The sequence below is a fragment of the Klebsiella pneumoniae subsp. pneumoniae HS11286 genome (assembly GCF_000240185.1).
GTDB classification, from domain to species: Bacteria; Pseudomonadota; Gammaproteobacteria; order Enterobacterales; family Enterobacteriaceae; genus Klebsiella; species Klebsiella pneumoniae.
In genome coordinates this window covers 5,215,622-5,269,823 of the sequence record NC_016845.1, presented here as the reverse complement: position 1 = coordinate 5,269,823, position 54,202 = coordinate 5,215,622, and the positions used below count along the sequence as shown (strand labels likewise).

Genomic DNA, 54,202 nt, shown 5'->3' with positions numbered 1-54,202 from the left:
CCAGCAGGCAGCAGATCACCGACTGCCACATCAGGGTCGGGAAACGCTTGTTGGGGCGGCCGGCAAACCACGCCCCGAAGAACGCCGCCGGGATCGGCAGAATAAACAGAATACTCACCGCCATGCTGCTCAGGCCGAGCACCGCGCCCATCAGCACCCCGGAGCAGGCTTCGAATACCGCAATCCCCGACAGGCCGCCGATCAGCATCAGCAGATAGCAGTTAAAGGCGCCGGTGCCGAACAGCGTTTTGTAGCTGGCCAGAAGTTTGGTGCGCGGCGCCCCTTCCGGGCGCGTTTCCGGCATCCACTTCGCCATGCTGAAGGTCACCCCGGCGCACAGGACCAGCAGGAAAGCGTAGCAGGCGCGCCAGCTCCACAGGGTGTCGAGGATGCCGCCGAGCAGCGGGGCAATCAGCGGGCTGACCAGAATACCCATATTTAACAGGCTATTGGCATGACGCAGCTGAGCGCCTTCGTACAGGTCGCGGGGCAGGGTGCGCGCCATCACGCCGCCGACCCCGGTGCCCATCCCCTGCATGGCGCTGGCGGCGATCAGCACCGGCAGGCTATGGGTGGTAATAGCTACCAGCGTCGCCAGCATAAAAATCGACATCCCGACGAGGATCACCGGGCGGCGACCGACGCGGTCAGAGAGCGGGCCGTAGAATAGCTGTGAAATACCGTAGGTCAGCAGGTAGGCCGCCATCACGCTTTGTACCGCCCCTTCGCGGACGTTCAGCGCGACCGCCATGTCGGCGATGGCCGGAATATAAATGGTCTGCGCCATCTGGCCGACGGCCACCAGCAGTACCAGCATCAACAACAAATTGAAGTTCTTATGCCGTTTCATGTCGATGAATACTTTGTGAGTAAAGAGAAATGAAGAATATGTGACTACCACATCCCGTAAACGATGGAGGAATCTACCATATTAAAATGACAGAACAACTGCAAAGTGCCGATTGTTGAGGGAATTCCAGGCAGATTATGTAAACAGGAACGGCAACTAATGTTGCCATCTCAGGCTACGCCAGGCGCAGGAGGATCGCCCCGGCGGCAATCCCGCAGGCGGCCACGATGCGCAGCGGCATCAGTTGCTCTTTCAGGACGATAAAGGCGATCAGCGCGCCGAAGAGAATGGAGGTTTCACGCAGCGCGGCGACCACCGCCAGCGGGGCCTGGGTCATCGCCCATAGCGCCAGGCCGTAGGAGCCCATGGTGCCGATCCCGCCGAGGATGCCTTTTTTCCAGTGCTGACGTAAATAACGACTGGCCTCACGCCGTCGCGCCACCATCGCCCAGCACAGCAGGCAGAAGCCGTTCATAAAAAAGGTCCACAGGGTGTAGCCCAGCGCCGAGCCCGCCAGCCGGACGCCGGTGCCGTCCACCAGCGTATAACCGGCGATAAAGCAGGCGTTGATCAGCGCCAGCACGATGCCTTTGCGCGAGCTGGCGCGGCCGTTAAAGGCCATCGCCAGAATCGCCAGGCAGATGACGCCTATGCCCAGCCAGGCCAGCGGCGACAGACGATCGCCGAGGAACAGCACGCTTATCGCCGCCACCAGCAGCGGCGCAGTGCCGCGCATCAGCGGATAGGTCTGGCTCATATCCGATACCTGGTAGGTCTTCGCCACCAGCACCGTATACACCACCTGTAACGCGCACGACGCCAGCAGATAGGGGGCGCTGACCAGCGCGGGCTGCGGGGCAAAGGGGAGCATCACCAGGGCGATCAGCGCGGCCGAGCCGCTGACGCCGATCGCCGCGTACATTTTATCGCCGCTGGCTTTGACGATAGCGTTCCAGCTGGCGTGCAGCAGGGCGGCGAACAGCAAAATGCAGAATACGGTGAGGGTCATCGCAGACAGGTTCAACAGTGAAGGTCACCGGAATGTAACACGCGCCCGCGCTGCCTGCCAGCGGGGGTTAAAGCGAACAAAACAGGCGATGCGTCACCCGCGGTTCATCGTACACCGGGCGAAAACCAAGCCTTTCATAAAAGGGCCAGGCCTGCGCCGGGGCATGGGTGTTGAGAAAGTCGAACCAGGCGCTGGAGTGGGTGATAACCGAGACCAGCAGCTGCTGGCCGATGCCCCGGCGACGATAGCGTTCGCTGATGTAGAGGTGGCGAATGCGCCCGGCCCGCGGCTGCGGACTGAAGGGATCGCTATTGATGCCGCATACCCCTACCAGCTGGTGGTTGACGAAGGCGCCCAGCAGCGTTTCGCCCGGCGCGTTAAAGCGGTTTTTGCCGCTCTGCCAGTTTTCCGCCAGGCGGCGCAGCATATTGAAATGCTGTTCAAGGCTTTCAATTCGTAGCGCCGCGAACCCCGGGGCATCCGGCGTCGTGGCGGCAATTAACAGGGGTGGCATAGCTTCCTCCATCAAGTCATCCCGGGACGCCCGGCGGGCGCCTGCAGGGGGGCGGTTTCCCGCCCCCCTCAGGTGCGACTTGAACCTGAATCAGCGGAACTGTTTCAGGACTGCATCAAGTAGTTGCAACACAGCAACCATGAGTTTCAGGATCAAAATAATAATATCCATTCCGCCCATACGCGCGTCTCCTGTGGTTAAGGAGCACAATAAGCTGACGTACCTTTCCGCTGCCCGTTGCCAGCTTATCCCTGCCTGTCGCCGGCGGCGTCTGCCCTGGCCGATAGTTCGTCCTTTCCATGAACGGCTTCCCGGCCCGCCGCCTGCAACGACAGGGGTGCGCAGCGCTGAACCACGCGTTGCCGCGCGGGCCAGTGACTGCACGTTGTTGACGTAACACAGTGTGCTCTCTCGGGGTTAAGGCACTGACGGCACCACCCGTTTCAGCCAGGACTTCGTTGCGCCGGTCAAACTTGCGGCCCCCGAATGGCACAAAGTGAACACACCCAGTATAAATAAATACTGTATGGATGAACAGTATTTTTTGGACAAATCCGCCCCTCTCATCCATACTCTATGACAGAGAAAAACCGACCTTAAATTGCGCGAACTGCAGCGATCGCGTATACTTTTGGCGTTGACGTAATACAGTGTGCTTGCGGCTACCACCTGTAACCATGCTGATAAAAACCTCGCTCCGGCGGGGTTTTTTGTTTTCTGCCCTTTTGCGCCGAACTGTGATCTTTCGCGCAAATTTTCGTGGATGAAAATAAATCCATTGTGAAAACGTAAAACCTGTGTTTGTATAAATTCAGCTTATTTTTCGACACAACAGGTCCCTAATGAACGCAACCCTGATCGCTTCGACCCTACTAAAAACCGCGCCAGCCGCGGTGGTCGTCGTGTCTGTGGTGGTCGTCGTCGGCAATGCGCCGTAGGGTCCGGAACAACACGAATTCCAAACCCCGCCGGCGCAAACCGAGCGGGGTTTTTTGTTGGCGAGCCCCCCGGTAAAGTCGGCCCAGAAGAAAAGGACTGGAGCATGGCAAGTTCGGGCACCACATCAAACACAATGCGCTTTACCGGCGCGCAGCTGGTTGTTCATTTACTGGAGCGCCAGGGTATCACTATGGTCAGCGGCATTCCGGGCGGCTCCATCCTGCCTATCTACGATGCCTTAAGCCAGAGCACGCAGATCCGCCACATCCTGGCGCGCCATGAGCAGGGCGCGGGCTTTATCGCCCAGGGGATGGCGCGTACCGAAGGCAAGCCGGCGGTCTGTATGGCCTGCAGCGGCCCGGGGGCGACGAACCTGGTGACGGCGATCGCCGATGCCCGCCTGGATTCGATTCCGCTGGTCTGCATCACCGGCCAGGTACCGGCCTCGATGATCGGTACCGACGCCTTCCAGGAAGTGGACACCTACGGCATCTCTATCCCCATCACCAAACATAACTATCTGGTGCGCGACATTGCCGAGCTGCCGCAGGTGATCAGCGACGCCTTCCGTATTGCCCAGTCCGGGCGTCCCGGGCCGGTGTGGATAGACATTCCTAAAGACGTACAGTCGGCGACCATTGAGCTGGAAGCGCTGCCTGAGCCTGGCGAGCGCGCCCCGGCACCGGCATTCGCGCCTGAAAGCGTGCGTGAAGCGGCGGCAATGATCAACGCGGCGAAACGCCCGGTACTGTATCTGGGCGGCGGGGTGATTAACGCGCCGCAGGCGATCCGTGAGCTGGCGGAAAAAGCCAACCTGCCGACCACCATGACCTTAATGGCGCTGGGCATGCTGCCGAAGGCGCACCCGCTGTCGCTGGGGATGCTGGGGATGCACGGCGCGCGCAGCACCAACTTTATTCTGCAGGAGGCGGATTTACTGATTGTTTTAGGCGCCCGTTTTGATGACCGGGCGATTGGCAAGACCGAGCAGTTCTGCCCGAACGCGAAGATTATCCACGTCGATATCGACCGCGCCGAACTGGGCAAAATCAAGCAACCGCACGTGGCGATTCAGGGCGATGTGGCGGAAGTCTTAGCCCAGCTGAACCCGCATATTGAGGCGCAGCCGCGCGAGGAATGGCGCCAGCTGGTGGCCGACTTGCAGCGCGAATTCCCCTGCGCCATCCCGCAGGAAAGCGACCCGCTCTCCCATTACGGCCTGATTAACGCCGTGGCCGCCTGCGTGGATGATGAAGCGATCATCACTACCGACGTTGGCCAGCACCAGATGTGGACGGCGCAGGCCTACCCGCTCAATCGTCCGCGCCAGTGGCTGACCTCCGGCGGCCTCGGCACCATGGGCTTCGGCCTGCCGGCAGCCATCGGCGCGGCGCTGGCGAATCCGCAGCGCAAGGTTATCTGCTTCTCCGGCGACGGCAGCCTGATGATGAATATTCAGGAGATGGCCACCGCCGCCGAAAATCAGCTGGATGTAAAAATTATCCTGCTGAACAACGAAGCGCTGGGGCTGGTGCATCAGCAGCAGAGCCTGTTCTATCAGCAGGGCGTTTTTGCCGCCACCTATCCGGGGATGATTAACTTTATGCAGATTGCCGCCGGTTTTGGCCTGCAAACCTGTGATTTAAATAATGAAGTCGATCCGCAGGCGGCGCTGCAGGCGATCATCGACCGTCCGGGGCCGGCGCTGATCCACGTGCGCATCGACGCACAGCAGAAAGTGTATCCGATGGTACCGCCGGGTGCGGCCAATACTGAAATGGTGGGGGAATAAGCCATGCAAAAACAATGTGATAACGTCATTCTGGAACTCACCGTCCGCAACCATCCCGGCGTCATGACCCACGTGTGCGGGCTTTTTGCCCGTCGCGCGTTTAACGTCGAAGGCATTCTCTGTCTGCCAATTCAGGGCAGCGAACACAGCCGCATCTGGCTGCTGGTAAATGATGACCAGCGACTGGGGCAGATGATTAGCCAGATTGAAAAGCTGGAAGATGTCACCAAAGTGGCGCGTAACCAGTCCGATCCCACCATGTTTAACAAAATTGCGGTGTTCTTCGAATAGCGCTCAAGGCTTGAACAGCCACGCGCTTATCGCTAAGGTAAGCGCCTTTACCGGATGACGCTGCGCTTATCCGGCCTACAAGCAGTGAATCCGTAGGCCGGATAAGGCGTTTACGCCGCCATCCGGCGTTTTCAGGCACCAGGACACACCATGACCACCATCGCCCTTATTGACGATCATTTGATTGTCCGCTCCGGCTTTGCTCAGCTGCTGGGGCTGGAAGCTGATTTTCAGGTTGTCGCCGAATTTGGTAGCGGCCGCGAGGCGCTGACGGGGCTACCGGGGCGCGGCGTGCAGGTCTGTATCTGCGATATCTCAATGCCGGATATTTCCGGGCTGGAGCTGCTCAGCCAGCTGCCGAAGGGGATGGCGACCATCATGCTGTCGGTACACGATAGCCCGGCGCTGATCGAGCAAGCGTTGAATGCCGGCGCGCGCGGCTTCCTGTCGAAACGCTGCAGCCCCGATGAACTTATCGCCGCGGTACGCACGGTGGCGGCGGGCGGTTGCTATCTCACGCCGGATATCGCCATGAAGTTGGCCGCCGGGCGCCAGGATCCGCTCACCAAACGCGAGCGTCAGGTGGCGGAAAAGCTGGCGCAGGGCATGGCGGTGAAAGAGATTGCCGCCGAGCTCGGTCTGTCGCCGAAAACCGTCCACGTACACCGCGCCAACCTGCTGGAAAAGCTGGGCGTCAGCAACGACGTTGAGCTGGCGCGCCGCATGTTCGATAGCTGGCAATGAAGGCCGTCGTCTCACGATTGCTGTCGGTCATCGGCTGCGCCTTTATCTTCGCGGCCGCCTGGTTCTGCCTGTGGAGCATCAGTCTGCATTTGGTGGAACGCGCGGATTTAGCGGTGCTGCTGTTTCCCTTTGGCCTGCGGCTGGGGTTAATGCTGCAATGCCCCCGCGGCTACTGGCCAGTGCTGCTGGGAACCGAGTGGCTGCTTATCTTATGGCTGGCGCAGGAGGTGGCGCTGGCGCACCCGATAATTTTGATGACCGGAAGCCTGCTGACTCTGCTGCCGGTGGCGTTGATCTCGCGCTACCGGCAGCAGCGCGACTGGCTGACGCTGCTGCGTCAGGGCGGGGCGTTAATGGCCGCCGCGCTGCTGCAATCGCTGCCGTGGCTGGCGGAGGGGGACGAGGGGCTTAACGCCCTGCTGTTGACGCTGACCGGCGGCCTGACGCTGGCGCCGACCTGCCTGGTTTTCTGGCACTATCTTACCAGCACCGTCTGGCGGCCGCTGGGGCCGGCGCTGGTGGCGCAGCCGGTTAACTGGCGCGGGCGGCATCTGATCTGGTATCTGCTGTTATTCACCATTAGCCTGTGGCTGCAGCTTGGCCTGCCCGCCGAGCTCTCCCGCTTTACCCCGTTTTGTCTGGCGCTGCCGATTATCGCCCTCGCCTGGCACTACGGCTGGCAGGGAGCGCTGATCGCCACCCTGATGAACGCTATCGCCTTGATTGCCAGCCAGACCTGGCACGATCACCCGGTCGATTTATTGCTTTCCCTGCTGGCACAGAGCCTCACCGGGCTGCTGTTGGGGGCGGGGATCCAGCGGCTACGCGAGCTGAACCAGTCATTACAAAGCGAGCTGGCGCGTAATCGTCGGCTGGCGGAACGCCTGCTGGAGACCGAAGAGAGCGTGCGGCGAGACGTCGCCCGCGAGCTCCATGATGATATCGGCCAGACCATCACCGCGATCCGCACCCAGGCCGGGATCGTACAGCGGCTGGCGCCGGACAACGCCAGCGTGCGCCAGAGCGGTCAGCTGATAGAACAGCTGTCGCTGGGAGTTTACGACTCGGTGCGTAGACTGCTGGGCCGTCTGCGTCCGCGTCAGCTCGACGACCTGCCGCTGGAGCAGGCGGTACGTTCGTTGATGCGCGAGATGGAGCTGGAGGACCGCGGCATTGTCAGCCATCTCGACTGGCGGATTAACGAGGCGGGACTGAGCGAGAACCAGCGCGTGACCCTGTTTCGCGTTTGCCAGGAGGGGCTGAATAATATCGTCAAGCACGCCAGCGCTGTCACTCTGCAGGGCTGGCAGCAGGATGAGCGACTAATGCTGGTGCTGGAAGATGACGGTTGCGGCCTGCCGCCGGGGTCGAATCTGCAGGGGTTCGGCCTGACCGGCATGCGCGAGCGCGTGACCGCCCTGGGCGGCACACTGACGATCTCCTGCACCCATGGTACACGGGTGTGCGTCAATCTACCGCTGCGTTACGCCTGAGAGGATCGCCGATGTTCGCCTTTTTAAAAGCCCCGCCGGACGCTGCGCCGATTAGCGATAAACGCGAACTTGATGCGCGTTATCGCTACTGGCGTCGCCATATCCTGTTGACCATCTGGCTGGGCTACGCGCTGTTCTATTTCACCCGCAAAAGCTTTAACGCCGCGGTCCCGGAAATTCTCGCCAGCAACGTCCTGACCCGCAGCGATATTGGCCTGCTGGCCACGCTGTTCTATATCACCTACGGGCTGTCGAAATTTTTCTCCGGTATCGTCAGCGACCGCTCCGACGCCCGCTATTTTATGGGGCTGGGGCTTATCGCCACCGGGGTGGTGAATATTCTGTTCGGTTTTTCTTCCTCACTATGGGCTTTCGCGCTGCTGTGGGCGCTGAATGCCTTCTTCCAGGGCTGGGGCTCGCCGGTCTGCGCCCGACTGCTGACGGCCTGGTATTCGCGGACCGAGCGCGGCGGCTGGTGGGCGCTATGGAATACGGCGCATAACGTCGGCGGCGCGCTGATCCCGATGGTGGTGGGAGCGGCGGCGTTGCACTACGGCTGGCGTGCCGGGATGACCATTGCCGGCTGTCTGGCGATCCTCGCCGGACTGTATCTGTGCTGGCGGCTGCGCGATCGCCCGCAGGCGGTGGGGTTACCCGCCGTGGGCGACTGGCGTCACGATGCGCTGGAAATCGCCCAGCAGCAGGAAGGCGCTGGGATGTCTCGTAAAGCGATCCTGACCCGCTACGTGCTGGCCAATCCCTACATCTGGCTGCTGTCGTTGTGCTATGTGCTGGTGTACGTGGTGCGGGCGGCGATTAACGACTGGGGCAATCTGTATATGTCGGAGACGCTAGGCGTCGATCTGGTGACCGCTAACTCGGCGGTGACCATGTTTGAGCTGGGCGGTTTTATCGGTGCGCTGGTGGCGGGGTGGGGCTCGGATAAGCTGTTTAACGGCAACCGTGGGCCGATGAACCTGATTTTCGCCGCCGGAATTTTGCTGTCGGTTGGCGGCCTGTGGCTGATGCCGTTCGCCAGCTATGTCATGCAGGCGGCCTGCTTCTTCACTACCGGTTTCTTCGTTTTCGGCCCGCAGATGCTGATCGGCATGGCGGCGGCGGAATGTTCGCATAAAGAAGCCGCCGGGGCGGCAACCGGGTTTGTCGGCCTGTTCGCTTATCTTGGCGCCTCGCTTTCCGGTTGGCCGCTGGCGCAGGTGATGGATATCTGGCACTGGACCGGATTCTTCGTGGTGATTGCGATTGCCGCCGGCATTTCCGCGCTGCTGCTGCTGCCGTTTTTAAACGCGCAGGCGCCGCGTACCGCCAGCGAAGCGTGATGTAGCTCACCCTTTCGCCGCGAACGGGGCAAAACTAAGAAATTTTCCCGGTTTTACCTGGACGCCGTCTCAGGCCAGACGGCGCGCTGGTTTTTACAATGCCTGGTTATTACGCAGGCATAAAAAATCAGCTCAGGAGATACCCATGCTGGCCTTTCTGAATCAGGTGCGCAAGCCGACCTTGGATCTGCCGCTCGATGTGCGGCGCAAAATGTGGTTCAAACCTTTCATGCAGTCCTATCTGGTGGTTTTCATCGGCTACCTGACCATGTACTTGATCCGCAAGAACTTTAACATCGCGCAGAACGACATGATCTCCACCTACGGGCTGAGCATGACCCAGCTGGGGATGATTGGCCTGGGCTTCTCCATCACCTACGGCGTGGGCAAGACGCTGGTCTCTTATTATGCCGACGGCAAAAACACCAAGCAGTTCCTGCCGTTTATGCTGATCCTCTCCGCCATCTGTATGCTGGGCTTTAGCGCCAGCATGGGGGCGGGTTCTACCAGCCTGTTCCTGATGATCGCCTTCTATGCGCTGAGCGGTTTCTTCCAGAGCACCGGCGGCTCGTGCAGCTATTCCACCATCACCAAGTGGACGCCCAGACGCAAACGCGGCACTTTCCTCGGCTTCTGGAATATCTCCCACAACCTCGGCGGCGCGGGCGCGGCGGGCGTGGCGCTGTTTGGCGCCAACTATCTGTTCGACGGCCATGTGATCGGCATGTTTATCTTCCCGTCGATTATTGCGCTGATCGTTGGCTTTATCGGCCTGCGCTACGGTAGCGACTCTCCGGAATCCTACGGCCTCGGCACGGCGGAAGAGCTGTTTGGCGAAGCGATCAGCGAAGAGGACAAAGAGACCGAAGAAAATGCGATGACCAAGTGGCAGATCTTTGTTGAGTACGTGCTGAAAAACAAAGTGATCTGGCTGCTGTGCTTCTCCAACATCTTCCTCTACGTGGTGCGTATCGGTATCGATCAGTGGTCCACCGTGTACGCCTTCCAGGAGCTGAAGCTGTCGAAAGAGGTGGCGATTCAGGGCTTTACCCTGTTTGAGGTCGGCGCGCTGGTCGGCACGCTGCTGTGGGGCTGGCTGTCGGATCTGGCCAACGGCCGCCGCGCGCTGGTGGCCTGCATCGCGCTGGCGCTGATTATCGCCACCCTCGGGGTTTACCAACACGCCAGCAACCAGTACGTCTATCTGGCCTCGTTATTTGCGCTGGGCTTCCTGGTGTTTGGTCCGCAGCTGTTGATCGGCGTCGCCGCCGTCGGTTTCGTACCGAAAAAAGCGATCGGCGCCGCCGATGGGATCAAGGGCACCTTCGCCTATCTGATCGGCGATAGCTTCGCCAAACTGGGTCTCGGGATGATCGCCGACGGCACCCCGGTCTTCGGCCTGACCGGCTGGGCCGGCACCTTTGCGGCGCTGGACGCCGCCGCCGTCGGCTGTATCTGCCTGATGGCCATCGTGGCTATCTTTGAAGAGCGTAAAATTCGCCGCGAGAAAAAGAACCGTATTTTGCAGACCGCCTGATTCACCAGGTATTTGGTAACCTTGCCCGGCCTTCGCGCCGGGCTTTTTTATTTCTTGCGCATTATGCCAGGTCCGACAGTCGACAGCAGGCAAATTCCCATTATGATAGTCAGGCTGCGATTGGATGAGAGGATGCATGATCTGGATAGGACTGGCCACCCTGGTAGTGGTGTTTGTTGTGGGATTTCGGGTGCTTACCTCTGATTCACGCCGCGCGATCCGCCGCCTGAGCGAACGCCTCGGCATCACGCCTGTCCCGCTGGAATCGATGATCGATCAGCTGGGAAAAACCGCCGGTAATGAGTATTTGCGTTACCTGGAGCGGCCGAATGAAGCGCATCTGCAGAACGCCGCCCAGGTGCTGCTCATCTGGCAGGTCGCGATTGTCGACGCCAGCGAAAAAAACCTGCATTACTGGTATCGCCTGATGCAAAAAGCGCGTTTAGCGGCGCCGATTACCGAGGCGCAGATCCGCCTGGCGCAAGGGTTTCTGCGCGAGCTGGACCCGGATGTGAGCGATTTACATAACCTACAGCAGCGCTACAACGACCTGTTTCTCCCGGAAGACGGCGTGCACTGGCTGCACTGATCTCATTGTTATCCGGCCTGTGGTTCATCGCTTTTGTGTGCCGGATGGCGGCTGCGCCTTATCCGGCCTACGGTTTCCGCACTCGTCACTTGCAGGCCGGATAAGCGTAAGCGCCATCCGGCAGGATAACTACAGTAGGATTTTCAGGCCGTGTTTTTGTACGACGCTAAGCAATTTTAATGACATTCCGCTCGGTCGTTTAGCGCCAGTCTCCCATTTTTGCACGGTAGACACGCTGGTATTCAGATAACGAGCGAACACGGGTTGGCTAACATTGAGTTGTTCACGTAGCGCTTTAATTTCAATGGGTTGAAGTGTGGCTACGCTACCGAGACATGATTCATCAAAATGGCGCATTGTTTCCTGTGGGATTGCGCCAACGCTGAATAGCCCCGACGCAGCGCTATGGATCGCTTCGAAAGCCGGGCTTTTGTATTTATTTTTTGCTGTCATCGCAAATCTCCACCAGTTCTTTACTTTTAACTAAGACCGTCGTTTTCTCTTCAGAGAGATTGGCATAGTGTTTTGCTAACTCACGAAACCCCATTAATTCGCGATGGTTGATATTGGCCATATCCTGTTTGGCATATAGAAAGGTATAAAACCAATACTCTGCGCTTTTGGTAAGGATGATTGCGCGATCGCGATTCTTGTTGAGTCGCTTTTTATAAACCCCTCCTCCTAAATCAACCACTTTGCCCTGAAGCGCAGATTGAATTGCCTGATAGAGCTCGTCGTCGGAAATGCCATGAGAGCTAGCCTCTCTGGCGAACCATTTGGTTTTAAAGATACGCATTGCTGACATCCTGTCGTTAAAAGTATAGCACATAGTGCTATATTAAATTCTCCTGAGATTTGTTAAAGCGATAGCAAGCATCGTTTTTTAAACATGCGAGCAGCTACGCACCCTCTTATGAAAAGCGAGAAGAGTTGCGAAAACGTTAAGTACGTCACATACAAAATGTTACACTGCGCAGCTTTCCGCCACTTTCTTCGCAGGTCACTCATGAGTCATTCAAATGAAACCAAACCCCATGCACGCGATCTCGCGCGGCCAAACTGGTCGGCGGTTTTCGCGGTTGCTTTCTGCGTCGCCTGCCTGATTACCGTTGAGTTTTTGCCGGTCAGCCTGCTGACGCCGATGGCGCTGGATTTAGGCATCTCCGAAGGGATGGCCGGGCAGTCGGTGACGACGACGGCATTCGTCGCGATGTTTTCCAGCCTGTTTATCACCACGGTGATAGGTAAAACCGATCGCCGCTACGTGGTTATCCTGTTTTCACTGCTGCTGACCCTTTCTTGCCTGCTGGTATCTTTCGCTGATAGCTTCACCCTGCTACTGCTGGGGCGCGCCTGTCTGGGCCTGGCGCTCGGCGGTTTCTGGGCGATGTCCGCATCGCTGACCATGCGTCTGGTGCCGATGCGCGTGGTGCCGAAAGCGCTATCGATTATCTTCGGCGCGGTATCAATCGCGCTGGTGATCGCCGCCCCGTTGGGCAGTTTCCTTGGCGGGCTTATCGGCTGGCGCAACGTCTTTAACGGCGCGGCGGTAATGGGCGTGCTGTGTACGCTCTGGGTGCTGAAAGCGCTGCCGTCGCTGCCCGGTGAATCGGCTTCTCAGCAGCAAAATATGTTTGGTCTGCTGAAGCGTCCGGGGGTGATGGCCGGAATGTGCGCCATTTTCATGGCCTTTGCCGGACAGTTCGCCTTCTTTACCTATATTCGCCCGGTGTACATGACCCTCGCCGGGTTTGATGTCGACGGCCTGACGCTGGTGCTGCTGAGCTTTGGTATCGCCAGCTTTATCGGTACCTCGCTCTCCTCGGTGCTGCTCAAGCGTTCGGTAAAAGCGGCGCTGGCGATCGCGCCGCTGGTGCTGACCGCCTGCGCGGTGGCGCTGGTGCTGTGGGGAGAGAGCAAAATCATCGCCTCGACGGTGGCGATTATCTGGGGCTTCGCGTTTGCGCTGATCCCGGTGGGGTGGTCAACGTGGATCACCCGTTCCCTCTCCGATCAGGCGGAAAAAGCCGGGTCGATTCAGGTGGCGGTGATCCAGCTGGCCAACACCTGCGGCGCCGCGGTCGGCGGCATTGCGCTTGACCACTTAGGGCTGCTGTCGCCGCTGGTGTTGTCAGGGATATTGATGCTGTTTACCGGCCTGCTGGTGGCGGCCAAAGTGAAGGTGAATTCACCCGCTTAAGGCCGCTCGCCTTTTGCCAGCCGGGCATTGATGTCGGCAATCACTTCCGGCAGGTCCGCCAGGGTATCAACCACATAATGCGCCCCGGCGGCATACAGTTTGCCTGCCGCCCGCTCGCGGCGGGTGGCGATTTCCGCTTTCGACATCGCCTGGTACTCCTCCCAGGTTGCGCCGAATTCGTTACCGGACACCGCCAGCCCGACGCTCCACATCCCGGCATGTAACCCTTCGCTGATGCCCGGCGCGGCGTCGTCGACCTTCACGCAGTGGGCCACATCGTCTATGCCCAGGGTAATCACGTTCTGCAGCGCCATCCACGGGCCCGGACGACCGCCGGCGGCAAGGTCATCGGTGGCGACCCAGTGGTCCGGGGCGTAGCCCTGGGCGGCGGCGGCCGGTACCAGCTTTTCCATCACCGGGCGCGGATAACCCGAGCAGGAGCCGATCTTCAGGCCCTCGGCGCGAAACGTGGCGATGGTGTCGACCACGCCGGCTATTGGTGCGGAAAAATCGACAACCTTAGCGATTTGCAGCGGCATAAACGCGGCGTAGATCGCATCGATATCCGCGGCCGTCATCGCGCGGCCGAATTTGGCCTGCCAGCGGCTGTCGACAGAAGGGAGTTTGCCCAGCGCCTCAATGTGCTGCCATTTGCCAAGCCCCATCGGCACGCGGGCCTCTTCAAGGGTTATCTCAATATCGAAGGCCTGGCGGAAGGCCTCGACGAAGATTTGCGTCGGGGCGAAAGAGCCGAAGTCTACGGTGGTGCCTGCCCAGTCAAGGATCAGTGCGCTAATACGGTTCATGGCGGTTCCTTATTGTTTCCAGTACATGGCGTTGTCGATAGCCGCCAGCAGGGCGGTGATATCGGCGTCGTAGACTTCGCCAATGTTGCCGATGCGGAAGCAGTCGCTTTGCGATACTTTGCCCGGATAGATAACGAAGCCCTGATCTTTCAGCTTCTGGTAGAAGGTGTGAAAGCGATACTGCGGCGCATCCGGTGAATAAAAGGCGGTAATGATCGGCGAGTGCAGGCTATCGTCGAGCAGCGGCCGGAAGCCGAGCGCGCGCATCCCGGCGACCAGCCGGCGCTGATTGTTGCGGTAGCGCTGATAGCGGGCGCTGACGCCGCCCTCCTGCGCCAGCTCTTTCAGCGCCTGGGCGAAGGCCAGCACGGTATGCGTCGGCGAGGTGAAGCGCCACTTGCCGTGGTTGTCCTCCATGCAGCGCCACTGGGCGTACAGATCCAGCGACAGCGAGCGCGAACGGCCTTTGCAGGCGGCCAGCTCCGCTTCGCGGGCAATCACGAAGGCAAAGCCCGGCACGCCCTGAATGCATTTGTTGGCGGAGCTTATCAGGTAATCAATATTCAGCGCGGCGATATCCAGTGGAATGCCGCCGAAGCTGCTCATCGCATCGACGATATAGCGTTTATCGTACCGTTTCGCCAGTTCGGCCACCTCTTCGATCGGATTCAGCATACCGGTGGTGGTTTCGCTGTGTACCATCGCGATATGGGTGATCGCCGGGTCGTTCTGCAGGATCTGTTCGATCGCGGCCGCGTCCGGACGGGAGACTTCGCCGCAGTCGTAAGGGTGGCAGGCGATGCCCATCAGCTGCGCCATCTCAATCATACGCGCGCCATAGGCGCCATTGCTGACGATCAACACTTTGCCCTGTTCGCCGATGACGCTGCCGAGCACCGCTTCGACCGCGTAGCTGCCGCTACCCTGCAGTAGCACCGCCGTATAACCGTCGGCCGGGGTAGCCAACTGCACTAGCTGCTGGCGAATGGTCTGTACCACGCCGAGATTGTAATCATCATCCCAGGTGCAGCTATCGAACAACATTGCCTCTTTCACCGTACGGGTGGTGGTTAACGGGCCGGGGGTCAGCAGCAGGTAATTTCGTGAAGTCATTTGTCTCACCATTTGGTCTATACCAGATTTATAGTTATCATGGAGACAAAGCCGGGACAGGGTCAAAGGAAATGTGGCGCTGCAACAAAAAATTCATCTGGCTATGTATAATGAGCGCACGAAAAGTGGCAGTGAGTAAACATGAAATCACCCTCTGGCGAGATGCCGCAATACCTGATGATTAAGGCGCAGCTGCAGGCGCGTATTCAAAACGGCGCCCTCAAAAGCGGCGACAAGCTGCCTTCCGAGCGCGAGCTGTGCGCGCTGTTCAACACGACGCGGATTACGGTGCGTGAGAGCCTGGCGCAGCTGGAGGCCAGCGGCGTGATTTACCGCGCCGACCGCCGCGGCTGGTTTGTGACGCCGGAGCGTCTGTGGCTGGATCCGACGCAAAATACCAACTTCCACAAGCTGTGTCTCGAACAGGGGCGCGAACCGAAAACGGTGCTGCTTGATGGCCGCCTGGCTGCCGTGCCGCTGGATGTGATGGCGCCTCTGGCGCTGCAGCCCTTCGATCAGGTCTACCTGCTGACCCGGCTGCGCTATGCCGACGGGCGGCCGGTATGCTACTGCGAAAACCACTGTCTGCCCGCGCGGGTGCCTGAGCTGCTGCGCCACGATCTCAACGGCAGTCTGACCGAGATTTATCAAACTCACTACGAACTGATCTATACCAGTATGCATCTGTCGTTTTATCCCACCTCAATGCCGCCGCAGGCCGCCGAGGCGCTGGGGGTGATGGAGGGGCGCCCGGCGCTGCTGTTGCGCAGGCTGAATTACGATCAGCACGGGCGTATTCTCGATTACGATATTGAATACTGGCGGCATGATAGCCTGCGGATCGAAGTCGATACCCATTGATTTTATTAGTTAAATTTTTTGATCTCCCCGGTGGCGCTAGCGCGTGCCGGGGCTACGCATCCCGTTCGTTTTAACTCCTTCGACACACTTTTTTCATCGTTTTGTCATATACCCCCGGTAGCGTGAAGCTAAATCTGGTCTACACCAGAATAACTGACTATTCGATGAGGCTTACACGATGAAACTCTCCCGATTTGCTCTGCTGTCCCTGTTCGCGCTGACCAGCTCTCCGGTTTGGGCGGACGGCGTCGTCACGGTTTACTCCGCCGACGGCCTGCATGACGGCGATAACAGCTGGTATCAGAGCCAGTTCGCTGCCTTCACCAAAGCGACGGGCATCAAAGTGCAGTATGTGGAAGGCGGCTCCGGCGCGATCGTCGAGCGTCTGGCGAAGGAGCGCACCAATCCACAGGCTGACGTGTTGGTCACGGTGCCGCCGTTTATCCAGCGCGCCGCGAAAGAGCAATTGCTGGCAACCTTTACCCCGCAAGGTAGCGCGCAGATCCCCGGCGCTAACGACCGCTACGCGCCGCTGGTGAATAACTATCTGACCTTCATCTATAACAGTCAGTTGCTGAAAAGCGCGCCGGCCAGCTGGCAGGATCTGCTGGATAGCCGCTACAAGAACAAGTTGCAGTACTCCACGCCGGGTCAGGCGGGCGACGGTACCGCGGTGATGCTGCAGGCGTTCCATAGCCTCGGCGGTAAAGACGCCGGTTTTGCGTATCTGGGTAAGCTGCAGGCCAATAACGTTGGCCCATCGGCCTCGACCGGTAAGCTGACGGCGCTGGTCAACAAAGGCGAGCTGTACGTCGCCAACGGCGATCTGCAGATGAACCTGTCGCAGATGGCGCGTAACCCGAACGTTAAAATTTTCTGGCCGGCGGATGACAAAGGCGAGCGCAGCGCGCTGGCGCTGCCCTACACCATCGGGCTGGTGCAGAACGGACCGAACAGCGAAAACGGCAAAAAGCTGATCAATTTCCTGCTGGATAAACCGGCGCAATCCAGCGTCAGCGCGCGCTCCTGGGGCCTGCCGGTACGCAGCGATGTAGCGCCGGATGATGCTAACTTTAAGGCGGCGAAAGCGGCGCTCGACGGCGTGAAGAGCTGGGAACCTAACTGGGACGATGTCGCGGTATCGCTGTCGGCTGACATTGCCCGCTGGCATAAAGTGACCGATAGCGAGTAAGCCTGATGTTGATGAAAGCCACCGTCACTTCTTCCCCGTCGCTGGCGGGGACTTCCGGGATCACCCTGGACTCGCTGCGCGTTTCATACCACGGCAACGTGGTCTTAAAACCGCTGTCATTGACCATTGAACCCGGTGAGGTGCTGGCGCTGATAGGCCCTTCCGGTTCCGGGAAAACCACGGTGCTGCGGGCGATTGCCGGTTTTGTGCAACCGGCTGGCGGGCGGATCCTGATCGGCGATACTGACGTCACCCAGCTGCCGCCGTACAAACGCGGGCTGGCGATGGTGGTGCAGAACTACGCGCTGTTTCCGCATATGAAGGTGGAAGATAACGTCGCCTTCGGCCTGCGGGCGCAAAAGCAGTCCAGGGGGCTTATCGCCGAGCGGGTGACTGAAGCCTTAAAAATCGTCGGCATGGCGGATTACGCCACCCGCTACCCGCATCAGCTTTCCGGCGGCCAGCAGCAGCGCGTGGCGATAGCCCGCGCGATTGCCGTGCGTCCTCGGGTGCTGTTGCTTGATGAACCGCTGTCGGCGCTGGATGCGCAAATTCGCCATAACATGGTGGAAGAGATTGCCCGTCTGCATCGCGAACTGCCGGAACTGACCATTCTCTACGTCACCCACGATCAGACCGAAGCGCTGACCCTGGCGGACAAAATCGGCATCATGAAAGATGGCTCGCTGATCGCCCACGGCGAAACGCACGAGCTGTACCACTATCCGCCGAACCGCTTTAGCGCCGAATTCCTCGGCCGTGCCAATATCCTGCAGGCGACGGCGCTGAAAGACAGCCCCGAGCCGGGGCTGGTTAGCGTGAGCTGTGGCGGCGGCCTGATTAACGCCTTCAGCCGGGGCGGCCTGCATGGCAACAACAAACTGTTATGCATTCGCCCGCAGCACATGAGCCTGGCGCCGCGATCGGCAACTAGTAATCGTCTCAACGCCACCCTGACGTCGGTGCACTGGCAGGGCGATCTGACGCATCTGCTGTGCGATGTTGCCGGCGAAGCGGTGCGGATTGTGATGACCCACGTGAACCCGCTGCCGCGCGCGGGGGACAAGCTGGCGCTCTACTTCGAACCTGGCGATGCGGTTCTGATCGAGGTGCAATGATGGCGCAAACCCTCACGCTTGCGCGTCCGGCGCGAAATTTACGGCCTTACCTGTGGCTGGCATTGCCGCTGCTGGTGCTGGCGACGCTATTTTTCTATCCGCTACTGCTGATCGCCGAACAGGCATTACGTGACGCCAGCGGCAACCTGAGCCTCGAGACTTTCTGGCAGGTGATCGACTCAAAACGCTTTATTGGCGCGCTGCTCAATACCTTACAGATTGCGGTGTTCGCTACCCTTGGCTGCCTGGTACTCGGCAGCGTGCTGGCGCTGATTCTGGTGTTTATTCCGTTCCCCGGCAGCCAACTGGTGAGCCGGGTCATTGATACTTTTATTGCGCTGCCGACCTTTCTTATCACTCTCGCGTTCACCTTTATTTACGGCTCGGCGGGGCTGCTCAACGGCACCCTGATGGCGCTGTTTGCTTTTGAACTGCCGCCGGTAGACTTCCTCTATTCGATTAACGGCGTGATTCTGGCGGAGATTACCGTCTTTACGCCGCTGGTGATGCGTCCGCTGATGGCGGGATTGCGGCAGATAGATAAGAGCCAGCTGGAAGCGGCGAGTATTCTCGGCGCTCATCCGTTACGGGTGATTACCCAGGTTATCTTCCCGGCGGCGCTCCCGGCGCTGATGGCGGGCGGCAGCCTGTGCCTGCTATTGACCACTAACGAGTTCGGGATCGTGCTGTTTATTGGCGCCAAAGGGGTCAATACCCTGCCGATGATGGTCTACAGCAAGGCGATTCTGGAGTCGGATTACAGCGTGGCCTGCATGATTGCGCTGATCAATATTCTGCTGTCGCTGGGGCTGTTTATGCTCTATCGGCTGGCGGCGGCGCGCACTGGCGTAAGGAGTTAACGATGTTGATTTGGTCGCGTAAAGGCCGCGCGGCGGCGGGCGCGCTGGCGGTGACGCTTTTTGCCGGCGTTTTCCTGCTGCCGCTGGCGGTGATTTTACTCTCCAGCCTGAGTAAACAATGGAACGGCCTGCTGCCCACCGGCTTTACCTTTGCCCACTTTGTTAACGCCTTTCGCGGCGCGGCGTGGGATTCGCTGTTTTCGAGCCTGATGGTGGGCTTCTGCGCCAGCCTGCTGGCGCTGCTGTGCGGGATGTGGGCGGCGCTGGCGCTGCGCCAGCATGGCGCGACGCTACAGAAATATCTTGGCCTGGCGTTTTATCTGCCCAGCGCCATCCCCTCGGTTTCCGTCGGGCTGGGCATTCTGGTGGCGTTCAGCTAGGGGCCGCTGCAGATGAACGGCACCTTCTTTATCGTTCTGGCGGCGCACTTCGTGCTGATCTCCGCCTTTACCTTCAGCAACGTAACGACCGGGCTGGCGCGTATTTCCGCTGATATTGAAAACGTCGCCTCCAGCCTGGGCGCTTCGCCGTGGTATCGCCTGCGCCATGTGACGCTGCCGCTGATGACGCCGTGGATGATCTCGGCGCTGGCGCTGAGCCTGTCGTTGTCGATGGGAGAGCTAGGGGCGACGGTGATGATGTATCCGCCGGGCTGGACGACGCTGCCGGTGACCATTTTCAGCCTCACCGATCGCGGCAATATCGCCGATGGCTCGGCGCTGACCATTGTGCTGGTGGGCGTCACGCTGCTGTTGATGATGAAGCTTGAGCGTATCGCCCGCCGATTAAGCCAGAGATAAAGAATTGATGACGCCACCAGGGCACGGGGCTGACTGCCCGGCGGAGCTGTTGCTTGCCGGTCCTGGGGGGAAGGCGATTTTCTGTAGGCCGGATAAGGCATGTATGCCGCCATCCGGCACAGCCGCGGGTACAGCGCCTGACCGCCCGGCGGCGCTGCGCTTGCCGGGCCTACGGGGTGGGGTCCCGCAGGCTTCCTCAGGAACGTAGGCCGGATAAGGCATGTATGCCGCCATCCGGCACAACCGCGGGTACGGTGCCTGACCGCCCGGCGGCGCTGCGCTTGCGCGGGCCTGGGGGTGGAATCCCGCAGGCCTCCTCAGTTGTAGCCCGGCTAAGCGTAGCGCCAGCCGGGAACGCTCCTTCGACAACGCTATCGCATCAGAACCACGCCTCAAACATCCCGCCGACGTTCAGCGAATCCAGCTGCTGGTCCTGGGTGCCGTTTACCTTCGCGGTGTGCTCGTTATCCACTTGGCCGCCGGTCACGTAGAAGCGCAGCATCGGACGGAACTCCGGCCCCATGCCGATGGCGATGTTCTGCGACAGCGTCAGCTTCCAGCCGTGGTTATCCCCGCCCTGGTCGTAATCCACGCGCTGGTAGCCCGCTTCCAGCCAGGTGGAGTGCACATCGTTCCAGAAATACATCGGCCGGACGATGGCGCCGTAGTTTTTACGGTTGTCGGTATTATCCTTGCCGTTGTCGTAGTCGTGGAAGGCCAGCAGATATTCCACCTGCGCCTGCTGGGTGAACTTATGGCTGCCCTCGAAGCTGGCGTAGACCGTGGTCAGGTCGTCGGTCTTGTTGTAGACGCTGTTATCCGAGTTGTCGGAGTAGCGCAGGATCACCTTGTTCACCCCGCTGTCGTTGGTGTGGCTCAGCACCAGGCCGCCCTGCCAGGCTTCGAGACGCGCGTCGCTGTCCACCGCCTTTGAGTCAAAGCCGTAGTTGGCGTACACCTCGACGTCGATCGGCCCGGCCTTGATGTTGTGGGTTTTGGTGGTCAGCGCGTAGTGGCCGTTGTCGCCGGTGTCGGAGCTGCCGGTACAGGTGATGCGCGACGGGTTGGTCTCGTCGGCCATCACTTCCGGACTACAGGATTTCACCTGCGACACCGCCGCCACGTCGAACTGCACGCCGCCGATATCAAAGTTCTTCACCCCGGCGCCCTGGCCGTCGTGGTTCATCCAGAAGTAGTCGTTGATCCCCTGTTGCGGACGCTGGTGGAAGTCGCGGCCGGCCCACAGATAGGCGTTGGGGTTGGATTCCAGCACGTTGGTAACGCCGACGTAGGCCTTCTTCAGGTTAACTTCGTCGCTCCAGTGGTCGAACATCACGTTGAGATCCCAGATAGCCCCCTGCGCGCTTTTGAAGGCCTTGCTGATCTGGAATTCGCCGCCGTTGCTTTCGTTGCCCAGACGGCCGATCGCCGAGGCGCCGTTATAGGAGCCGTCGACGCCGACATATTTCTGGTCGCCGGTCTGGAAGTGGGCGCCATAGCGGGCGTAGCCGCTGAACTTGAGGCCGAACGGAATGGCCATATCCGGCGAGGCGGCGGTGGTTTCCGGGTTAGTAATCACGTCGACCTTTTTGTTGGCCGCGGCGTCGATTTTTGCCTGGCGGTCGGCCAGCGCTTTATCAACGGCTTTGGCGACGATGGCGTCGATCTGTTCCTGCGTAAATTCTTGCGCCATGACAGAAATTGGGCACAGCGCGGCGACCACCGCCATGGCTAAAGGCAGTTTTTTTACAGTATTCATGGTTATCTCGCTTTAATAATTAATATATTTCAGATAATAACCATCCCATTCTGGCTAGAATAAATAGCCAAAATAAGCTGATTTGTTTTTTAGGGTACAGCGACGCCGGAGAATAATATTCTCGCTAACGTTATTCCATATTAATTAACGCTGGTACAGATGGATTAATTCTTCTGAGAACTCGCGGGCCAGCAGCGAATTCATCAAATGATCCTGGGCATGTACCATAATCAGCGTCATGGGCTGACGCGCTTCACCGGCATCCTGCCCGATGAGCTGGGTCTGCATCTGATGCGCCCGGCGGGCGTAGCCGTCGGCCTCGTTTAAGAGTAAACGCGCTTCGTCGATATTTCCGGTTCGGGCCGCATGCAGCGCTTCAAAACATAATGAGCGTGACTGTCCCGCATTAACGATAATTTCCATTACCGCATCTTCTAATTCAATCATGTGTATTCCTGAGGTATTTATTATTTAATAATGCAGTGAAAGCCCATTTTCTGCATTATTACGCTGTCATCTTATTATCTCTCCGGAAGGAGAGGGATTAGCTAACGGTTTCTGCTACCGGAACGCTATTTTTGGCTTTCTCAACTTCGGTTTTCATTAAGGAACGTTCATAAGCGCGCAGGAACGGCAGATAAATGACCGCCGACATCACCATGCAGATGAGACACATCACCACCGGGCTCAGGGTCCAGTTAGCCGCCCACGACGCGCCAATTGGGGCCGGCGTAGTCCACGGCGTCAGCGACACCACCTGGCTCAGCCAGCCAAGACGCGTCGCGCCGTAAGCCAGCACCGCGTTGACCATCGGTACGCAGACGAAGGGGATAAACATCATCGGGTTCATGATGATCGGCGCCCCGAACAGAATCGGCTCGTTGATATTAAAGAAGCTCGGCACGATGCCCATCTTGCCGATGGTGCGCAGATGGGTGGCCCGGCTACGCAGCAGCAGGAAGGCCAGCGGCAGGGTAGAACCGACGCCGCCAATCAGCAGATAGTGATCCCAGAAGCCTTGCAGGTAGACGTGCGGCAGTACCGTGCCAGCCGCCAGCGCCGCCTGGTTTGCCGACAGGTTGGCCATCCAGAACGGGTTCATAATGCCGGTAACAATCAGCGAGCCGTGGATACCGGCGAACCAGAAAATCTGGCACATCAGAACAGAGAGCAAAATCGCCGGCAGCGAGTCGGAGGCGGAAACCAGCGGCTCCAGCAGATGCATGATCGCCTGCGGCAGGATCATCCCGGTCTGCGCTTCGATAAACAGATTCAGCGGATGCAGAGTCGCAATAACCACCAGCACCGGGATCAGGATTTCAAACGAACGGGCGACGCCGGTGGGGACCTCTTTCGGCAGACGAATCGTAATGTTGTTTTGCTTCAGCCACGCGTAAACGCGGGTGGAGTAGATGGCGGTGATCAGCGCGGTGAAAATGCCCTGACCGGACAGATACTGAGTGGAAATTTTGCCATCGGCATAGGGTGCGGCGACCAGCAGGAAAGCCATAAACGCCAGCAGACCGGACATCACCGGATCGAGCTGAAACTGACGACCGAGGCTGGCGCCAATGCCGACCGAGATAAAGAAGGTCATCACGCCCATGCTGAGGTTAAACGGCAGCATCAGCTGTTCGCGGTAGTGCTGGGAGAAATCAAGCCAGCCGCGGGCAAAGCCGTTGGTGGTATCGGGTGAAAACGGCGGAAAGATAAATACCAGCATGAAAGAGCCGATGATCATAAACGGCAAGGCGGCAGTGAAGCCATCGCGGATAGCGATAACGTATTTCTGCTGCCCAAGGCGTCCTGCCAGCGGAGTAATAGATTGCTCGATCACGGCAATCATGGACTGATACAGAGAACTCATTTCAACACCTCTCAGTGCGCCGCTGGGATCAGCGACAGAGCATAATTCAGGACGTTGTCTCCCCGCTGCATACCGTAGTCCATCGTATCGATGGGCTGAACGGGAATGTTCAGGGAAGCCGCTTTGTCAGACAGGGTTTTCAACATGTATTTCACCTGGGGGCCAAGCAACACCACCTGATACTGCGGAAACTGCATGTCAAATTCGGAAACGCCATAGGCGTCAATCTGCACCGGCAGGTCACGTTCATTCGCCGCCTCAACCATCTTTCTGACCAGCAGACTGGTGGACATCCCGACAGAGCAGCACAGCATAATCTTGTACATCGACGACCATCCTCAAAATGTAAAAAGTTATTGCGTGGGTGATTTGATATCAGACGGAAACCGGTTTCCATTTATAAAAAGCAGAACTGTGATAGTGGTCAAGATCTCCTGCTTATAGGGCGGATTTATTGGATTTCGCTCACATTATTCTGTCGATTTGGCGATGTTTTGCGCTGAAATGGAAAATCGGTTTCCAAACAAATGGCGAAATGGATATACTGCGCTGGTCATAATTGAAGCGATTCAGGTTTACAGGATTTTGGCGGGACGCGGCGCCCGCGCAGGGGAAAATGATGTCGACAATCAATGATGTTTCACGACTTGCCGGGGTTTCCAAAGCCACGGTGTCGCGAGTGTTGAGCGGCTCACGTGGCGTGAAGGAAGCCAGTCGTCAGGCGGTGCTGCAGGCGGCGGAAGCGCTCAATTACCGGCCAAACATGATAGCCCAGTCGTTGCTCAGCCAGTCCACCGGCTGCATCGGCGTCATCTGCGCCCAGGACAACATCAACCAAACCACCAGCTATCTCTACGCCCTGGAAAAACAGCTCAGCCAGCACCAGAAACACCTGCTGCTGCGCTTCGCCAACACCAGCCACGGCGTGATGAACTCTCTGGAGGAGTTGACCTGCGGGCTGTGCGATAACGTGCTAATCATCGGCGCGCGTTTTCCTCTGAATATTAACCGCCCGGACGTGGTGCTGGTGGACTGCCTCGATAGCGAAGGCGACAACAGTATTCAGTTCGATCATGCTTTCGCCGCCGAAACCGCCTGTCACTATCTGATTAGCCAGGGGAGACGGCAGATTGCGCTGATTCATCCGCAGAGCAGCGGCTTTGCCGACCAGGTGCTGCTGGGCTACAAGCACGCGCTGGAAAAAAACTTTTTGCCGTTTAATCGCAACCTGGTGTTTCTGGATAATACCTCGCCGTCGGTGGCGGTGCAGGAGCTGGTCAATAACGCCACGACGCTGAACTTTAACGCGCTGCTGGTGAGCGATGAACAGCAGGCGCAGCGCGTGGTGCCGCAGCTGCAGGCGTTTAACCGCGCCGTTCCGCAAAATGTCATGGTGTTTAGCCTCGCCGGATCGTTACAGCTGCCCGGTATCCCGACTATCCCGGCGATTGAATATTCCATGGACGCGATGGCATCGCGGATCGTCAACTGGCTGACCGAGAAAACGGACAACCCGGGCGGCAGCCCGCTGCGCGGCGATTTAATTATTCCGAAGCACTAAACGCTGCTCTTGCCCTGACCCGCCGCCGTTGGCTGCGGGTTTTTTGCTGGCTGGTTTTTGTCGTATCCCTCACATTATAAATAAAACTCATATCTGACGCCGGATTTTCGAACCGGACAGCCTGCGTGACCTGCCTTAAGTTGAGTACGAAAGTTCCACTCAAAAAACACTAACCAGAACATTCGTACCGCCTGCTTGAGGAAGTCACCCTATGAATCACACGAACGTTGTCGATGTGAAAGCGTGGATAGATACCCGCCCGGTCTCGCGCTTTCAATGGAACGTGCTGCTGCTCTGTTTCATCATCATTATGCTGGATGGGTATGACGCCGCGGTGATGGGCTTTGTCGCCCCGGCGCTCATCGAAGACTGGGGCATCAGCCGGGCCGAAATGGGGCCGATTCTTGGGGCGGCCATGTTCGGCGTCGCCATTGGCGCCCTGGTAGCGGGTCCGCTTTCTGACCGCTACGGCCGAAAGCGAATTTTACTCTGGTCGGTGGCGCTGTTTGCGCTGTTCAGCCTGGCCGGCGCCGTGGCGCAAAGCCCGACGCAGTTGGCGCTGATGCGTTTTCTCACCGGCCTTGGCCTTGGCGCCGTAATGCCCAACTGCGTCACGCTGGTGGCGGAATATATGCCGGAGCGGCGTAAAGGGGTGATGATCACCCTGATGTACAGCGGTTTTAACGTGGGTTCCGGCCTCGGCGGCTTTATCGCCGCCGGTTTGTTATCGCATTACAGCTGGCACTCGGCGCTGGTTTTTGGCGGCGTGCTGCCGCTCGTGGTGCTCCCCTTTATGATCGTGATGTTGCCAGAGTCGGCGATGAACATGGTGGCGCGCCGACTACCGGGCGAGCAGATCGCCAGGGCGCTTAACCGGCTTGGGGGCCAGTTTACGGCTGAAACCGTTTTCCAGCTGAATGCGCCGCCCATCACGCGGAGCAGCAAAGTGGCGCAGCTGTTCCGGCATGGCTATGCCCGCGGCACGATAGCGCTGTGGTTAACCTATTTTATGGGGCTGTTCGTGATTTACCTGCTGAACGGCTGGCTGCCAACCATTCTCCGCTCCGGCGGCCTGTCGCTGCAGCAGGCGGCGATGATGACCGGCTTGTTCCAGCTCGGCGGCCCGCTGGGCGGGATCCTTGTCGGTATGCTGATGGATCGCGCTTCGGCGAAAGCCGTGATTGCGGCAACCTATTTCCTCGGCTGTCTGTGCCTGTTGTCCCAGGGGGTGATGGATTTCGGTTCGGCGGCGCTGTCGGTGCTGATTTTTATCAGCGGGATGTGCATTAACGGCGCGCAGAACGGTCTGCAGGCCTATTCGCCCGCCTATTATCAAACCGAGATCCGCGCTACCGGCGTCAGCTGGATGCATGGTATCGGCCGTACCGGGGCTATCCTCAGCTCCACGCTGGGCGGGATGCTGATGCTGGCCGTGCCGGGACACTCGTCGATCTTTTTGGTGCTTGCGCTGCCGGCCTGCCTGGCGGGGATCTGTATTTTGTTGCACCGTATGAATCACGCTAAGCCTCGACTCACAGAGGCAGAACTTGACGCTTTGTCATCCCCCCTCGAACACCGATAAGTGGAGTTATCTGATGGCTAACATTCTCGGCGGTATCGCCGTCTCTCATACCCCGACTATCGGCTTCGCGGTCGATCATCATAAACAGCAGGATCCGGCGTGGGCGCCGATCTTCCAGAGCTTCGAACCGCTGCAGCGCTGGCTGGAGGAGAAAAAACCGGATGCGCTGGTATACATCTTTAATGACCATGTGACCGCCTTTTTCTTCGATCACTATTCGACTTTTACGCTGGGAATCGATAGTCAATATGACGTTGCCGATGAGGGAGGCGGACCGCGCTGCCTGCCGCCGGTCCAGGGCAACGCGGCGCTCTCAAGGCACATTGGCGCCAGCCTGATGGCCGACGAGTTTGATATGTCGTTCTTTATGGATAAAAAGCTCGACCACGGCCTTTTCTCGCCGCTTTCGGCGCTGTTGCCCTGGGATGAAGCGCAGGGGTGGCCGACGGCGGTGATCCCGTTACAGATCGGCGTGCTGCAATTTCCGGTACCAAGCGCGCGCCGTTGTTACAAACTCGGCCAGGCGCTGCGCCGGGCGATTGAAAGCTTCCCGGAAGATATCAATGTGGCGATTGTCGCGACCGGCGGGCTCTCGCATCAGGTTCATGGCGAGCGCTGCGGATTTAATAATCCCGACTGGGATGCCCAGTTTGTTGATATGCTGGTTAATGACCCGGAAAAGCTTACCGAAATGACCCTTGGCGAATATGCCGAGCTGGGGGGGATGGAGGGGTCCGAAGTAATCATGTGGCTGGTGATGCGCGGCGCGCTATCAGCCAATGTCACCGAAACCTGGCGCGACTATTACCTGCCCTCGATGACCGGTATCGCCACGCTGATCCTTGAGAACAATGCGCGCCTGCCCCCCGTCGATACCCTGACGCGCCATCGCCAGCATATGGCGCAGCAGCTGGCCGGGGTGGAGAAACTGCCGGGAACCTATCCTTTTACCCACGAGCGCAGCCTGAATGGCTTGCGGCTTAACCGTTTCCTGCATCGGCTGATTGAGCCTGCCTGGCGTGAACGTTTTCTGCAGTCGCCTCAGTCGCTTTATGCCGAAGCCGGACTGAGTGAGGAGGAACAGCAGTTGCTCAACGCGCGCGACTGGCGGGGATTAATTCAATATGGCGCCAGCTTCTTCCTGCTGGAGAAAATGGGCGCGGTGGTCGGCGTATCCAACCTGCATATTTACGCCGCGATGCGCGGGCAGACGCTGGAGGCGTTTCAGCAAACGCGCAACCAGCAGGTAACCTATTCGGTGGCGGGTAAACGTTAAACGGCCCCGTCCTGAACCTGCTGATAAATAAAACGCAACAGCGCCTGCGTCGCCGGGGAGGGCAGGCTGCCGGCGCGAAACGTCAGCCCGATACGCCGGGTGGTATCGGGCAGGGGAACCGGCAACACGCTGAGCAGCCCATTGTCAGTTTCAAAACGCATCTGGCTGGCGGAGACCGCCGCCAGCATGTCGGAGCCCTGCAGCAATCCTCGCACCATCGCCGCATCCCCGGTCTCCACCGTCGGCTGGGGCAGCGGCAGCCCCAGGGTGACAAACGCCTTATCCAGCAAATTGCGCGCCGGCGCGTTGGCGCGCGGCAGCACCCATTGCGCTGTCGCCAGCTGGCTGCGCGGGTCCGGATGGCGCAGCAGCGGGTGGTTATTACGCAGTAAAATCAACATATCCTCTTCGAATAACGCTTCGCTACAGAGGTCCGGAAGATCTTCATCCTGGCGCAGGGCGCCGATAATAAAATCGATATTACCTGCCCGCATATCGGCGACCAGCGACTCATACGGGCTTTCATTGGTCATGAGGGTGATGCCCGGGTGCTGGGCCAGAAAGGCGGCGATGGCGGAGGGCAGTAGCCGGGTCCGGCTCAGCGGCAGGGCGCCAATGCGCACGGTGCCCTCCAGCACCCCGCGACGGGCAGCGAGATCGCTCCAGATGTTTTCCAGCTCGTTGAGCGCTCTGCTCACCGGGGGATAGAGTAGCTCCGCGGCAGGCGTGGGACGCACCCCCTCTGGCGTCCGGCGAAATAGCGCCGAATCCGCTCCTTTTTCCAGGACCTTAAGCGCGGCACTGACCGCCGGCTGAGTGATCCCCAACTGTTGCGCGACGGTTTGGGTATGGTTGACGTGATAGAGCTGAATAAAAATGGCTAAGCGGCGGGTATTGAACAGCCAGCCGGCGTCCGCCAGCGGGCCGCTGCTGCGGGTATGGTGCTTCTGCAGCAGCGCCGGAATGGCCTGCAGGTCGTCAATCGCCCGCCGGGCGCGCGGCAGGATGCACTTACCATACTCGGTGGGCACCATGCCGCTGTAATGGCGTTCGAACAGCGTGACGTTCAACGCGGCTTCAAGATCGCGAATAGCCCGGGTTATCGCTGACTGCGTGCGGAATAAGTCATCGGCCGCGCGTGAGACGCTACCGCGCAGCGCGACCTGACAGAAAAAGCGCAGCTGCATGATATTTATAATTTTATCGTGCTTTCTCTTTAGCATTGTTCGTCAGGCCTGAAAAAGTGAGTGAGACGACAACATAAATAAAAATCATAGCCTTCGCAAGTTAACGAATTACCTCCCCACGACGGGACATGACAAGCTGAAAAAAACAACAGAGGAAGCCATCATGTCTCATCCGGTTAGCGAAAAAAGTGCCCTTGTCGTCAGCGCCCACTCGGCCGATTTCGTCTGGCGCGCGGGCGGTGCGATAGCGCTGCATGCCCTGCAGGGCTATCAGGTCCATGTGGTCTGTTTATCCTTTGGCGAGCGCGGCGAGTCCGCCAAACTGTGGCGTAAAGGCAACATGACCGAGGAGGCGGTGAAGCAGGTGCGTCGCGAAGAGGCGCAGGCCGCCGCCGCGATCCTGGGCGCCAGCGTCGAATTCTTTGATATCGGTGACTATCCGCTGCGCGCCGATAAAGAGACGCTATTTCGTCTGGCGGATGTGTATCGCCGTATCCAGCCCCACTTTGTCCTGACGCACTCCCTGCACGATCCCTATAACTACGATCATCCGCTGGCCTCCCATCTGGCGCAGGAAGCACGGATTATCGCCCAGGCAGAGGGCTATCGCCCCGGTGAGAAAATTGTCGCTGCTCCCCCGGTTTACTGTTTCGAACCGCACCAGCCGGAGCAGTGCAACTGGAAACCCGATGTGTTACTGGACATCACCGCCGTCTGGGAGAAAAAGTATCAGGCCATTCAGTGCATGCAGGGTCAGGAGCATCTGTGGGAATACTACACCCGCGTGGCGCTGCAGCGCGGGGTGCAGGCCAAGCGCAATATCGGCATCACGGCCGCGCGCGATATCGTTCACGGCGAAGCCTTCCAGAGCATCTTCCCCCGCGTAACGGAGAACCTGGCATGAACCTGATAAATAAAAAAGGCCTTGTGATCCGCCATCTGCCGCGTCATGACGAGGCGGTTTTGCGCCGCTGTGAGGCGGCCGGGGTGGCGACGCTCCATGAAGCCTGGGATCGTCAGGGGCTGATGGGGCCGGCAATCCGTCCGATTCAGCAGGGCGTCAGCCGGGCGGGCAACGCGGTAACCGTGCTGGTGACGCCTGGCGACAACTGGATGTTTCATGTGGCGGTCGAGCAGTGCCGCGCCGGCGATATTCTGGTGGTGGCCCCGACCTCGCCGTGCGGCGATGGCTTCTTCGGCGATCTACTGGCGACGTCTCTCCAATCGCGCGGCGTGGTCGGGCTGGTGGGCGATATCGGCATTCGTGATTCGCAAACGTTGCGGGAAATGGGATTCGCCGTCTGGTCCCGTCAGGTTTATGCCCAGGGGACGGTGAAAGAGAGCCTCGGTTCGGTTAACGTCCCGGTGATATGCGCAGGTCAGCTTGTACAGCCGGGCGATGTCGTAGTGGCCGACGACGATGGCGTCGTGGTGCTGCCTCACGCCCGGGTCCGTGATGTGCTCCATAAAGCGGAAGCCCGCATGAGCAATGAGCTTGCGAAGCGTGAGCGGATGCGCAATGGCGAGCTGGGGCTGGATATTTACGCTATGCGTCCGCGTCTGGCGGAAAAGGGCCTGCGGTATTACGACCGCGCAGACGAGGTGGAGGAATAAATGGCGCAACGCGGAATCCCCTGTCTATGGATGCGTGGCGGCACCTCTAAAGCGGCCTGTTTTCTGGCCGACGATCTGCCTGCCGATCCGGTGCGACGTGATGCGGTGCTGCTGGCGGTGATGGGCTCGCCTGATCCCCGGCAAATTGACGGGATCGGCGGCGCCGATCCGCTGACCAGCAAAGTGGCGATTATCCGCCGCTCCGCACGGCCTGACGCCGATGTGGACTATCTGTTTGCCCAGGTGAACGTGGCGGCGGCTACCGTGGATTATGGCCAAAACTGCGGCAATATTCTCGCCGCCGTTGGCCCTTTCGCCATCGAGCGCGGTCTGGTTCGCTACGATGCGCCGCTCACTCGGGTGCGTATTTTTATGGAGAACACGGGGCAACTGGCGGTGGCAGAGATCCCCTGCGATGCCGACGGGGTCGACTACGTCGGCGAGAGTCGTATCGATGGCGTGCCGGGCAGCGCCAGCCCGATCCTGCTCCATTTTCTTGATGTCGCCGGCTCCAGCTGCGGGGCCCTGCTGCCGACCGGCCGGGTTCGTGATCGTTTTGACGGCGTCGAGGTGACCTGCATCGATAACGGTATGCCGGTGATCCTGCTGCGCGCGTGCGACCTCGGTTGCACCGGCTATGAGACGCGCGAACAGCTGGATAATGACGACGCGCTTAAACGTCGCCTGGAGTCGATTCGCCTGCAGGCCGGGCCGCTGATGCAGCTTGGCGACGTCAGCCAGCGCACGGTGCCCAAGATGACCCTGATCGCCGAGCCGCGACACGGCGGCGCCATCAGCAGCCGCACCTTTATCCCCCACCGCTGCCACGCGTCGATCGGCGTATTTGGCGCGGTGAGCGTGGCCAGCGCTTGTCTGCTCCCCGGCTCTGTCGCGCAGGGCCTGGCGCAGGTAGCGCCAGGCGATACGCCGCTGCTCAGCGTCGAGCATCCGACAGGCGAATTTAGCGTGACGCTTCAGCTTGATGCTGACGGCGCCCTGGCTGGCTGCGGCCTGTTACGCACAGCGCGACTGCTGTTTGCTGGCGAGGTTTTTATTCCGGCCCGCGTCTGGCCGCGTGAGGAGTGATGATGACAATCGCGTTTATTGGTTTTGGCGAGGCGGGTGGCATTCTGGCGGCGGATCTGGCCCGTGAGCATGCGGTGACCATGTGGGATTGCAAGCTCAATGGCCCGGAGCGAGAGGCAATGCTCAGGAAAGCCCGTGATTCGCGCGTTCAGGTGGGAAATTCGCTGGCGCAGGCGCTGGAGGGGGCCACGCTGGTTTTTTCTACTGTGACCGCCGGTGAGGCGCTAAAGGTGGCGCAGCAGGCGGCCGCGCTGCTGCAGCCGGGACAATATTTCCTCGATCTCAACTCCGTGGCGCCGGAGACGAAACGGCAGGCGGCTGAACATTTTCTGCCGGGCGCCTACATCGATGTCGCGGTGATGGCGCCGGTACCGCCGGCCCGATTGCAGACACCGTTATTGATCGGCGGGCCGCAGGCGGAGGCGATCGCGCCGCGTCTGCAGGGGCTGGGGCTGAATGCCCGCTATGGCGCCAGTACGGTGGGCCAGGTGTCGGCGATAAAAATGTGCCGTAGCGTGATGATCAAAGGTCTTGAAGCGCTTACCACAGAATGCCTGTTCGCGGCTCGTGAATACGGCGTTGAGGAGGAGGTGCTTAGCTCCTTGCATCATAGTTTCCCCTCTCTGGGCTGGACAGGCGCGTTCCCCGACTATCTGATCAGCCGGGTGGCGGAACATGGCATTCGGCGCAGCGAAGAGATGGAAGAGGTGGTGAAAACCCTGCGTGACGTGGGGAGCGCCGGGATAATGAGCGAGGCGATCGCGAAAAGCCAGCGCCAGCTGCCGGAGCAGATGGCCGCCCGTAGCCTGAGCTACAGGCAGCTTACGCCGTTTGACTGGAAAACGCTGGTCGCGAGGCTGAAATAACCGCTATTTGGCCGGACAGACGATTTTGTCGATTGCGGCTTGGTAGCTTTTCTGGTTATTGCGCTCCTTCGCCAGCGTTGCTTCGCGGACCGCGTTCTTGTTACCGTCGGTCGCCAGCACTTTATTGGCAAAATCGTTGTCGCTGAGGTGGCTTGCTGGCGCGCATTTTTCCTTCACCGCTTTGAGCACCTGCTGTTTTTGCTGCTCGAACTGCAGGCTTTGCAGCGGTGATTCGGCCCACGCCGACGTGGCGCTCAGGGCGGTGACCAGGCATACCATCCAACATGCTTTCATCAGGCTTCTCCTTCCGTAATCGCTTCCGTCAACTATATGCGCAGGCGGGAAAACACGCAAATAGTGGTCAGTTTAACTTATTGAAAATGCGCTTTTTATCGCCTGCTCAGGCGGCTCTCACCCGCCGCCGCGAGTCGATGGCGATCAGCACCACCGACGCGAGGATCAGCAGAGTGCCCAGCCAGTCCGGCAGCGTGAAGGTGATCCCCAGCAGCAGGAGCGACAGCAGGGCGCTGCTCAGCGGTTCGGCGCAGCTTAGGATCCCGGCCTTTGCGCCGCCAATCTTCTGCGCGCCGTTGAGATAGAGGCTGAAGGTCAGCGAAGTACCGATCACCACCAGGTAGAAAAAAGCTAACAGCAGGCTGCCGTTAACCACAAAATCGGTGCCCTGGCCGCCGTAAAACGGCAATAGCATCGCGCCGCCGAACAGCATGCTCCAGCCGACGATGGGCAGCGTCCCGTAGCGGGCAATCAGCGTTGAAGGATAGGTGGTATAAAAGGCGGCGGCAAACGCCGAGGCGATCCCCCAGAACAGCGCCGCCGGCGAAATCGACAGCGTCGTTGGGTTGCCGTGGGTCACCAGCAGAAAGGTGCCCGCCAGCGAGGTGCAGATAGCCCCCAGCACCAGCGGAGTGGGACGCGCTTTGCGGGCGAGGGCGAACCAGGCGACGATGATCGTCGGCGACAGAAACTGCAGCACCGTGGCCGTGGCGGCATTGGACTTTTCAATGGTCATCAGAAAGGTGAACTGCACGGTTAGCGCGCCAAACAGCGAGAAAAACAGCAGGCTGAGGGCGTCGCGGCGGTTTTGCAGCACGCGGAAAATGCGGTCGCCGTGAACAAAGCCGAGCATCAGCAGGATCAGCCCGGCGAACAGCAGACGCGTCATGGTCAGAAACGGCGACGACATCTGGCTTTCCTGCATAATAAATTGCGCACACACCCCGGAACTGCCCCACAGCACGGCGGCAATCAGTACGTTCAGCATCCCTTTTTTGCTGGAGCCCATCTTTTCCTCAAGCGAAATATGACAAAGGGGAATCATAGCATGCGCGCGCCCGGGCGGCGGGGCAGGAAATGGTAGTCGGGCGCGGCGGCGTAACTATTTTGCAGGCCCGGTAAGGCGAAGCCGCCGCCGGGCATTAACCGATAGTCGCGTTCTAGCTTAAATCGACATTTTTACTGCCGAACAGCCAGGTGAGGACAAAACCGCACAGGTAGGAGACCGCCAGCCCGCCGGCGTAGACCGCCATCCCGGCGTAAATTCCGCTGCCGGAGGTCATCAGCGGCAGCGCCACCAGACCGGACGGACCGAACACCGTGTTCAGGCCGACCGGCAGCCCCAGCCAGGCGATCAGTCCGACGAAGAACCCGCCGCAGGCGCCGCCGAGGCAGGCGGTGACAAACGGCTTCATCCGCGGCAGGGTGACGCCGTAGATCAGCGGCTCGCCAATCCCGAGGAAGCCCGGAATAATCGCCCCTTTAATCTGGGTTCGCAGCAGCGAATCGCGCTTCGCCCGCCAGAACAGCGCCAGCGCCGCCCCCACCTGCCCGGCCCCGGCCATCGCCAGGATCGGGAACAGCGAGTTAAAGCCCTGGGCGTCCACCAGCGCAAAATAGACCGGGACAAACCCCTGATGGACGCCGAACATCACCGCCAGCAGGAACAGGCCGGCCAGCACCGCCGAGCCAAACGGGTTGCCGTTAAGATGCAGGAACAGCCACGACATGCCGGTAAACAACCAGCCGCCAATCGGCATGATCACCGTAAAGGTCACCGCGCCCATGATCAGCAGCGTCACCGCCGAAGTGAGGATCATATCGAGGTTGGCCGGCATCACCCGCCGCACCTGGCGTTCAACCCACGCGCCAAGGATAGCGGCGATCAGTACGCCGATGATATTGCCGCGCGGATCGATGCCATGGCCGAAGAAGGTGGAAATGCCGGCGTAGAAGCCGCTGGTTGCCTCCGGGTTGTAGCCCAGCACGAACAGCGAGGCGATAATCGCGCCGTTCACGCCGGAGCCGCCGAACGCCTTCTGCGCGTTATAGCCAATCAGGATACTCAGAAAGGTGAACATCCCTTTGCTGAAGACCTTCATATAGCCAATCAGCGCCACCAGGCTGGCGTTCGGATGGGCGTTCTCCAGTACGAAAACCTGTTCCGCCAGGGTGGCGAAGCCCAGCAGCAGCCCAACGGCGATAAAGCCGGGGATCAGCGGCGTAAAGATGGTGGCGAATTTGGCGAGAAACTTCTGCACCGCGCTGGTCTGCTTGCCCTTCAGCGCCTGCTTTTTCTCCGCCGCGACGTCGGCCAGCGTCGGCGCGGCGGCGGGCGCTGCCTCCAGCAGGCCGTTCATCATTTCGGCGGCGGTTTGCGCCTTGCCGGGGCCGAGCACCACCTGGAACTGCTCGTCGCTGACGATCACCCCCATCACGCCGTCAATCTGGCGGATGGCGGCGCTGTCGGCCAGACTTTCATCGCGCAGGGTCAAGCGCAGGCGCGTCATGCAGTTGCCCGCCTGCGCGACGTTTGCGGCGCCGCCCACGTGGGCGAGGATCCGCGCTATCATCTCTTTCGTTATTTTTGCCATTGCCCGTTACCTGTCTGTCGGCGCTCAGGTGTTGCTGAGCGCCTTGCGGATATAGCCGTTGTTTTTCGCCAGCAGCGACTGCGCCTCTGCGGCGCTTAAGTCCGCCAGCACCATCACGATCGCCGTTTTACAGTGGCGGCCGCAGGCCTCCAGCGCCTTCTGGGCGGTGGCGCGATCGCAGTCGGTAGCCTCCATCACGATAGAGACCTGGCGCTCAATCAGCTTGGCGTTGGTCGCTTCGACGTCGACCATCAGGTTGCTGTACACCTTGCCGACGCGGATCATCGCCCCGGTGGAGATCATGTTCAGCACCAGCTTCTGCGCGGTGCCGGCTTTCAGGCGGGTAGAGCCAGTGACCACTTCCGGGCCGACCACCGGGGTGATCGCCACGTCCGCCAGCTGGGCCATTTCGCCATGCGGGTTACAGCTGACGATGGCGACAAAGGCATTCTGACTATGGGCGTATTCCATGGCGCCAATGACGTACGGCGTGCGTCCGCTGGCCGCCAGCCCCACCAGCACATCGCGGTTGCTGAAGTTCAGGTTCTGCAGATCCATCGCCCCCTGCGCTTTGTTGTCTTCCACGTTTTCCACGGCGCTGAGAATCGCTTTATGTCCGCCGGCGATGATCCCCACCACCTGCTCCGGGCGGGTGCCGAAGGTCGGTGGGCATTCGCTGGCATCGAGGATCCCCAGACGCCCTGAGGTACCCGCGCCAATGTAAATCAAGCGGCCACCGGCCTGCAGCGCTGCCGCGACCTTATCCACCACCTCGGCAATCTGCGGCAGATAGGGCGTTATCGCCTGGGCTACCTGCTGGTCTTCCTGGTTTATCACCGTCAGCATCTCGAGGGTGGAGAGGGTGTCAATGTTGGCGCTGTTGGCGTTACGTCGCTCGGTCAGCAGTTTGCTCAGGTCGATACTCATAGAAACCTCGTTATTCTCAGTGGCGCGCAGTATAAGGAATTATTTATTCCTTGCCTGTGAAGAGTATCACGATTAGTACGTGGAGAATAATAGGAGAATGGTAGGTATGGCGGGAAATAGTGCGGTAATAAATCTGGAATATTTTATTACCGCAGCAGGAGATTAGCGTGCGTCGCGCGGTTTGCTGAGGCCCAGCAGCAGCGCCAGCAGGTAGCAGATGGCCATCGCGAGGCTCATTTTCAGCATTGTTTCGCCGCCGAGACCCGCCAGCGGCGCGGCGATGCCGCCGAAGACAAACATCAGGGTGCCCATCAGCGCGGACGCGGTCCCGGACTGCGCGGCGTCGACCGCGCTCATCGCCTCCGCGCCGGCGACGGTGCTGATGCCGCTCATCAGCGACACGGTAAAGAACAGGCCGACCAGCGCCAGCACCGGCAGATGCAGCCAGGCAAACAGCAGCATGATCGCCGCACAGCTCACCGCCAGCGTCAGGCCGCCGCGCAGCAGGCTTTCGGCGCTAAAGCGGCGCGCCAGACGGGAAAAGATCATCGCGGCGATGATCAGCCCGATACCGTTCAGACCGAACAGCAGACTGAACTGCATGGCGCTCATGCCGTATTCGCTCTGCATCACGAAGGAAGAAGAGCCGATGTAGGAGAACAGCCCGGCCATCATAAAGGCCTGGATCAGGCAGAAGCGCAGAAAGCGGCGATTTTTCAGCACCGGCTGGCCGGGCCGTTGGCGGCTGGCATGCGCCGCTGTGGCCGGGCGCGTTTCCCGCAGGATCGCCAGGCTCATCACCAGCAGCACGCCGCCAATGGCGGCCATCGTCCAGAAGAGAATTCGCCAGTCGAAGGCGGTGATAACGTAGCCGCCCAGCACCGGGGACAGCACCGGCGCAATGCCGTTCACGGTCATCAGCAGGGCGAAAAACTGGGTCAGCAGGGTGCCCTGGTATTTATCGCGGGCGATGGATCGCGACAGCACCGAGCCGCCGGCGCCGGCAAAGCCTTGTAAAAAGCGCCAGACAATCAGCATGTTGATATCGCGGGTCAGGGCGCACATCGCCGAAGAGAAGATAAACAGCAGCAGAGACAGCGCCAGCGGTTTCAGGCGGCCAATGCGGTCGCTCAGCGGGCCGAAAAACAGCTGACCCAGGCCGAGACCAATCAGCGCGGCGGTCAACGACAGCTGGGTCTGGGTGCTGGTGGCCTGCAGCTGCTGAGTGATCTCCGGCAGCGCCGGCAGATAAAAATCCGTGCACAGCGGGCCGATACCCGACAGCAGGCCGAGGATCAGCGCCCAGGAGAGGGAAACACGTGCCATAACGATTCCTTGTAGAGGCCGGGCTCGGTCGCCCGGCGGGTAAGTTTAACTGGCGCCGCCGCCCAGCGACTGCCAGAGGGTGATCCGGTTATTGAGGTCGGTCTGCTGCAGGGACAGCAGCGTCGTTTTCGCCGACCACAGCGTGCGCTGAGCGGTGAGCACCGACAGATAATCGCCGACCCCGGCCTGATAGCTCTTCATGGCGATATCCAGCGATGTCTGCTCGGCGGCGACATACTGCCGCTGAGCATCAAGCTCTTCGCTCAGCGTTTCCCGGCGCGCCAGCGCATCGGCAACGTCCTTAAACGCGCTCTGAATCGATTTCTCGTAGGTGGCGATCAGCCCCTTTTTCTCCGCTTCCGCATAGCGCAGCTGCGACAGGTTGCTGCCGCCGGTGAACAGCGGCAGGCTGATGGAGGGGGCGAACGACCACACCTGCATCCCGTGGCTGAACAGCGACGACAGCGAGTCGCTGCCGACCCCGGCGCTGGCGGTCAGGGAAATCGACGGGAAGAAGTTCGCCCGCGCCGCGCCGATATCGGCATTGGCGCTCTTCAAATTGTGCTCCGCTTCCTGAATGTCCGGCCGACGCAGCAGCACCGACGACGACACGCCCGCCGGCACCAGCGCGATGCTGTTATCCCCGAGACTCTCGAGAGTGCCGGGCAGCAGGCTCTCCGGCACGGTTTCCCCCGCCAGCAGGTTAATGGCGTTTTTATCCTGCGCCACCAGCGTGCGATAGCTGGTGACGCTGGCGCGCGCCTGCTGATAGACGCTTTCCGCCGAGCTTACATCGCCGGCTGAGGCGGTGCCAACCGCCATCTGGCGGGCGACGATGTTGCGCGAGTTTGCCGCGCTGTCCATGGTCTGCTGCGCCAGCGCCAGATTGCTGTTATCCGTCGCCAGCGTCACCCAGGCGGTGGTCAAATCGGCAATCATCGTCAGCCGGGTATTCTGCGCGGTGAATTCGCTGGCAAGCCAGGTTTCGCGCGCCGCGCGCGACAGGCTCTGGTTCTTGCCGAACAAGTCCAGTTCGAAGCTGGAGACCGCGCCGTCGGCCTGCGAAGCGGAACTCAGGCCGCTGGCCACCGTTTTGCTGCGGGTGTGGCTCAGTTCGGCATCAACGGTGGGAAACAGCGATGCCCGCGTTTCGCCATACTGGGCGCGCGCGGCCTCGATATCGGCCAGCGCCTTTTGCACATCGCGGTTGCTGTTAAGCGCGATGCTGACCACTTTTTTCAGCCGCGCGTCATTGACCACTTTCTGCCAGTCGCCGACCACCGCCGTCGATTCGCCGTGCGCCCCGGGCAGGGTGGCCGGCACCGGCGCGGCCGGGCGATCATAATGCGGGTCAAGCGAGACGCAGCCCGCGGTCAGGAGCGCGATAAACATAAAACTTAAACGAAACATACCTTACTCCTGAGAAGGACGTTGGCGGGTGAAGAGACGTTTCACCAGCACGAAGAACAGCGGTACGAAGAACACCGCCAGCAGGGTGGCCGTCAGGGTGCCGCCGATAATCCCGGTGCCGATCGCCACGCGGCTGTTGGCTCCGGCGCCGGTGGCGATGGCCAGCGGCAGCACCCCGGCGATAAACGCCAGCGAGGTCATGACAATCGGGCGCAGACGAGTCTGCGCGGCGCGGATCGCCGCCCGGGAGAGCGAATACCCCTCATCCACGGCGGATTCAGCGAACTCCACGATCAGGATGGCGTTTTTCGACGACAGGCCGATGGTGGTCAGCAGCGCCACCTGGAAGTAGACGTCGTTGCTTAAGCCGCGCAGCGTCGCCGCCAGCGCCGCGCCAAGCAGGCCGAGCGGGATGACCATGATCACCGAGAACGGCACCGACCAGCTCTCATACAGCGCCGCCAGGCACAGGAACACCACCAGAATCGAGATGGCGTACAGGCTCATCGCCTGGCCGCTGGCCAGCTTTTCCTGCAGCGAAATGCCGCTCCACGCCCAGGTGGAGCCCGCCGGCAGGCTGTCGGCCAGCTTTTCCATCTTGTCCATCGCCGCGCCGGAGCTGAAGCCGGCGGCGTTTTCGCCCTGGATCTCAAAGGCGGCGGAGCCGTTGTAGCGCACCAGGCTTTCCGGGCCGTATTGCCAGTGGGTGGTGGCGAAGGCGGAGAACGGCGTCATGCTGTTATCGCTGCCGCGAACGAACCATTTGCCGAGGTCCGACGGCACCGCGCGCGCGTCGCTTTCGCCCTGGATATAGACCTTCTTCACCCGGCCGCGATCGATAAAGTCATTCACGTAGGTACCGCCCCAGGCGCTGGAGAGCGTATCGGTCACGTCGCTCAGCGACAGCCCCAGCGAGACGGCTTTGTTGTTATCGATATCCACCTGCAGCTGCGGCATCTGCGGCAGGTCGTTAGCGCGCACCGACTGCAGTTCGCTGCTCTGGTTGGCCGCCGCCAGCAGCTGGCTGCGCAGCTTCATCAGGCTGTCACGGTCGGTACCGCCGCTGGCCATCAGTTCGAAGGTGAAGCCGTTGCTCTGCCCGAGACCGTCTACCGACGGCGGGGTCATGGCGAAGAGGGTGGCGTCGCGGATCGTCCCCAGCTCTTTGGTGGCGCGCAGGGCGATGGCCTGGGCGGTGTTGTCGTCCCCTTTGCGCTGCGACCAGTTTTTCAGCGACACGAAGGCCATCCCGGCGTTCTGCCCGCTGCCGCTAAAGCTGAAGCCGTCGACGGTGAAAATGACATCGGTATTGGCTTTCTCTTTGGTGAGGAACCAGTCGGTCACCTGGCGGCGCACCTCGGCGGTACGCACCGCCGTCGCCCCGGCGGGCAGGGTGTACTGGACCATGATCTCCCCCTGGTCCTCCACCGGCAGGAAGCTGCCCGGCAGCTTCCACATCGCCAGCGCCATCGCCCCGCAAATCAGCGCGTAAGCGCCCATCATCACTGCGCCCCGGCGCAGGCCGCCGAGCACCCGGCGCTGGTAGCCTGCCTCCGTGCGCCCCCACAGGCGGTTAAAGGCGCCGAAGAACCCTTTGGTGTGCGGTTTGGAGTGGCTGAGCAGCGCGCCGCACAGCGCCGGGGTGAGGGTCAGCGCTACCACCACCGACAGCATCATCGCCGAGATAATGGTTACCGAGAACTGGCGATAGATGACCCCGGTCGAACCGCCGAAGAAGGCCATCGGCAGGAACACCGCCGACAGCACCAGGGCAATCGCCACCAGCGCGCCGGAGATTTCGCCCATCGATTTTTCGGTGGCTTCGCGAGCGGGGAGCCCTTCGTCGCGCATAATGCGCTCCACGTTCTCCACCACCACGATGGCGTCATCCACCAGCAGGCCGATCGCTAGCACCATGGCGAACAGCGTCAGGGTGTTAATCGAGTAGCCGAACAGCGCCAGCACGCCGAAGGTGCCAAGCAGCACCACCGGCACCGCCACCGCCGGAATGAGCGTCGCGCGGAAGTTCTGCAGGAACAGATACATCACGCAGACGACGAGGATAATCGCTTCGAACAGGGTCTGAATCACGTCCTCGACCGAGATTTTGATGAACTCGGTGCTGTCCTTCGGATAGGCAATATCGTAACCCTGCGGCATCTGACGCTGGAATTCGGCGATTTTGCTTTTCACCAGCGTCGCGGTGTCCAGCGCGTTGGCGCCGGGGGCCATCATCACCGCGATCCCGGCGGCCGGGTGGCCGTTCAGATTGGCGGTGGCGGTGTAATCCTCGCTACCCATCTCCACCCGCGCGACATCGCTCAGGCGCACCACCGAGCCGTCGGCCTGGCTTTTCACGATGATCGCTTTGAACTGGTCAGGGGTTTGCAGCCGGGACTGCGCGCGCACGGTGGCGGTTAATTGCTGGGCATTGGACGACGGTAGCGCGCCGATTTTACCGGCGGAAACCTGCACGTTCTGCGCCTCAATCGCCGACTGAACGTCGGAAGGCATCAGCGAGTAGGAGGCGAGTTTGGTCGGGTCCATCCAGACGCGCATCGCGTATTCGGCGCCGAATACCTGCAGGCTGCCGACGCCCTCCACGCGCGCCAGCGGGTCCTGCATATTGCTGACCAGCCAGTCGGAGATATCGGAGCTGGTGGCGCGGTTGGTTTTGTCATACACCGCGAGGATCAGCAGAAAGCTGCTCTGCGATTTTTCCACCGTTACGCCGGACTGCTGGACTTCGCTCGGCAGCCGCGATTCCGCCTGCTGCACTTTGTTTTGCACCTGCACCTGGGCGGTGTCCGGGTCGGTCCCCTGCTCAAAGGTGACGGTGATGCTGACCGAGCCGTCGGAGCTGCTGGTGGAGCTGAAGTAGAGCAGATGGTCGAGGCCGGTGAGCTGCTGCTCGATGACCTGGGTGACGCTGTTCTCCAGGGTTTCGGCGGACGCCCCGGTATAGGTGGCGGAGATTTTCACCGCCGGCGGGGCGACGTCCGGGTACTGGCCTACCGGCAGCGTGCGGATCGCCAGCACCCCGGCGAGCATAATCAGAATGGCGATCACCCAGGCAAAGACCGGGCGACGCACGAAGAAACGGGAGAACATCAGGCGTTGCCTCCGTTATTGTTGACGGCGACGGCCTTCACTGTCTGTCCGGGGGCCACTTTACCGGTGCCTTCGACAATCAGCTTGTCGCCCGCTTTCAGGCCGCTCAGCACCAGCCATTTATCGCCGTAGGTGTCGCCGGTTTCCACGGTACGCTGCTCAACTTTGTTGGCGGCATCGACCACCAGCGCCGTGGCGTCGCCTTTGGCATCGCGGGTGATCCCCTGCTGCGGGGCGAGGATCGCGTCGTTCATGATGCCTTCATCGATGCGCGCGCGGACGAACATCCCCGGCAGCAGGACGTGCTGCGGGTTGGGGAAGATAGCGCGCAGGGTCACCGAGCCGGTAGATTCATCGACGGCGACTTCGGTGAGCGCCAGACGCCCTTTTTCGGGATAGGTACTGCCATCTTCCAGGGTTAACGTCACGCTGAGGGTGTCGCTGTTGCTGGCCAGGCTTTGCTTGCGTAAACGCAGGAGATCGACGCTGGATCGCGTCAGATCAACATACATGGTGTCGAGCCCGCGGATCGTCGCCAGCGCGGTATCCTGATCGGCGGAGACCAGCGCCCCCGGCGTAACCGACGAGATGCCGATGCGCCCGGCAATCGGCGCGGTGACGGTGGTCCAGTTCAGGTTAATGCGCGCGCTCTCCAGCGCCGCTTTCTTCGATTCCACGCTGGCCTTGTCCTGGGCGCAGGTGGAGGCGGCGTCGTCAGCATCCTGGCGGGAAACGCCGTTATCCCTGACCAGCGACGCGTAGCGCTGGGCCTTCTGGCAATCGGAGGCCACCAGCGCCTGGGCCTGTTTCAGCGCCGCCGCCGCTTCGTTCCAGGTCGCGCGATAGCTGGAGGGATCGATCTGGTAAAGGGCCTGCCCGGCCTTCACCATATCGCCTTCGGTAAACAGGCGTTTCTGGATGATGCCGCCCACCTGCGGGCGAACTTCGGCGCTGAGCGAGGCGGTGGTGCGGCCGGTGAGCTGGCTGACTACCGGCACCGGCTGGCTTTGCAGGGTGACCACGCCCACTTCCGGCGTGGGTTGCTGCGGAGCAGATGTCTGCGCATTATCGCATCCGCTAAGGAGAAATAATGCTGTCGCGATGGGAGCTATGATGTATTTCATTATATTTTCTCAAGATATAAGACGTCCGCCCCGTTTATTTAAAAACGAGGGAATAGGTTGGGCGCTGAGGCATTTTCGGGTGAGCGAAAATGACAAAAAAGGAACACAGATGTTCCTGAACGTGATTGTTATTGTGTCTCCGCTGAAGCCAACCTCTTCGGTCTTCAGGAGGTGAAAAGCGCATCTCCTCTGGTTTTGTGGTGAGAATGATCATTCTCATTTTTCCCCATTATACGATCCGTCGCGATAATGGAAAGGTTTTTTTGCTTACTTTTAGAACGCAAAAAATTAAGGCAAATAATCATGGAGAAAATAAGAATATTTTGTGAAAGTGGAGAGGGAAAATAACCATTCGGCAGCGCGATACTGGAGATAGTTAATGACACTAATCATTACAAAAAGCATTAATCCCAACGATCAACAAGAATTATTTTCCGGTCTGCGGCAGTATAATCAGCAGTATCTCGATGCGGCGCAGTTTGGCGATCTGGGGATTTACTCGCGCGATGCGCAAGGGGTAATGCAGGGCGGGCTGATTGCCAAACGCAAGGGCAACTGGCTGTGCATTGAGTATCTGTGGGTTAGCGAGACGACGCGCGGGCGCGGGCTGGGGAGCGAACTGATGCAGGAGGCGGAACAGCAGGCGCAGGCGCAAGGCTGCAGCCATCTGCTGGTGGATACCTTTAGCTTCCAGGCGCTGCCGTTTTATCAGAAATTAGGCTATCAGCTGCAGATGTCGCTGCCCGACTTCCCGCACGCAGGCATGCAGCGCCACTATTTGTCGAAGGCGCTGTAACGATCCTGGTATCCCCGGGCGGTCAGGTACCGCACCTGTGGTTGTGCCGGATGGCGGCATAAATGCCTTATCCGGCCTACACAGTCCTCCCGTAGTTTCGCCCCACCCAGGACCGGCAAGCGCAGCGCCGCCGGGCAGGATATCAGGCACGGCACCTGTATTCTTGCCGGGTGGCGGCTGTTGCCTTACCCGTCCTGGGGGTCGTGCGACCAGTTGTTGATATACCCACTTGCGCGACTGAAACTGCCGGTGCTGGCGGCCTCAAAATCGCTGAGACGTTCCCGGAAGGCCGGGGCAGCCCGCATGGATGCGGGCTGAGGGCCGTGTTTTGCACGGACGCTGCCTCGGCCCGACCCGAAGCCTGCAGGGATAAGTCGAAGGGACCGCGTAGCGGCGATTTTGCTGGCCGGAGCCCGGGGGTACAGGGGGCGGCGGCGACTGGCCGCCCCCTGTGCGCTCCCTGCGCCATAAGAGACATAGCGCAGAAGAAATATCGGGAGCGCAATCTGCCGGGAATTAACATAGAAGTTGTAGCCCTGCTAAGCGTAGCGCGAGCAGGGAAAATCCCGGATGGCGGCGCGTGGCGCCTTATCCGGGCTACAAAAGCATTTGCCGGGCGGCGGCTGCGCTTAACCCCCGACGCCGTGGCCCATCAACGCCAGCGCGTGGCTGACGATGGTCTGGCGGTTGACCGCCTGTAAACGCGGATCGCTGTGGATGCGCGAAAACGGCACCAGCACCAGGCTAATCACCGTGGTAAACAGCAGCTCCGGCGCCAGCGCCGGATTGATCTTGCCTTCCTGCTGCCAGCGACGCACCGTCCCCAGCATCACCTGAAAACGCTCCTCGCCGAAGCGGGCATCCATATGCTGGCGCAGAATCGGCATCTCGCCGATGATCTCCTGCATCCACAGCGGCGCGAACCAGGCGTTTTTCTCCGCCATATGCCCCAGCGTCTCGACCATCATCGTCAGCGCCAGCACCGGGTCCTGTGGATGATCGACAAAGATGCGGCTGATGTGATTGCGCAGCGGCATAAAGCGCTCCTCAATCAGCTGAGTCACCAGCGCATCCCGCGAGCTGAAGTAGTAATGCAGCATCGCCGGCGTCACCCCGGCCTCTTTGGCGATGGCGTTCAACGATACGCGGCCCGCCCCGTCGCGGGCAAACAGCGTCAGGGCGATGTCCATCAACTGTTCGCGGTTGGCGGTACCCGGTTTTTTACCGCGCGGCCGACCCGGGCGGCGGGGAGCATCCTGATCCTTTTGTGCTGTCATGATATGGCGATCTCTTGACCCGACTCATTCTTTCACTAAATATTAATTATGCATTTAATTAATTTCAAGCGAGCGTTGCAATGACTTCTCAAGTTGCTAACCCACCGGTGCAGTCGATACGCCTGCTGTTCAGCGCATTGCTGCTGGTGATGCTGCTTTCAGCGCTGGATCAGACCATTGTCTCCACCGCGCTGCCGACGATTGTCGGCGAACTGGGCGGGCTGGACAAGCTTTCCTGGGTGGTCACCGCCTATATCCTCAGCTCCACCATCGCGGTGCCGCTGTACGGTAAATTTGGCGATCTGTTCGGCCGCAAAATTGTGCTGCAGGTGGCGATTGGGCTGTTTCTCGTCGGCTCCGCGCTCTGCGGGCTGGCGCAGAATATGACCCAGCTGGTGCTGATGCGCGGCCTGCAGGGGCTCGGCGGCGGCGGCCTGATGGTGATCAGCATGGCGGCGGTCGCCGACGTCATCCCGCCCGCCAACCGCGGCCGCTATCAGGGGCTGTTCGGCGGCGTTTTCGGCCTGGCGACGGTGATCGGCCCGCTGATCGGCGGTTTTCTGGTGCAGCACGCCTCCTGGCGCTGGATCTTCTATATCAACCTGCCGCTCGGCCTGTTCGCGCTGCTGGTGATCGGCGCGGTATTCCACAGCAGCAATAAACGCAGCCAGCATCAGATTGACTGGCTGGGGGCGATTTATCTCAGCATGGCGCTGCTGTGCATCATCCTGTTTACCTCGGAAGGAGGCAGCGTCCATGCGTGGAATGACCCGCAGCTGTGGTGCATTCTGGCCTTCGGCATCGTGGGGATCATCGGCTTTATTTACGAAGAACGGATGGCCGCCGAGCCGATTATTCCGCTGGCGCTGTTCCGCAACCGCAGCTTCCTACTGTGCAGCCTGATCGGCTTCGTCATCGGCATGTCGCTGTTCGGGTCAGTCACCTTCCTGCCGCTCTATCTGCAGGTGGTGAAGGAGGCGACGCCCACCGAAGCCGGGCTGCAGCTGATCCCTCTGATGGGCGGCCTGCTGCTGACCTCGATTATCAGCGGGCGGATTATCAGCCGTACCGGTAAATATCGCCTGTTTCCGATCCTCGGCACCCTGCTCGGCGTGACCGGCATGGTACTGCTGACCCGCATCACCATTCACTCGCCGCTGTGGCAGCTGTACCTGTTTACCGGCGTGCTGGGAGCGGGTCTGGGGCTGGTGATGCAGGTGCTGGTCCTGGCGGTGCAGAATGCGATGCCGGCGCAGATGTACGGCGTCGCCACCTCCGGCGCGACCCTGTTCCGCTCGATTGGCGGCTCCATCGGCGTGGCGCTGTTTGGCGCGGTGTTCACGCACGTGCTGCAGAGCAACCTGCAACAACTGCTGCCGGAAGGCGCGGTGCTGCCGCCGGGAATGAATCCGGTGGCGGTCCAGCACCTGCCCGCGGATATCCGCCTCGACTACCTCGACGCCTTCGGCGCGGCGATCCACGCGGCGTTTCTGATGGCGGCCGGCATTATGGCGGTGGCGTTTGTCCTCTCATGGCTGTTAAAGGAGGCGCCGCTGAAGACCGCGACGCATTAAGCGGCCCCGGCGATGCGCAGCAGTGCCTGACGCAGCGCCGGTGCGGCAAAATCGATAAATTTGCGCAGCTTAAGCGGCGCCAGATCCCGAGCGGTATACAGCAAATGGACCGGCGCCGGATCCGGCTCGACGTTTTCCAGCAGCAGACGGAGCTCCCCGTGGCGCAGGCCATCCAGCGCCTGATAATGCAGTAAGCGGGCCACCCCCACCCCCAGCCGCGCGGCATCGGCGGCGCTCTCCGGCGTGGTAACGGATAGCACCGGCGGCAGGTTAATCAGCTGGTCCTCGCGCTCAGCGGCGCGAAAGCGCCAGCCGCGATAGGGCATCGGCGATTCAATGCGGATGATCGGCAGCGCCGCCAGATCGCGCGGCCGCTGCGGCTCGCCGTATTTCGCCAGCAGCGCCGGATGGGCGCAGGCCACAATCCGCATGGTGCCGAGGCGGGTGGCCACCATGCTGCTGTCCGCCAGGTCGCCAATCCGCACCGCCAGATCGACATGGTCGCTCACCAGGTCGGCATTGCGATCGCTGAGCAGCAAACGGACGCGAATTAGCGGGTAGCGGGCGATAAATTCACTGATTACCGGAAGAACGTGCTGGCGTCCAAACATCGTCGGCGCGGAGATCACCAGCTCGCCCTTCGGTTCCTGATATTCGCCCGTCGCCTGGCGTTCGGCGTTTTCCACCTCCTCAAGGATCCGCCGCGCGGCGGCAACATAATCGACCCCGGCGTCGGTGAGCGTCAGTTTGCGGGTGGTTCGCGCCAGCAGGCGTACGCCCAGCGCGCTCTCCAGTTCGCCAATATGGCGGCTGACGGTGGTCAACGGCATATTCAGCGCCCGCGCCGCCGCCGACATGCTCCCCAGCTCGGTCACTTTCACCAACAGCGCCATCGCGCTTAATCGATCCATTATTCTCCCGTTTTGCGGAAAGATGATTGCCACTTTACCCGTATTATCATTCTTCACAGTACAGTCCATGATGGCGCCAGACAACAGGAGGCGCTATGGCAGCAACCTTTCTCGATATCGCTATCACCCCGGACGTGATGGATGTGCAGCATGAAATGGGCAGCGACTCGCTGTGGCAAACGCCGCGCAGTCGCCGCCAGGCCGACCGCTTCGGCGACAGCGAAGCGGGGATGATCGCCACCCGCGACAGCTTTTATCTGGCGACGGTGTCGCAGAGCGGCTGGCCCTACATTCAGCATCGCGGCGGCCCGCCGGGGTTTCTGCATCTGCTGGATGACACCACCCTGGCGATGGCCGATTTCGGTGGTAACCGCCAGTACATTACTACCGGCAATCTGCGCGGCAGCGACCGGGCCTGCCTGTTTTTGATGGATTATCCGCGCCGTGCCAGGCTGAAAATCTACGCCACCGTCGAGGTCCTGGCGGCAGAGGACCACCCGCAGCTGCTGGCGCAGGTGGCGCCGGCCAACTATCGCGCCCGCATTGAACGTCTGTTTCTTTTTCATTTGCAGGCGTTTGACTGGAACTGCCCGCAGCACATTACGCCGCGCTACAGCGCGCAGCAGGTGGCGGAGTACAGCCAGAACCTGCAGCAACGTATTCATGACCTGGAGCAGGAGAATCAGCGCCTGCAGCAGCAATTAGCCCGTAGAGGAGAGTAAGCATGACCGAACAACGTCCTCCGTTACCGCCGTTTACCCGCGACAGCGCTATCCAGAAGGTCCGCGCCGCGGAAGATGGCTGGAACAGCCGCGATGCGGAAAAAGTCGCCCTGGCCTACACCGTGGATAGCGAATGGCGCAACCGCAGCGAATTTGTCCACGGTCGGGGGCAAATTGTTGAGTTCCTGCAGCGAAAATGGCGCAAGGAGCAGCAATACCGGCTGATTAAGGAGCTGTGGGCATGGCAGGAGAATCGCATTGCCGTGCGCTTCGCCTATGAGTGGTGCGACGACAGCGGCAACTGGTTTCGCTCGTATGGCAATGAGAACTGGGAGTTTGATAAGCATGGACTGATGCAGACGCGCTACGCCTGCATCAACGATCTGCCAATTAGCGAAAGCGAGCGCCTGTTCCACTGGCCGCAGGGGCGCCGCCCGGACGATCATCCGGGGCTCAGCGATCTGGGGCTGTAAAACCGGCGCTGCGCGACGGATTAATCGGCTTTCGGGAAGTCGACTACCGTGTCGTTAACCCGGTTCACCATGTTGGTGAACAGGATGGCGCTGATGGCGCTGATAATCTCAATCACCTGCTGGTCGCTAAAACCGGCGTTGCGCAGCGCGGCGACGTCGGCTTCCGGCAGCGTACCGGTGGTGGTCACCAGGGTCTGCGCGAATTTCACCAGCGCATCAAGCTGCGTCTCTTCCGCATACTCCCCGCGGCGCAGGGCGTGGATCTGCTCGCTGCTGAAGCCAGCTTTTTTCGCCATCAGGGTGTGCGCGGCCAGGCAGTAGTCACAGCCGGTGGCTTCGCTGACCGACAGATTAATCGCTTCCAGCTGCTGGGCGCTGAGGCTGCCTTTATGGAGCATCGCATTGTGCGCCAGCGCCTGCTGCAGCGCCGCCGGCGAGTGGCCGCCGATGGTCAGGTAGGCGTTCGGCACTTTGCCCATCGCTTTTTTGATCCCGGCGAAAATATCGGCGGCTTTGCCGGTGGCGTCTTGTTCACGGATATCTGCTAAACGGCTCATGGTTAACTCCTGTTGTTATCGAGGGTGTGTTGGCAATGGGGTCATCTTAGGCGCTTGCCGCATGCTAGACTGGCGGTCTTCGTCTCACCTTTTTGTCTTATCGTCTCAGGAGAAGCATGGACAGTCTCAGTCATCTGCTGGCGCTGCTGGCGCCGCGCTGCGAAGTGAACCTGCACTGTCGCTTCGGCGGCCGCTGGCAGGCCGGGCACCAGCAAATGCGCAGCGGCGTGGTGCCCTGGCACGTGGTGCTGCGCGGCGAGGGGCGGCTCAACGTCGGCGGCCAGACCCATCACCTGCGCGCGGGAGATGTCGTCCTCCTGCCCCACGGTTCGCCGCACCTGATGGAGAGCCTGGTGGAGTGGGGCCAGGTGCTGCCGGTGGCGCACCGGTTTAACGGCACGGTGACGGAAATGCGCGCCGGCCCGGCGGAGGGGGCGCTGGAGATGCTGTGCGGCGAATTCTATTTTGGTCCGCACGTCAGCTGGCTGTTCAGTGAAGCATCGACGCTGATCCATCTCCATACCGATGCGCGTGAAGACTGCCCGGAGCTGGACGCGCTGCTTAATATACTGGTGCGCGAGAGCCTGGCGCAGCGTCCCGGCGGCAGCGCTATCGTGCGCAGCCTCGGCGATACGCTGCTGGTGCTCCTGCTGCGCATGCTGCTTGGCGAGCAACAGCCGCCCGGCGGGCTGCTGCGCCTGATGAGCGATGAACGCCTGATGCCGGCGGTGCTGGCGGTGATGGCGACCCCGGAGCAACCGTGGACGCTGGAGAGTATGGCCGCCCGCGCGTTTTTATCACGGGCCACCTTTGCCCGTCATTTTGCCCGCGTCTATCACCTGACGCCGCAGGCGTGGCTGTCGCAGTTGCGAATGGCGCTGGCCGCCCGGCTGCTGCGCCTGGAGCGTCAGACCAACCTCGAGGTCATTGCCGAACGCTGCGGCTTTCAGTCGCAGGCTTCCTTCTCGAAGCGCTTCAAAATGCGCTATGGCGTGACGCCGGGCGAGTGGCGACGGGGCTAGCGCCTCGCGTTTCGCGAAGATGATTTTATTTCCAGTTGCGTGGTTTGCTGTTTATTACCCGACCCGAAAGTCGTTATAGTTTTGTACGAAAAAAAACAATGACATTCAGGACAGACAGGGTGAAGAGGATGAGATTACGTTTACAGGCCGCCGCCGCGGTAATGCTGGCGGGTCTGGCGCTGGTCGGCTGCGACCAAAAGGGTAATGAAGCGAAGCACATTAAGGTCGGTGTGATTAACGGCGCCGAGCAGGATGTGGCGGAAGTGGCGAAGAAGGTGGCCAAAGAGAAGTACGGTCTGGAGGTCGAGCTGGTGGGGTTCAGCGGCTCACTGCTGCCCAACGAGTCGACCAACGCCGGGGATCTGGACGCCAACGTCTTCCAGCATCGGCCTTTCCTTGAGCAGGACAACAAAGCGCATAATTATCATCTGGTGGCGGTCGGGAATACCTTCGTCTTCCCGATGGCCGGCTATTCGCGCAAGATCAAGTCAGTCGCCGAACTGAAAGACGGCGCGACGATCGCTATCCCCAACGATCCGACCAACCTCGGGCGGGCGCTACTGCTGCTGCAAAAAGAGAAGCTGATTACCCTCAAAGCCGGGACCGGCCTGCTGCCGACGGCGGTGGATATCACCGACAACCCGCGTAACCTGAAGATCATGGAGCTGGAAGGGGCGCAACTGCCGCGCGTACTCGACGATCCCAAAGTCGACGTGGCTATCATCAGCACCACCTACCTGCAGCAAACCGGGCTGTCGCCGGTTCGTGACGGCATCTTTATCGAAGATAAAAACTCGCCCTACGTGAACATCATCGTGACCCGGGAAGACAATAAAGACGCGCAAAACGTGAAGGAGTTTATGCAGTCGTACCAGTCGCCGGAGGTGGCGAAGGCGGCAGAGACTATCTTCAACGGCGGCGCGGTGCCTGGCTGGTAAGCCAACACACAGGGAGAGGCGCGTATGGTACGCCAACGGCAGGCTGACCTGCTGCTGATTGCCGCGACGGTGATTGCCGCCTGCGGCTGGATATTTTCCCGCGAGGCGATCGCCGGCATGCCGGTGTTCGCGTTTCTTGGGCTGCGTTTTTTCTTCGCCGCGCTGCTTCTGCTGCCGTTCTGCCGCGGTTTTCGCCCGCAAAAGCAGCACTGGCCAAAACTCATCATCAGCGGACTCTGGTTTGCGCTCAACCTCTGCCTGTGGATCTATTCGGTCTCCACGACGGCGTCGCTCGGCGAAGGGGCGTTTATCATGAGCCTGTCGATGATGTTCGTCCCGCTGACCGCATGGGTGATGATGAAGGTGCGCCCGCCGCGCGCCTGGTGGGAGTGCCTGCCGATTGCGGTGGTTGGCCTGGGGCTGCTCAGTCTGCATATGCCGATAGCCTTCCACCCCAGCCAGGGCTGGTTTTTGCTGACGGCGCTGGTGCAGTCGATCTGGTTCTGTTACACCAGCCGCTGCGCGCGTGAAGTACCGCTGATCCCCCTGACCACCGTGCAGCTGGCGATCACCGGTATCGTCGGGTTGACCATCTCCGCTGCCGTTGAACGCTGGGACCAGCCGATGACCCTGCCGACTCTCGGCTGGTTGGTGGCCAGCATTGTCATCGCTACCAGCCTGCGCTTCGGTCTGCAGATGAAGGGGCAGAAGTACGCGGCGGTGGCCAGCGCGGCGATCATCATGGTGCTTGAACCGCTGCTGACGGTCATTGCCGCCGCGCTGTGGTACGGCGAACAGCTGCCGCTGCAGAAGATTATAGGCGGCGTGCTGATCCTCGTGGCCCAGCTGTGGTTCCGCTGGCGGATGCTTAAGCCGTAAGCGAGCCGCTTCGCCGCTGCGCCATCAGCTGCAGCAGCGGCACCAGCGACAGCCCGTCCGGCATCTCGCCGCGGGCGATCAGCTGGTTTATCTCGTCGAAGGTAAACCAGCCGGTCTCCATCACCTCATCCTGATCTGCATCCATCCCCACCCAGCGTAAACCGGTGGCCAGCCAGGTGATAAACAGCTGATCGCTGCTGCCGTAGGAGGGGTTAAAGCGAATGATCTCCTCAACGCGTTGCGCCTGCCATCCGGTCTCTTCCCGCAGCTCGCGCAGCGCGGCGACCGCCGGGTCTTCCTCTTCATCGACGCCGCCAGAAGGGATCGCCCACACCACCTTATCGATCAGGTAGCGGTAGTGGCGAATCAGCAGCACCTTCTCATCCTGGATGGCCACAATCCCCACCGCCGGGCGCGGGTAATGAATGGAATAAAAGTCGCGGCGCTCGCCGGGGGCGACATCAATACCCACCTTACGCATGCTGAACCACGGCGTCTCGGCGATGACCTGCGGGTCGTGCATATCGGCGGCGGTCAGTTTCTTTTTCATCCTGCCACTCCTGTCAAAAATTGAGCCTTAAGAACAACATAGCCGGAGGCGGATGGCAACCGCCGCAGGTTGGCCCGATTTCATCGATCATTGCCCAAACGCCCCTGTTGAGCCAGGCGGGGACTCAGTACGATGTTCGTCAGATGACCTCAGAGGAACGCCAACATGAACATCACCCACATCCGTAATGCGACCCAGATTATTCACTACGCCGGGAAAAGATTTCTCATCGATCCGATGCTGGCGGACAAAGGCGCCTGGCCGGGTTTTCCGGGCACCGCGCGCAGCGAACTGCGCAATCCGCTGGTTGAGCTGCCGTTTTCCCGCGATAAAATTGTCGACGTTGACGCGGTGATCGTCACCCACACCCATGACGATCACTGGGACGCGGCGGCGATCGCCGCGATCCCGAAAACCCTGCCGGTGTTCGCCCAGCATGAGGCCGACGCCGCGCTGCTGCGCAGCCAGGGATTTCAGGATCTGCGCCTGCTGTCGGCAGACAGCGAATTTGCCGGCGTGCGCCTGCAGAAAACCACCTCCGGCCAACACGGCAGCGACCGGACCTACGCGGTGCCGGCGATGGCTGAACGCCTGGGCGAGGCCTGCGGCGTGGTGTTTCGCCATCCGCAGGAGAAGACGCTGTGGCTGGTGGGGGATACTATCTGGCGCGATGACATTGCAGCCGACCTGCTGAAGCTGCGCCCGGACGTGGTGGTCCTCAACGCCGGCTACGCCCACGTCATCGGCTTTGGCCCGATTATCATGGGCAAGGAAGATCTCCTGAACGTGCACTTCACCCTACCGGAAGCAAAAATCATGGCTATCCACCTCGAGGCGGTCAACCACTGCCTGGTGAGCCGGGAAGAGATGC

Annotated in this window: 58 protein-coding genes and 1 other annotated feature (2 of these 59 cut by a window edge); of the genes, 30 read left to right on the top strand and 28 right to left on the bottom strand. The window is 60.4% G+C overall.

The window, feature by feature from the left end; translation table 11 throughout:
• The 5 genes from KPHS_52500 to KPHS_52460 all read right to left on the bottom strand — a co-directional run.
• Positions 1 to 850: the 5' portion of a multidrug MFS integral membrane transporter gene (locus tag KPHS_52500; protein YP_005229550.1), read on the bottom strand. Its footprint begins 335 nt before the window's first position; only the first 850 of its 1,185 coding nucleotides appear in the window; the start codon lies at positions 848 to 850; its stop codon lies off the left edge, out of view.
• 175 nt (positions 851 to 1,025) lie between these two features.
• Positions 1,026 to 1,859 carry a putative membrane protein, transport gene (locus KPHS_52490; RefSeq protein ID YP_005229549.1) on the bottom strand — a complete coding sequence of 278 codons (834 nt, stop codon included), beginning with the start codon at positions 1,857 to 1,859 and terminating at the stop codon, positions 1,026 to 1,028.
• Positions 1,860 to 1,926: 67 nt separating this feature from the next.
• Entirely contained in the window at positions 1,927 to 2,373 is a 447-nt protein-coding gene (locus KPHS_52480) for a putative acyltransferase (RefSeq protein YP_005229548.1), read from the bottom strand.
• 90 nt (positions 2,374 to 2,463) lie between these two features.
• Positions 2,464 to 2,583, bottom strand: a complete 120-nt coding sequence (locus KPHS_52470) for a type I toxin-antitoxin system toxin TisB (protein ID YP_005229547.1) — start codon at positions 2,581 to 2,583, stop codon at positions 2,464 to 2,466.
• Between the two features lie 452 nt (positions 2,584 to 3,035).
• Entirely contained in the window at positions 3,036 to 3,203 is a 168-nt protein-coding gene (locus tag KPHS_52460) for a hypothetical protein (protein ID YP_005229546.1), read from the bottom strand.
• A gap of 242 nt (positions 3,204 to 3,445) precedes the next feature.
• Here KPHS_52460 and KPHS_52450 point away from each other — a divergent pair, with 242 nt between their 5' ends.
• The 7 genes from KPHS_52450 (at position 3,446) to KPHS_52390 (ending at position 11,098) form a co-directional block, all read left to right on the top strand.
• On the top strand, positions 3,446 to 5,104 hold the full coding sequence (locus tag KPHS_52450; protein YP_005229545.1) for an acetolactate synthase large subunit: 1,659 nt from the start codon (positions 3,446 to 3,448) through the stop codon (positions 5,102 to 5,104).
• A 3-nt stretch (positions 5,105 to 5,107) separates the two neighbouring features.
• On the top strand, positions 5,108 to 5,395 hold the full coding sequence (locus KPHS_52440) for an acetolactate synthase 1 regulatory subunit (protein YP_005229544.1): 288 nt from the start codon (positions 5,108 to 5,110) through the stop codon (positions 5,393 to 5,395).
• A 150-nt stretch (positions 5,396 to 5,545) separates the two neighbouring features.
• A complete protein-coding gene (locus KPHS_52430; RefSeq protein ID YP_005229543.1) occupies positions 5,546 to 6,139 on the top strand; it encodes a DNA-binding transcriptional activator UhpA in 594 nt (197 codons plus the stop codon).
• Between the two features lie 17 nt (positions 6,140 to 6,156).
• A complete protein-coding gene (locus tag KPHS_52420) occupies positions 6,157 to 7,632 on the top strand; it encodes a two-component regulatory system sensor histidine kinase (protein ID YP_005229542.1) in 1,476 nt (491 codons plus the stop codon).
• 11 nt (positions 7,633 to 7,643) lie between these two features.
• Positions 7,644 to 8,972, top strand: coding sequence for a regulatory protein UhpC (locus KPHS_52410; protein YP_005229541.1), 1,329 nt, complete (start codon positions 7,644 to 7,646; stop codon positions 8,970 to 8,972).
• 145 nt (positions 8,973 to 9,117) lie between these two features.
• Positions 9,118 to 10,509: a hexose phosphate transport protein gene (locus KPHS_52400; protein YP_005229540.1), complete on the top strand. Its 1,392-nt coding sequence runs from the start codon at positions 9,118 to 9,120 to the stop codon at positions 10,507 to 10,509.
• A gap of 136 nt (positions 10,510 to 10,645) precedes the next feature.
• Positions 10,646 to 11,098 (top strand): DUF1198 family protein, encoded by a 453-nt coding sequence (locus tag KPHS_52390; protein ID YP_005229539.1) that lies wholly within the window; start codon positions 10,646 to 10,648, stop codon positions 11,096 to 11,098.
• 129 nt (positions 11,099 to 11,227) lie between these two features.
• Here the strand turns inward: KPHS_52390 and KPHS_52380 are convergent, their stop codons facing one another.
• The gene (locus KPHS_52380) at positions 11,228 to 11,455 is read right to left on the bottom strand and encodes a putative helix-turn-helix protein (protein YP_005229538.1); all 228 of its coding nucleotides are present in this window, start codon (positions 11,453 to 11,455) and stop codon (positions 11,228 to 11,230) included.
• A 79-nt stretch (positions 11,456 to 11,534) separates the two neighbouring features.
• Positions 11,535 to 11,894: a RelE family toxin-antitoxin system gene (locus KPHS_52370; protein YP_005229537.1), complete on the bottom strand. Its 360-nt coding sequence runs from the start codon at positions 11,892 to 11,894 to the stop codon at positions 11,535 to 11,537.
• Between the two features lie 210 nt (positions 11,895 to 12,104).
• Between KPHS_52370 and KPHS_52360 the strand changes: the two genes are divergently transcribed.
• Positions 12,105 to 13,298: a putative inner membrane transport protein gene (locus tag KPHS_52360; protein ID YP_005229536.1), complete on the top strand. Its 1,194-nt coding sequence runs from the start codon at positions 12,105 to 12,107 to the stop codon at positions 13,296 to 13,298.
• Here KPHS_52360 and KPHS_52350 read toward each other — a convergent pair.
• Together KPHS_52350 and KPHS_52340 are read right to left on the bottom strand one after the other, a co-directional pair.
• Positions 13,295 to 14,104 carry a phosphonoacetaldehyde hydrolase gene (locus KPHS_52350; RefSeq protein YP_005229535.1) on the bottom strand — a complete coding sequence of 270 codons (810 nt, stop codon included), beginning with the start codon at positions 14,102 to 14,104 and terminating at the stop codon, positions 13,295 to 13,297. The two genes, KPHS_52360 and KPHS_52350, sit on opposite strands and share 4 nt — an antisense overlap.
• Positions 14,105 to 14,113: 9 nt before the next feature.
• Complete coding sequence (locus KPHS_52340; RefSeq protein ID YP_005229534.1) at positions 14,114 to 15,217, bottom strand: 2-aminoethylphosphonate--pyruvate transaminase; 1,104 nt, start codon at positions 15,215 to 15,217, stop codon at positions 14,114 to 14,116.
• A 141-nt stretch (positions 15,218 to 15,358) separates the two neighbouring features.
• On the opposite strand from KPHS_52340, the gene KPHS_52330 reads away from it, so the two are divergent.
• From KPHS_52330 to KPHS_52280, 6 genes are all read left to right on the top strand, one after another.
• Positions 15,359 to 16,078, top strand: coding sequence for a 2-aminoethylphosphonate transporter repressor (locus KPHS_52330; RefSeq protein YP_005229533.1), 720 nt, complete (start codon positions 15,359 to 15,361; stop codon positions 16,076 to 16,078).
• A 178-nt stretch (positions 16,079 to 16,256) separates the two neighbouring features.
• Positions 16,257 to 17,270, top strand: coding sequence for a 2-aminoethylphosphonate ABC transporter substrate-binding protein (locus KPHS_52320; RefSeq protein YP_005229532.1), 1,014 nt, complete (start codon positions 16,257 to 16,259; stop codon positions 17,268 to 17,270).
• Between the two features lie 5 nt (positions 17,271 to 17,275).
• Positions 17,276 to 18,388, top strand: coding sequence for a 2-aminoethylphosphonate transporter,ATPase component (locus tag KPHS_52310; protein YP_005229531.1), 1,113 nt, complete (start codon positions 17,276 to 17,278; stop codon positions 18,386 to 18,388).
• The gene (locus KPHS_52300) at positions 18,388 to 19,248 is read left to right on the top strand and encodes a 2-aminoethylphosphonate ABC transporter ATP-binding protein (protein ID YP_005229530.1); all 861 of its coding nucleotides are present in this window, start codon (positions 18,388 to 18,390) and stop codon (positions 19,246 to 19,248) included. The genes KPHS_52310 and KPHS_52300 overlap by 1 nt, the downstream gene beginning before the upstream one ends.
• Positions 19,249 to 19,250: 2 nt before the next feature.
• Positions 19,251 to 19,628, top strand: a complete 378-nt coding sequence (locus KPHS_52290) for a 2-aminoethylphosphonate transporter, membrane component (RefSeq protein ID YP_005229529.1) — start codon at positions 19,251 to 19,253, stop codon at positions 19,626 to 19,628.
• Positions 19,251 to 20,048 (top strand) — a sequence feature (potential frameshift: common BLAST hit: gi|238897164|ref|YP_002921912.1| 2-aminoethylphosphonate transport system memrane component). Its footprint overlaps the gene before it by 378 nt.
• Positions 19,641 to 20,048 carry a 2-aminoethylphosphonate transporter, membrane component gene (locus tag KPHS_52280; protein YP_005229528.1) on the top strand — a complete coding sequence of 136 codons (408 nt, stop codon included), beginning with the start codon at positions 19,641 to 19,643 and terminating at the stop codon, positions 20,046 to 20,048. Its footprint overlaps the feature before it by 408 nt.
• Before the next feature lie 379 nt (positions 20,049 to 20,427).
• Here KPHS_52280 and KPHS_52270 read toward each other — a convergent pair whose 3' ends face one another.
• The 4 genes from KPHS_52270 to KPHS_52240 form a co-directional block, all read right to left on the bottom strand.
• The gene (locus tag KPHS_52270) at positions 20,428 to 21,807 is read right to left on the bottom strand and encodes a putative porin (RefSeq protein ID YP_005229527.1); all 1,380 of its coding nucleotides are present in this window, start codon (positions 21,805 to 21,807) and stop codon (positions 20,428 to 20,430) included.
• A gap of 144 nt (positions 21,808 to 21,951) precedes the next feature.
• Positions 21,952 to 22,254: a putative phosphotransferase system PTS, lactose/cellobiose-specific IIA subunit gene (locus tag KPHS_52260; protein ID YP_005229526.1), complete on the bottom strand. Its 303-nt coding sequence runs from the start codon at positions 22,252 to 22,254 to the stop codon at positions 21,952 to 21,954.
• A gap of 97 nt (positions 22,255 to 22,351) precedes the next feature.
• The gene (locus tag KPHS_52250; RefSeq protein YP_005229525.1) at positions 22,352 to 23,674 is read right to left on the bottom strand and encodes a putative phosphotransferase system, EIIC; all 1,323 of its coding nucleotides are present in this window, start codon (positions 23,672 to 23,674) and stop codon (positions 22,352 to 22,354) included.
• Positions 23,675 to 23,685: 11 nt separating this feature from the next.
• Positions 23,686 to 24,000, bottom strand: a complete 315-nt coding sequence (locus tag KPHS_52240) for a putative phosphotransferase system, lactose/cellobiose-specific IIB subunit (RefSeq protein YP_005229524.1) — start codon at positions 23,998 to 24,000, stop codon at positions 23,686 to 23,688.
• A 293-nt stretch (positions 24,001 to 24,293) separates the two neighbouring features.
• Here KPHS_52240 and KPHS_52230 point away from each other — a divergent pair, with 293 nt between their 5' ends.
• From KPHS_52230 to KPHS_52210, 3 genes are all read left to right on the top strand, one after another.
• Complete coding sequence (locus tag KPHS_52230) at positions 24,294 to 25,235, top strand: LacI transcriptional regulator (protein YP_005229523.1); 942 nt, start codon at positions 24,294 to 24,296, stop codon at positions 25,233 to 25,235.
• A gap of 211 nt (positions 25,236 to 25,446) precedes the next feature.
• Positions 25,447 to 26,817, top strand: coding sequence for a putative general substrate transporter (locus tag KPHS_52220; RefSeq protein YP_005229522.1), 1,371 nt, complete (start codon positions 25,447 to 25,449; stop codon positions 26,815 to 26,817).
• Between the two features lie 13 nt (positions 26,818 to 26,830).
• Positions 26,831 to 28,093, top strand: a complete 1,263-nt coding sequence (locus KPHS_52210) for a protocatechuate 4,5-dioxygenase (protein ID YP_005229521.1) — start codon at positions 26,831 to 26,833, stop codon at positions 28,091 to 28,093.
• Here KPHS_52210 and KPHS_52200 read toward each other — a convergent pair.
• Positions 28,090 to 29,316: a putative LysR-family transcriptional regulator gene (locus tag KPHS_52200; RefSeq protein ID YP_005229520.1), complete on the bottom strand. Its 1,227-nt coding sequence runs from the start codon at positions 29,314 to 29,316 to the stop codon at positions 28,090 to 28,092. The genes KPHS_52210 and KPHS_52200 overlap by 4 nt on opposite strands.
• Before the next feature lie 127 nt (positions 29,317 to 29,443).
• On the opposite strand from KPHS_52200, the gene KPHS_52190 reads away from it, so the two are divergent.
• Genes KPHS_52190 through KPHS_52160 form a run of 4 tightly spaced genes read left to right on the top strand, consistent with a single transcriptional unit; the run spans position 29,444 to position 32,846 of the window.
• Complete coding sequence (locus tag KPHS_52190) at positions 29,444 to 30,184, top strand: GlcNAc-PI de-N-acetylase (protein YP_005229519.1); 741 nt, start codon at positions 29,444 to 29,446, stop codon at positions 30,182 to 30,184.
• Positions 30,181 to 30,894 (top strand): 4-carboxy-4-hydroxy-2-oxoadipate aldolase/oxaloacetate decarboxylase, encoded by a 714-nt coding sequence (locus tag KPHS_52180; protein ID YP_005229518.1) that lies wholly within the window; start codon positions 30,181 to 30,183, stop codon positions 30,892 to 30,894. Before KPHS_52190 ends, KPHS_52180 begins: the two co-directional genes overlap by 4 nt.
• Positions 30,895 to 30,924: 30 nt before the next feature.
• A complete protein-coding gene (locus KPHS_52170; RefSeq protein ID YP_005229517.1) occupies positions 30,925 to 31,980 on the top strand; it encodes a 4-oxalomesaconate tautomerase in 1,056 nt (351 codons plus the stop codon).
• A gap of 2 nt (positions 31,981 to 31,982) precedes the next feature.
• Positions 31,983 to 32,846 carry a putative dehydrogenase gene (locus KPHS_52160; protein ID YP_005229516.1) on the top strand — a complete coding sequence of 288 codons (864 nt, stop codon included), beginning with the start codon at positions 31,983 to 31,985 and terminating at the stop codon, positions 32,844 to 32,846.
• A gap of 3 nt (positions 32,847 to 32,849) precedes the next feature.
• Here KPHS_52160 and KPHS_52150 read toward each other — a convergent pair whose 3' ends face one another.
• The 8 genes from KPHS_52150 to KPHS_52080 all read right to left on the bottom strand — a co-directional run bounded on the left by KPHS_52150 (position 32,850) and on the right by KPHS_52080 (position 43,530).
• Complete coding sequence (locus tag KPHS_52150; protein YP_005229515.1) at positions 32,850 to 33,125, bottom strand: hypothetical protein; 276 nt, start codon at positions 33,123 to 33,125, stop codon at positions 32,850 to 32,852.
• Positions 33,126 to 33,246: 121 nt separating this feature from the next.
• Positions 33,247 to 34,185 (bottom strand): inner membrane transporter yicL, encoded by a 939-nt coding sequence (locus tag KPHS_52140; protein YP_005229514.1) that lies wholly within the window; start codon positions 34,183 to 34,185, stop codon positions 33,247 to 33,249.
• A 115-nt stretch (positions 34,186 to 34,300) separates the two neighbouring features.
• Entirely contained in the window at positions 34,301 to 35,734 is a 1,434-nt protein-coding gene (locus tag KPHS_52130) for an N-acetylmuramic acid phosphotransfer permease (protein ID YP_005229513.1), read from the bottom strand.
• A gap of 24 nt (positions 35,735 to 35,758) precedes the next feature.
• On the bottom strand, positions 35,759 to 36,661 hold the full coding sequence (locus tag KPHS_52120; RefSeq protein YP_005229512.1) for an N-acetylmuramic acid 6-phosphate etherase: 903 nt from the start codon (positions 36,659 to 36,661) through the stop codon (positions 35,759 to 35,761).
• A 162-nt stretch (positions 36,662 to 36,823) separates the two neighbouring features.
• Positions 36,824 to 37,987 (bottom strand): putative general substrate transporter, encoded by a 1,164-nt coding sequence (locus tag KPHS_52110; protein YP_005229511.1) that lies wholly within the window; start codon positions 37,985 to 37,987, stop codon positions 36,824 to 36,826.
• A gap of 45 nt (positions 37,988 to 38,032) precedes the next feature.
• On the bottom strand, positions 38,033 to 39,397 hold the full coding sequence (locus KPHS_52100; RefSeq protein ID YP_005229510.1) for a multidrug efflux transport outer membrane protein EefC: 1,365 nt from the start codon (positions 39,395 to 39,397) through the stop codon (positions 38,033 to 38,035).
• Positions 39,398 to 39,400: 3 nt separating this feature from the next.
• Entirely contained in the window at positions 39,401 to 42,508 is a 3,108-nt protein-coding gene (locus KPHS_52090) for a multidrug efflux permease EefB (RefSeq protein YP_005229509.1), read from the bottom strand.
• The gene (locus tag KPHS_52080; protein YP_005229508.1) at positions 42,508 to 43,530 is read right to left on the bottom strand and encodes a putative secretion protein; all 1,023 of its coding nucleotides are present in this window, start codon (positions 43,528 to 43,530) and stop codon (positions 42,508 to 42,510) included. The genes KPHS_52090 and KPHS_52080 overlap by 1 nt, the downstream gene beginning before the upstream one ends.
• 308 nt (positions 43,531 to 43,838) lie before the next feature.
• On the opposite strand from KPHS_52080, the gene KPHS_52070 reads away from it, so the two are divergent.
• A complete protein-coding gene (locus tag KPHS_52070) occupies positions 43,839 to 43,961 on the top strand; it encodes a hypothetical protein (RefSeq protein ID YP_005229507.1) in 123 nt (40 codons plus the stop codon).
• Here KPHS_52070 and KPHS_52060 read toward each other — a convergent pair.
• Entirely contained in the window at positions 43,921 to 44,037 is a 117-nt protein-coding gene (locus KPHS_52060) for a hypothetical protein (protein ID YP_005229506.1), read from the bottom strand. The two genes, KPHS_52070 and KPHS_52060, sit on opposite strands and share 41 nt — an antisense overlap.
• Between KPHS_52060 and KPHS_52050 the strand changes: the two genes are divergently transcribed.
• Positions 44,012 to 44,428, top strand: a complete 417-nt coding sequence (locus KPHS_52050) for a putative acetyltransferase (protein ID YP_005229505.1) — start codon at positions 44,012 to 44,014, stop codon at positions 44,426 to 44,428. The genes KPHS_52060 and KPHS_52050 overlap by 26 nt on opposite strands.
• Positions 44,429 to 44,613: 185 nt before the next feature.
• On the opposite strand, the gene KPHS_52040 is transcribed toward KPHS_52050, so the two are convergent.
• Both KPHS_52040 and KPHS_52030 read right to left on the bottom strand, forming a co-directional pair.
• The gene (locus tag KPHS_52040; RefSeq protein ID YP_005229504.1) at positions 44,614 to 44,733 is read right to left on the bottom strand and encodes a hypothetical protein; all 120 of its coding nucleotides are present in this window, start codon (positions 44,731 to 44,733) and stop codon (positions 44,614 to 44,616) included.
• A gap of 324 nt (positions 44,734 to 45,057) precedes the next feature.
• On the bottom strand, positions 45,058 to 45,705 hold the full coding sequence (locus KPHS_52030) for a putative TetR family transcriptional regulator (RefSeq protein YP_005229503.1): 648 nt from the start codon (positions 45,703 to 45,705) through the stop codon (positions 45,058 to 45,060).
• An 80-nt stretch (positions 45,706 to 45,785) separates the two neighbouring features.
• On the opposite strand from KPHS_52030, the gene KPHS_52020 reads away from it, so the two are divergent.
• Positions 45,786 to 47,279 (top strand): multidrug resistance protein membrane translocase, encoded by a 1,494-nt coding sequence (locus KPHS_52020; RefSeq protein ID YP_005229502.1) that lies wholly within the window; start codon positions 45,786 to 45,788, stop codon positions 47,277 to 47,279.
• On the opposite strand, the gene KPHS_52010 is transcribed toward KPHS_52020, so the two are convergent.
• Positions 47,276 to 48,247: a putative LysR-family transcriptional regulator gene (locus tag KPHS_52010; RefSeq protein ID YP_005229501.1), complete on the bottom strand. Its 972-nt coding sequence runs from the start codon at positions 48,245 to 48,247 to the stop codon at positions 47,276 to 47,278. The two genes, KPHS_52020 and KPHS_52010, sit on opposite strands and share 4 nt — an antisense overlap.
• Positions 48,248 to 48,285: 38 nt before the next feature.
• Between KPHS_52010 and KPHS_52000 the strand changes: the two genes are divergently transcribed.
• A complete protein-coding gene (locus KPHS_52000; protein ID YP_005229500.1) occupies positions 48,286 to 48,912 on the top strand; it encodes a putative enzyme with a phophatase-like domain in 627 nt (208 codons plus the stop codon).
• A gap of 2 nt (positions 48,913 to 48,914) precedes the next feature.
• Complete coding sequence (locus KPHS_51990; RefSeq protein ID YP_005229499.1) at positions 48,915 to 49,385, top strand: 50S ribosomal protein L21; 471 nt, start codon at positions 48,915 to 48,917, stop codon at positions 49,383 to 49,385.
• A gap of 20 nt (positions 49,386 to 49,405) precedes the next feature.
• Here the strand turns inward: KPHS_51990 and KPHS_51980 are convergent, their stop codons facing one another.
• The gene (locus KPHS_51980) at positions 49,406 to 49,942 is read right to left on the bottom strand and encodes a peroxidase-related enzyme (RefSeq protein YP_005229498.1); all 537 of its coding nucleotides are present in this window, start codon (positions 49,940 to 49,942) and stop codon (positions 49,406 to 49,408) included.
• A gap of 116 nt (positions 49,943 to 50,058) precedes the next feature.
• Between KPHS_51980 and KPHS_51970 the strand changes: the two genes are divergently transcribed.
• The 3 genes from KPHS_51970 to KPHS_51950 all read left to right on the top strand — a co-directional run bounded on the left by KPHS_51970 (position 50,059) and on the right by KPHS_51950 (position 52,781).
• Positions 50,059 to 50,964, top strand: coding sequence for a putative AraC-type regulatory protein (locus KPHS_51970; RefSeq protein YP_005229497.1), 906 nt, complete (start codon positions 50,059 to 50,061; stop codon positions 50,962 to 50,964).
• A gap of 128 nt (positions 50,965 to 51,092) precedes the next feature.
• Positions 51,093 to 51,902: a lipoprotein NlpA gene (locus KPHS_51960; protein YP_005229496.1), complete on the top strand. Its 810-nt coding sequence runs from the start codon at positions 51,093 to 51,095 to the stop codon at positions 51,900 to 51,902.
• A 24-nt stretch (positions 51,903 to 51,926) separates the two neighbouring features.
• Positions 51,927 to 52,781, top strand: a complete 855-nt coding sequence (locus KPHS_51950; protein ID YP_005229495.1) for an EamA family transporter — start codon at positions 51,927 to 51,929, stop codon at positions 52,779 to 52,781.
• On the opposite strand, the gene KPHS_51940 is transcribed toward KPHS_51950, so the two are convergent.
• A complete protein-coding gene (locus tag KPHS_51940) occupies positions 52,771 to 53,331 on the bottom strand; it encodes an NUDIX hydrolase (protein YP_005229494.1) in 561 nt (186 codons plus the stop codon). The two genes, KPHS_51950 and KPHS_51940, sit on opposite strands and share 11 nt — an antisense overlap.
• A 165-nt stretch (positions 53,332 to 53,496) precedes the next feature.
• On the opposite strand from KPHS_51940, the gene KPHS_51930 reads away from it, so the two are divergent.
• On the top strand, positions 53,497 to 54,202 hold the 5' portion of the coding sequence (locus tag KPHS_51930; protein YP_005229493.1) for an MBL fold metallo-hydrolase. It continues 74 nt past the right edge of the window; 706 of the gene's 780 nt are visible here — the first part of the coding sequence; its start codon is at positions 53,497 to 53,499; its stop codon lies off the right edge, out of view.

What these genes read in the sequence shown, in the direction of transcription:
- KPHS_52490 (YP_005229549.1), bottom strand. Translation starts at nt 1,859, where the DNA reads ATGACCCTCACCGTATTCTGCATTTTGCTGTTCGCCGCCCTGCTGCAC.
- KPHS_52480 (YP_005229548.1), bottom strand. Translation starts at nt 2,373, where the DNA reads ATGCCACCCCTGTTAATTGCCGCCACGACGCCGGATGCCCCGGGGTTC.
- KPHS_52450 (YP_005229545.1), top strand. Translation starts at nt 3,446, where the DNA reads ATGCGCTTTACCGGCGCGCAGCTGGTTGTTCATTTACTGGAGCGCCAG.
- KPHS_52440 (YP_005229544.1), top strand. Translation starts at nt 5,108, where the DNA reads ATGCAAAAACAATGTGATAACGTCATTCTGGAACTCACCGTCCGCAAC.
- KPHS_52430 (YP_005229543.1), top strand. Translation starts at nt 5,546, where the DNA reads ATGACCACCATCGCCCTTATTGACGATCATTTGATTGTCCGCTCCGGC.
- KPHS_52410 (YP_005229541.1), top strand. Translation starts at nt 7,644, where the DNA reads ATGTTCGCCTTTTTAAAAGCCCCGCCGGACGCTGCGCCGATTAGCGAT.
- KPHS_52400 (YP_005229540.1), top strand. Translation starts at nt 9,118, where the DNA reads ATGCTGGCCTTTCTGAATCAGGTGCGCAAGCCGACCTTGGATCTGCCG.
- KPHS_52390 (YP_005229539.1), top strand. Translation starts at nt 10,646, where the DNA reads ATGATCTGGATAGGACTGGCCACCCTGGTAGTGGTGTTTGTTGTGGGA.
- KPHS_52380 (YP_005229538.1), bottom strand. Translation starts at nt 11,455, where the DNA reads ATGCGCCATTTTGATGAATCATGTCTCGGTAGCGTAGCCACACTTCAA.
- KPHS_52370 (YP_005229537.1), bottom strand. Translation starts at nt 11,894, where the DNA reads ATGCGTATCTTTAAAACCAAATGGTTCGCCAGAGAGGCTAGCTCTCAT.
- KPHS_52360 (YP_005229536.1), top strand. Translation starts at nt 12,105, where the DNA reads ATGAGTCATTCAAATGAAACCAAACCCCATGCACGCGATCTCGCGCGG.
- KPHS_52350 (YP_005229535.1), bottom strand. Translation starts at nt 14,104, where the DNA reads ATGAACCGTATTAGCGCACTGATCCTTGACTGGGCAGGCACCACCGTA.
- KPHS_52340 (YP_005229534.1), bottom strand. Translation starts at nt 15,217, where the DNA reads ATGACTTCACGAAATTACCTGCTGCTGACCCCCGGCCCGTTAACCACC.
- KPHS_52330 (YP_005229533.1), top strand. Translation starts at nt 15,359, where the DNA reads ATGAAATCACCCTCTGGCGAGATGCCGCAATACCTGATGATTAAGGCG.
- KPHS_52320 (YP_005229532.1), top strand. Translation starts at nt 16,257, where the DNA reads ATGAAACTCTCCCGATTTGCTCTGCTGTCCCTGTTCGCGCTGACCAGC.
- KPHS_52310 (YP_005229531.1), top strand. Translation starts at nt 17,276, where the DNA reads ATGTTGATGAAAGCCACCGTCACTTCTTCCCCGTCGCTGGCGGGGACT.
- KPHS_52300 (YP_005229530.1), top strand. Translation starts at nt 18,388, where the DNA reads ATGGCGCAAACCCTCACGCTTGCGCGTCCGGCGCGAAATTTACGGCCT.
- KPHS_52290 (YP_005229529.1), top strand. Translation starts at nt 19,251, where the DNA reads ATGTTGATTTGGTCGCGTAAAGGCCGCGCGGCGGCGGGCGCGCTGGCG.
- KPHS_52280 (YP_005229528.1), top strand. Translation starts at nt 19,641, where the DNA reads ATGAACGGCACCTTCTTTATCGTTCTGGCGGCGCACTTCGTGCTGATC.
- KPHS_52270 (YP_005229527.1), bottom strand. Translation starts at nt 21,807, where the DNA reads ATGAATACTGTAAAAAAACTGCCTTTAGCCATGGCGGTGGTCGCCGCG.
- KPHS_52260 (YP_005229526.1), bottom strand. Translation starts at nt 22,254, where the DNA reads ATGATTGAATTAGAAGATGCGGTAATGGAAATTATCGTTAATGCGGGA.
- KPHS_52250 (YP_005229525.1), bottom strand. Translation starts at nt 23,674, where the DNA reads ATGAGTTCTCTGTATCAGTCCATGATTGCCGTGATCGAGCAATCTATT.
- KPHS_52240 (YP_005229524.1), bottom strand. Translation starts at nt 24,000, where the DNA reads ATGTACAAGATTATGCTGTGCTGCTCTGTCGGGATGTCCACCAGTCTG.
- KPHS_52230 (YP_005229523.1), top strand. Translation starts at nt 24,294, where the DNA reads ATGTCGACAATCAATGATGTTTCACGACTTGCCGGGGTTTCCAAAGCC.
- KPHS_52220 (YP_005229522.1), top strand. Translation starts at nt 25,447, where the DNA reads ATGAATCACACGAACGTTGTCGATGTGAAAGCGTGGATAGATACCCGC.
- KPHS_52210 (YP_005229521.1), top strand. Translation starts at nt 26,831, where the DNA reads ATGGCTAACATTCTCGGCGGTATCGCCGTCTCTCATACCCCGACTATC.
- KPHS_52200 (YP_005229520.1), bottom strand. Translation starts at nt 29,316, where the DNA reads ATGCTAAAGAGAAAGCACGATAAAATTATAAATATCATGCAGCTGCGC.
- KPHS_52190 (YP_005229519.1), top strand. Translation starts at nt 29,444, where the DNA reads ATGTCTCATCCGGTTAGCGAAAAAAGTGCCCTTGTCGTCAGCGCCCAC.
- KPHS_52180 (YP_005229518.1), top strand. Translation starts at nt 30,181, where the DNA reads ATGAACCTGATAAATAAAAAAGGCCTTGTGATCCGCCATCTGCCGCGT.
- KPHS_52170 (YP_005229517.1), top strand. Translation starts at nt 30,925, where the DNA reads ATGCGTGGCGGCACCTCTAAAGCGGCCTGTTTTCTGGCCGACGATCTG.
- KPHS_52160 (YP_005229516.1), top strand. Translation starts at nt 31,983, where the DNA reads ATGACAATCGCGTTTATTGGTTTTGGCGAGGCGGGTGGCATTCTGGCG.
- KPHS_52150 (YP_005229515.1), bottom strand. Translation starts at nt 33,125, where the DNA reads ATGGTATGCCTGGTCACCGCCCTGAGCGCCACGTCGGCGTGGGCCGAA.
- KPHS_52140 (YP_005229514.1), bottom strand. Translation starts at nt 34,185, where the DNA reads ATGATTCCCCTTTGTCATATTTCGCTTGAGGAAAAGATGGGCTCCAGC.
- KPHS_52130 (YP_005229513.1), bottom strand. Translation starts at nt 35,734, where the DNA reads ATGGCAAAAATAACGAAAGAGATGATAGCGCGGATCCTCGCCCACGTG.
- KPHS_52120 (YP_005229512.1), bottom strand. Translation starts at nt 36,661, where the DNA reads ATGAGTATCGACCTGAGCAAACTGCTGACCGAGCGACGTAACGCCAAC.
- KPHS_52110 (YP_005229511.1), bottom strand. Translation starts at nt 37,987, where the DNA reads ATGGCACGTGTTTCCCTCTCCTGGGCGCTGATCCTCGGCCTGCTGTCG.
- KPHS_52100 (YP_005229510.1), bottom strand. Translation starts at nt 39,397, where the DNA reads ATGTTTCGTTTAAGTTTTATGTTTATCGCGCTCCTGACCGCGGGCTGC.
- KPHS_52090 (YP_005229509.1), bottom strand. Translation starts at nt 42,508, where the DNA reads ATGTTCTCCCGTTTCTTCGTGCGTCGCCCGGTCTTTGCCTGGGTGATC.
- KPHS_52070 (YP_005229507.1), top strand. Translation starts at nt 43,839, where the DNA reads ATGATCATTCTCATTTTTCCCCATTATACGATCCGTCGCGATAATGGA.
- KPHS_52050 (YP_005229505.1), top strand. Translation starts at nt 44,012, where the DNA reads ATGACACTAATCATTACAAAAAGCATTAATCCCAACGATCAACAAGAA.
- KPHS_52060 (YP_005229506.1), bottom strand. Translation starts at nt 44,037, where the DNA reads ATGCTTTTTGTAATGATTAGTGTCATTAACTATCTCCAGTATCGCGCT.
- KPHS_52040 (YP_005229504.1), bottom strand. Translation starts at nt 44,733, where the DNA reads ATGCGGGCTGCCCCGGCCTTCCGGGAACGTCTCAGCGATTTTGAGGCC.
- KPHS_52030 (YP_005229503.1), bottom strand. Translation starts at nt 45,705, where the DNA reads ATGACAGCACAAAAGGATCAGGATGCTCCCCGCCGCCCGGGTCGGCCG.
- KPHS_52020 (YP_005229502.1), top strand. Translation starts at nt 45,786, where the DNA reads ATGACTTCTCAAGTTGCTAACCCACCGGTGCAGTCGATACGCCTGCTG.
- KPHS_52000 (YP_005229500.1), top strand. Translation starts at nt 48,286, where the DNA reads ATGGCAGCAACCTTTCTCGATATCGCTATCACCCCGGACGTGATGGAT.
- KPHS_51990 (YP_005229499.1), top strand. Translation starts at nt 48,915, where the DNA reads ATGACCGAACAACGTCCTCCGTTACCGCCGTTTACCCGCGACAGCGCT.
- KPHS_51980 (YP_005229498.1), bottom strand. Translation starts at nt 49,942, where the DNA reads ATGAGCCGTTTAGCAGATATCCGTGAACAAGACGCCACCGGCAAAGCC.
- KPHS_51970 (YP_005229497.1), top strand. Translation starts at nt 50,059, where the DNA reads ATGGACAGTCTCAGTCATCTGCTGGCGCTGCTGGCGCCGCGCTGCGAA.
- KPHS_51960 (YP_005229496.1), top strand. Translation starts at nt 51,093, where the DNA reads ATGAGATTACGTTTACAGGCCGCCGCCGCGGTAATGCTGGCGGGTCTG.
- KPHS_51950 (YP_005229495.1), top strand. Translation starts at nt 51,927, where the DNA reads ATGGTACGCCAACGGCAGGCTGACCTGCTGCTGATTGCCGCGACGGTG.
- KPHS_51940 (YP_005229494.1), bottom strand. Translation starts at nt 53,331, where the DNA reads ATGAAAAAGAAACTGACCGCCGCCGATATGCACGACCCGCAGGTCATC.